The sequence below is a fragment of the Streptomyces sp. NPDC058697 genome, assembly GCF_042715345.1.
Classification (GTDB): domain Bacteria; phylum Actinomycetota; class Actinomycetes; order Streptomycetales; family Streptomycetaceae; genus Streptomyces; species Streptomyces liliifuscus.
In genome coordinates this window covers 402,585-459,655 of the sequence record NZ_JBHXSU010000003.1, presented here as the reverse complement: position 1 = coordinate 459,655, position 57,071 = coordinate 402,585, and the positions used below count along the sequence as shown (strand labels likewise).

The 57,071-nt window shown below is 71.1% G+C and carries 51 protein-coding genes (2 of these 51 cut by a window edge); 28 read left to right on the top strand and 23 right to left on the bottom strand.

Features of this window, described 5'->3' with window-relative positions; all coding sequences use genetic code 11:
* From ACFWXQ_RS09840 to ACFWXQ_RS09830, 3 genes are all read right to left on the bottom strand, one after another.
* Positions 1-601, bottom strand: the 5' portion of a protein-coding gene (locus ACFWXQ_RS09840; protein ID WP_143638556.1) for an AIM24 family protein. 77 nt of this gene lie to the left of the window's left edge; only the first 601 of its 678 coding nucleotides appear in the window; its start codon is at positions 599-601; its stop codon lies off the left edge, out of view.
* A gap of 191 nt (positions 602-792) precedes the next feature.
* Positions 793-2,601, bottom strand: coding sequence for a S8 family serine peptidase (locus tag ACFWXQ_RS09835; RefSeq protein WP_383937725.1), 1,809 nt, complete (start codon positions 2,599-2,601; stop codon positions 793-795).
* A gap of 649 nt (positions 2,602-3,250) precedes the next feature.
* Positions 3,251-5,044: an ABC transporter ATP-binding protein gene (locus tag ACFWXQ_RS09830; protein ID WP_383937727.1), complete on the bottom strand. Its 1,794-nt coding sequence runs from the start codon at positions 5,042-5,044 to the stop codon at positions 3,251-3,253.
* A gap of 166 nt (positions 5,045-5,210) precedes the next feature.
* Between ACFWXQ_RS09830 and ACFWXQ_RS09825 the strand changes: the two genes are divergently transcribed.
* Complete coding sequence (locus ACFWXQ_RS09825; RefSeq protein ID WP_383937729.1) at positions 5,211-5,903, top strand: TetR/AcrR family transcriptional regulator; 693 nt, start codon at positions 5,211-5,213, stop codon at positions 5,901-5,903.
* 149 nt (positions 5,904-6,052) lie between these two features.
* On the opposite strand, the gene ACFWXQ_RS09820 is transcribed toward ACFWXQ_RS09825, so the two are convergent.
* From ACFWXQ_RS09820 to ACFWXQ_RS09790, 7 genes are all read right to left on the bottom strand, one after another.
* Positions 6,053-7,882 carry a flavin-containing monooxygenase gene (locus ACFWXQ_RS09820; protein WP_383937731.1) on the bottom strand — a complete coding sequence of 610 codons (1,830 nt, stop codon included), beginning with the start codon at positions 7,880-7,882 and terminating at the stop codon, positions 6,053-6,055.
* Positions 7,883-7,928: 46 nt separating this feature from the next.
* Positions 7,929-8,771 (bottom strand): SDR family oxidoreductase, encoded by an 843-nt coding sequence (locus ACFWXQ_RS09815; protein ID WP_383937732.1) that lies wholly within the window; start codon positions 8,769-8,771, stop codon positions 7,929-7,931.
* A gap of 58 nt (positions 8,772-8,829) precedes the next feature.
* Complete coding sequence (locus tag ACFWXQ_RS09810; protein WP_383937734.1) at positions 8,830-10,032, bottom strand: NAD(P)/FAD-dependent oxidoreductase; 1,203 nt, start codon at positions 10,030-10,032, stop codon at positions 8,830-8,832.
* Positions 10,029-10,226, bottom strand: coding sequence for a ferredoxin (locus ACFWXQ_RS09805; protein WP_189841334.1), 198 nt, complete (start codon positions 10,224-10,226; stop codon positions 10,029-10,031). Before ACFWXQ_RS09805 ends, ACFWXQ_RS09810 begins: the two co-directional genes overlap by 4 nt.
* A 58-nt stretch (positions 10,227-10,284) precedes the next feature.
* The gene (locus tag ACFWXQ_RS09800; RefSeq protein WP_383937736.1) at positions 10,285-11,529 is read right to left on the bottom strand and encodes a cytochrome P450; all 1,245 of its coding nucleotides are present in this window, start codon (positions 11,527-11,529) and stop codon (positions 10,285-10,287) included.
* A 339-nt stretch (positions 11,530-11,868) separates the two neighbouring features.
* Positions 11,869-12,570, bottom strand: coding sequence for a response regulator transcription factor (locus tag ACFWXQ_RS09795; protein WP_383937815.1), 702 nt, complete (start codon positions 12,568-12,570; stop codon positions 11,869-11,871).
* 202 nt (positions 12,571-12,772) lie between these two features.
* Positions 12,773-13,321, bottom strand: a complete 549-nt coding sequence (locus tag ACFWXQ_RS09790; protein ID WP_383937738.1) for a MarR family winged helix-turn-helix transcriptional regulator — start codon at positions 13,319-13,321, stop codon at positions 12,773-12,775.
* Positions 13,322-13,468: 147 nt separating this feature from the next.
* Here ACFWXQ_RS09790 and ACFWXQ_RS09785 point away from each other — a divergent pair, with 147 nt between their 5' ends.
* The 5 genes from ACFWXQ_RS09785 to ACFWXQ_RS09765 all read left to right on the top strand — a co-directional run bounded on the left by ACFWXQ_RS09785 (position 13,469) and on the right by ACFWXQ_RS09765 (position 19,579).
* Positions 13,469-14,530 (top strand): zinc-binding dehydrogenase, encoded by a 1,062-nt coding sequence (locus tag ACFWXQ_RS09785; protein WP_383937740.1) that lies wholly within the window; start codon positions 13,469-13,471, stop codon positions 14,528-14,530.
* 133 nt (positions 14,531-14,663) lie between these two features.
* Positions 14,664-15,116 (top strand): MarR family winged helix-turn-helix transcriptional regulator, encoded by a 453-nt coding sequence (locus ACFWXQ_RS09780; RefSeq protein WP_200395282.1) that lies wholly within the window; start codon positions 14,664-14,666, stop codon positions 15,114-15,116.
* A 209-nt stretch (positions 15,117-15,325) separates the two neighbouring features.
* Positions 15,326-17,536, top strand: a complete 2,211-nt coding sequence (locus tag ACFWXQ_RS09775) for an MMPL family transporter (protein WP_383937742.1) — start codon at positions 15,326-15,328, stop codon at positions 17,534-17,536.
* A 116-nt stretch (positions 17,537-17,652) separates the two neighbouring features.
* Entirely contained in the window at positions 17,653-18,834 is a 1,182-nt protein-coding gene (locus ACFWXQ_RS09770) for a sensor histidine kinase (protein ID WP_383937744.1), read from the top strand.
* 64 nt (positions 18,835-18,898) lie between these two features.
* On the top strand, positions 18,899-19,579 hold the full coding sequence (locus ACFWXQ_RS09765; protein ID WP_383937746.1) for a response regulator: 681 nt from the start codon (positions 18,899-18,901) through the stop codon (positions 19,577-19,579).
* A 41-nt stretch (positions 19,580-19,620) separates the two neighbouring features.
* Here ACFWXQ_RS09765 and ACFWXQ_RS09760 read toward each other — a convergent pair whose 3' ends face one another.
* From ACFWXQ_RS09760 to ACFWXQ_RS09745, 4 genes are all read right to left on the bottom strand, one after another.
* On the bottom strand, positions 19,621-20,340 hold the full coding sequence (locus ACFWXQ_RS09760) for a DUF1775 domain-containing protein (RefSeq protein ID WP_383937748.1): 720 nt from the start codon (positions 20,338-20,340) through the stop codon (positions 19,621-19,623).
* Positions 20,304-21,071 (bottom strand): hypothetical protein, encoded by a 768-nt coding sequence (locus ACFWXQ_RS09755; protein WP_383937750.1) that lies wholly within the window; start codon positions 21,069-21,071, stop codon positions 20,304-20,306. Before ACFWXQ_RS09755 ends, ACFWXQ_RS09760 begins: the two co-directional genes overlap by 37 nt.
* 149 nt (positions 21,072-21,220) lie before the next feature.
* Positions 21,221-21,700, bottom strand: a complete 480-nt coding sequence (locus tag ACFWXQ_RS09750) for a hypothetical protein (protein WP_383937752.1) — start codon at positions 21,698-21,700, stop codon at positions 21,221-21,223.
* Positions 21,678-22,271 (bottom strand): ATP-binding protein, encoded by a 594-nt coding sequence (locus ACFWXQ_RS09745; protein ID WP_383937754.1) that lies wholly within the window; start codon positions 22,269-22,271, stop codon positions 21,678-21,680. The genes ACFWXQ_RS09750 and ACFWXQ_RS09745 overlap by 23 nt, the downstream gene beginning before the upstream one ends.
* 375 nt (positions 22,272-22,646) lie before the next feature.
* Between ACFWXQ_RS09745 and ACFWXQ_RS09740 the strand changes: the two genes are divergently transcribed.
* From ACFWXQ_RS09740 to ACFWXQ_RS09730, 3 genes are all read left to right on the top strand, one after another.
* On the top strand, positions 22,647-23,522 hold the full coding sequence (locus tag ACFWXQ_RS09740; protein ID WP_383937755.1) for a helix-turn-helix domain-containing protein: 876 nt from the start codon (positions 22,647-22,649) through the stop codon (positions 23,520-23,522).
* A 40-nt stretch (positions 23,523-23,562) separates the two neighbouring features.
* Positions 23,563-23,775 (top strand): DUF397 domain-containing protein, encoded by a 213-nt coding sequence (locus ACFWXQ_RS09735; RefSeq protein ID WP_383937817.1) that lies wholly within the window; start codon positions 23,563-23,565, stop codon positions 23,773-23,775.
* A 121-nt stretch (positions 23,776-23,896) separates the two neighbouring features.
* On the top strand, positions 23,897-24,712 hold the full coding sequence (locus ACFWXQ_RS09730) for an SAM-dependent methyltransferase (protein ID WP_359716126.1): 816 nt from the start codon (positions 23,897-23,899) through the stop codon (positions 24,710-24,712).
* 82 nt (positions 24,713-24,794) lie between these two features.
* Here the strand turns inward: ACFWXQ_RS09730 and ACFWXQ_RS09725 are convergent, their stop codons facing one another.
* Complete coding sequence (locus ACFWXQ_RS09725) at positions 24,795-26,324, bottom strand: M81 family metallopeptidase (RefSeq protein ID WP_383937757.1); 1,530 nt, start codon at positions 26,322-26,324, stop codon at positions 24,795-24,797.
* Between the two features lie 29 nt (positions 26,325-26,353).
* A complete protein-coding gene (locus tag ACFWXQ_RS09720) occupies positions 26,354-27,559 on the bottom strand; it encodes an ROK family protein (RefSeq protein ID WP_383937759.1) in 1,206 nt (401 codons plus the stop codon).
* A 258-nt stretch (positions 27,560-27,817) separates the two neighbouring features.
* Between ACFWXQ_RS09720 and ACFWXQ_RS09715 the strand changes: the two genes are divergently transcribed.
* The 11 genes from ACFWXQ_RS09715 (at position 27,818) to ACFWXQ_RS09665 (ending at position 41,856) form a co-directional block, all read left to right on the top strand.
* Complete coding sequence (locus ACFWXQ_RS09715; protein WP_383937761.1) at positions 27,818-29,611, top strand: peptide ABC transporter substrate-binding protein; 1,794 nt, start codon at positions 27,818-27,820, stop codon at positions 29,609-29,611.
* A 29-nt stretch (positions 29,612-29,640) separates the two neighbouring features.
* Positions 29,641-30,600 carry an ABC transporter permease gene (locus tag ACFWXQ_RS09710; RefSeq protein WP_383937763.1) on the top strand — a complete coding sequence of 320 codons (960 nt, stop codon included), beginning with the start codon at positions 29,641-29,643 and terminating at the stop codon, positions 30,598-30,600.
* Entirely contained in the window at positions 30,597-31,481 is an 885-nt protein-coding gene (locus tag ACFWXQ_RS09705; protein ID WP_383937765.1) for an ABC transporter permease, read from the top strand. The genes ACFWXQ_RS09710 and ACFWXQ_RS09705 overlap by 4 nt, the downstream gene beginning before the upstream one ends.
* Positions 31,478-33,670, top strand: coding sequence for a dipeptide ABC transporter ATP-binding protein (locus ACFWXQ_RS09700; RefSeq protein ID WP_383937767.1), 2,193 nt, complete (start codon positions 31,478-31,480; stop codon positions 33,668-33,670). The genes ACFWXQ_RS09705 and ACFWXQ_RS09700 overlap by 4 nt, the downstream gene beginning before the upstream one ends.
* A gap of 92 nt (positions 33,671-33,762) precedes the next feature.
* Positions 33,763-34,725 carry an ROK family protein gene (locus ACFWXQ_RS09695; RefSeq protein WP_383937819.1) on the top strand — a complete coding sequence of 321 codons (963 nt, stop codon included), beginning with the start codon at positions 33,763-33,765 and terminating at the stop codon, positions 34,723-34,725.
* 195 nt (positions 34,726-34,920) lie between these two features.
* Positions 34,921-35,943: a substrate-binding domain-containing protein gene (locus ACFWXQ_RS09690; RefSeq protein WP_383937769.1), complete on the top strand. Its 1,023-nt coding sequence runs from the start codon at positions 34,921-34,923 to the stop codon at positions 35,941-35,943.
* Between the two features lie 294 nt (positions 35,944-36,237).
* Positions 36,238-38,703 (top strand): nitrate- and nitrite sensing domain-containing protein, encoded by a 2,466-nt coding sequence (locus ACFWXQ_RS09685; RefSeq protein WP_383937771.1) that lies wholly within the window; start codon positions 36,238-36,240, stop codon positions 38,701-38,703.
* Positions 38,704-38,713: 10 nt separating this feature from the next.
* The gene (locus ACFWXQ_RS09680) at positions 38,714-39,142 is read left to right on the top strand and encodes a roadblock/LC7 domain-containing protein (RefSeq protein WP_055617928.1); all 429 of its coding nucleotides are present in this window, start codon (positions 38,714-38,716) and stop codon (positions 39,140-39,142) included.
* 1 nt (position 39,143) lies between these two features.
* Entirely contained in the window at positions 39,144-39,500 is a 357-nt protein-coding gene (locus tag ACFWXQ_RS09675) for a DUF742 domain-containing protein (protein ID WP_189841317.1), read from the top strand.
* Positions 39,487-40,101 (top strand): ATP/GTP-binding protein, encoded by a 615-nt coding sequence (locus ACFWXQ_RS09670; RefSeq protein WP_383937774.1) that lies wholly within the window; start codon positions 39,487-39,489, stop codon positions 40,099-40,101. Before ACFWXQ_RS09675 ends, ACFWXQ_RS09670 begins: the two co-directional genes overlap by 14 nt.
* 726 nt (positions 40,102-40,827) lie before the next feature.
* A complete protein-coding gene (locus ACFWXQ_RS09665) occupies positions 40,828-41,856 on the top strand; it encodes a YbhN family protein (protein ID WP_383937776.1) in 1,029 nt (342 codons plus the stop codon).
* 63 nt (positions 41,857-41,919) lie between these two features.
* Here ACFWXQ_RS09665 and ACFWXQ_RS09660 read toward each other — a convergent pair whose 3' ends face one another.
* The 3 genes from ACFWXQ_RS09660 to ACFWXQ_RS09650 form a co-directional block, all read right to left on the bottom strand.
* Complete coding sequence (locus ACFWXQ_RS09660) at positions 41,920-42,393, bottom strand: RpiB/LacA/LacB family sugar-phosphate isomerase (RefSeq protein ID WP_383937778.1); 474 nt, start codon at positions 42,391-42,393, stop codon at positions 41,920-41,922.
* Positions 42,394-42,564: 171 nt separating this feature from the next.
* Positions 42,565-43,455 (bottom strand): hypothetical protein, encoded by an 891-nt coding sequence (locus tag ACFWXQ_RS09655; protein WP_383937780.1) that lies wholly within the window; start codon positions 43,453-43,455, stop codon positions 42,565-42,567.
* A gap of 2 nt (positions 43,456-43,457) precedes the next feature.
* Positions 43,458-43,805, bottom strand: a complete 348-nt coding sequence (locus tag ACFWXQ_RS09650) for a hypothetical protein (RefSeq protein WP_383937782.1) — start codon at positions 43,803-43,805, stop codon at positions 43,458-43,460.
* Between the two features lie 80 nt (positions 43,806-43,885).
* Here ACFWXQ_RS09650 and ACFWXQ_RS09645 point away from each other — a divergent pair, with 80 nt between their 5' ends.
* Positions 43,886-44,848, top strand: a complete 963-nt coding sequence (locus tag ACFWXQ_RS09645) for a hypothetical protein (RefSeq protein ID WP_386267906.1) — start codon at positions 43,886-43,888, stop codon at positions 44,846-44,848.
* 51 nt (positions 44,849-44,899) lie between these two features.
* On the top strand, positions 44,900-48,010 hold the full coding sequence (locus ACFWXQ_RS09640; RefSeq protein WP_383937785.1) for a CHAT domain-containing protein: 3,111 nt from the start codon (positions 44,900-44,902) through the stop codon (positions 48,008-48,010).
* A gap of 81 nt (positions 48,011-48,091) precedes the next feature.
* On the opposite strand, the gene msrB is transcribed toward ACFWXQ_RS09640, so the two are convergent.
* From msrB to ACFWXQ_RS09620, 4 genes are all read right to left on the bottom strand, one after another.
* On the bottom strand, positions 48,092-48,499 hold the full coding sequence (msrB, locus tag ACFWXQ_RS09635) for a peptide-methionine (R)-S-oxide reductase MsrB (RefSeq protein WP_143638495.1): 408 nt from the start codon (positions 48,497-48,499) through the stop codon (positions 48,092-48,094).
* Positions 48,500-48,527: 28 nt separating this feature from the next.
* On the bottom strand, positions 48,528-49,916 hold the full coding sequence (gene murC / locus ACFWXQ_RS09630) for a UDP-N-acetylmuramate--L-alanine ligase (RefSeq protein WP_383937788.1): 1,389 nt from the start codon (positions 49,914-49,916) through the stop codon (positions 48,528-48,530).
* A gap of 144 nt (positions 49,917-50,060) precedes the next feature.
* Positions 50,061-50,534, bottom strand: a complete 474-nt coding sequence (locus ACFWXQ_RS09625; protein WP_190226942.1) for an indole-3-glycerol phosphate synthase — start codon at positions 50,532-50,534, stop codon at positions 50,061-50,063.
* Between the two features lie 134 nt (positions 50,535-50,668).
* Positions 50,669-51,487, bottom strand: coding sequence for a pyrimidine reductase family protein (locus tag ACFWXQ_RS09620; protein WP_383937790.1), 819 nt, complete (start codon positions 51,485-51,487; stop codon positions 50,669-50,671).
* A 37-nt stretch (positions 51,488-51,524) separates the two neighbouring features.
* On the opposite strand from ACFWXQ_RS09620, the gene zapE reads away from it, so the two are divergent.
* The 6 genes from zapE to ACFWXQ_RS09590 all read left to right on the top strand — a co-directional run.
* Positions 51,525-52,637 (top strand): cell division protein ZapE, encoded by a 1,113-nt coding sequence (gene zapE, locus ACFWXQ_RS09615; protein WP_383937792.1) that lies wholly within the window; start codon positions 51,525-51,527, stop codon positions 52,635-52,637.
* Positions 52,638-52,812: 175 nt separating this feature from the next.
* Positions 52,813-53,187 carry a hypothetical protein gene (locus tag ACFWXQ_RS09610; RefSeq protein ID WP_383937794.1) on the top strand — a complete coding sequence of 125 codons (375 nt, stop codon included), beginning with the start codon at positions 52,813-52,815 and terminating at the stop codon, positions 53,185-53,187.
* A gap of 155 nt (positions 53,188-53,342) precedes the next feature.
* A complete protein-coding gene (locus tag ACFWXQ_RS09605) occupies positions 53,343-53,933 on the top strand; it encodes a carbonic anhydrase (protein WP_383937796.1) in 591 nt (196 codons plus the stop codon).
* A 50-nt stretch (positions 53,934-53,983) separates the two neighbouring features.
* Positions 53,984-55,435, top strand: a complete 1,452-nt coding sequence (locus ACFWXQ_RS09600; RefSeq protein WP_383937798.1) for a SulP family inorganic anion transporter — start codon at positions 53,984-53,986, stop codon at positions 55,433-55,435.
* A 137-nt stretch (positions 55,436-55,572) separates the two neighbouring features.
* Positions 55,573-56,388 (top strand): slipin family protein, encoded by an 816-nt coding sequence (locus tag ACFWXQ_RS09595; RefSeq protein ID WP_383937800.1) that lies wholly within the window; start codon positions 55,573-55,575, stop codon positions 56,386-56,388.
* 97 nt (positions 56,389-56,485) lie between these two features.
* Positions 56,486-57,071: the 5' end (the start) of a PhoX family protein gene (locus tag ACFWXQ_RS09590; RefSeq protein WP_383937802.1), read on the top strand. It continues 833 nt past the right edge of the window; 586 of the gene's 1,419 nt are visible here — the first part of the coding sequence; its start codon is at positions 56,486-56,488; its stop codon lies beyond the right edge, outside the window.

Sequence of the window (57,071 nt, the reverse complement as noted above, 5' to 3'; positions counted from 1 at the left end):
GCACGGCCTCGCCGGAGCCGCCGCGGATCATCGAGCCGATGGACTGCGAACGGTGCAGTGAGGTCTGGAGGTTGGCCGTCCAGCCGACGATCGCGTCCGTGTCGACGTACACCGGCCACTGCGGCGAAACCGGGATGACAAGCGGGTTGCCCTCGCAGACGAGACCGAGCCTGCCGTGCCCGGTGAAGACGCTGTTGAACAGCCCGCCGCCGGTGATGCCCGCGCCCTTGACCGTCTTGATCTCGTACTTCAGCGAGGCATCGAAGCACAGCACGTTGCGGCCGTTGACGGTGAAGACGTCACCGGGGTCGATGTCGACGATGAAGCAGTTCTGCGCCTCGTGCGCGAACCAGGCCTCCCCCTGCCCGCGCACCGCCATGAGCGCCAGCCCCTCGCCCGTGACGGCCCGTTTGAGCATGCCGCCGACGCCCTGGCCCTTGCGCTCGAACTGCAGATTGCCCCGGTAGGCGATCATCGCGCCCTGCCGGGCGAGCATCTCGCCGTTGACGGCGTACTTGATCGACTTGGCGTTCTCGACGCTCATGCCCGCCGCAGTCGCCGGCTGCACCATGTACTCGCTGGAAAACAGATCACCCTTCATGCGGGCATCCTGTCCCGGACGCGCGGGTTCCACCATCCAGCTGCGGGATGAATGGCGGTGACGAAGGTATACGTCCGCGGAACGAAAGGCGGGGCGGCCGACGCCCGCTCGCGTCGGCCGCCCCTGCGGGGGCCTTTCGGCCCCACCCTGTGGGGGGTGGTTCGTCTTTCGACGGTCGGAGGGCCGGAAGGTCAGAAGGTCAGCTTCCAGCTGTTGATCGTGCCGGTGTCCGCCGAGGCCACGTCCTGCACGCGCAGCTTCCAGGTGCCGTTGGCGGTCTCGCTGGAGGCGTCCACGGTGTAGGTCGTGTTGACGTTGTCGGCCGAGTCCGAGCCCGAGGACTTCAGCCGGTAGGCCGTACCGTCCGGGGCGACCAGGTCGATCACCAGGTCACCGCGGTAGGTGTGGGTGATGTCGACGCCGACCTGGAGGGCCGAGGGCGCGTTGCCGGTGCGGCCGCTGACGGCGATCGAGGACTCGACGGCCGAGCCGGCGTCCGGGATGGAGACGGCCGTGGTGCTGGTGAAGGTGGTGCCCCCCGTGGAGCCTCCGGACCCGCTCACCGCCTGCACCGTCTTGGCCGCGTCCGCGAGACCCGCGCCACAGCCGCCCGAGCAAGTACCGGGCAGAGCACGCGAGTTGGTCTTGATCGCGGACTCGATCTGGGCCGGGGTCAGCGCGGAGTTCGCCGACTTGGCGAGCGCGGCGAGACCCGCGATGTGCGGGGCGGCCATGCTGGTGCCCTGGTAGTAGGCGTACGACTCCGAACCGGGGCCCTGCGTACCGGAGTTCAGCGTGGACAGGATGCCGTTGGCGGTGCCGGTGCTGGTCTGGCCACCGGGTGCCGCGATGTCGACGACCGAGCCGAAGTTGGAGTAACTGGCCTTGGCGCCCGTGCGGTTGAGCGCGGCGACCGAGATCACGTTGCTGCAGCTCGCCGGTGAGTAGTTGGCCGCGTTGGCGTTGCTGTTGCCCGCCGCGACGACGACCGTGGTGCCCCGGCCGACCGCGTTGTTGATCGCGGTCTGGGTGGCCGTGGTGCAGGCACCGCCACCGCCCAGGCTCATGTTGATGACCTTGGCGACGTTGGTGTTGGCCGGGACGCCGGAGACGGTGCCGCCGGACGCCCAGGTGATGGCGTCGATGATGTCGGAGTCGTAGCCGCCGCACTTGCCGAGGACACGCAGCGGGGAGATCTTCGCGTTGTACGCGATGCCCGCGACGCCCTTGCTGTTGTTGGTGACGGCCGCGATGGTGCCCGCGACGTGCGTGCCGTGCCAGGAGGAGGAGCTGCCCGTGGTCTGCTCGCACTCGCCGGCGGCGTACCAGTCGCCCGGGTCGGCCGGGTTGCTGTCGCGCCCGTTGCCGTCGACCGAGACCGCGGTGTCGGAGATGAAGTCGTAGCCCGCGACGATGTTGGCGGCGAGGTCGGAGTGGGTGACGTAACCGGTGTCGATGACGGCGACGGTCACGCCGCTGCCGGTCGCGGTGTCCCAGGCACCGGGCACGCGCATGCCCGCGGTGGTCTCGAAGAGGTCCCACTGCTTGCTGTACTCGGTGTCGTTCGGGTCGGCCTGCGGCTTGTTGAGGCGGTCCGGCACGACGTACGCGACCTGCGGGTCGGCCTGGTACTCGGCGACGACGTCGGCGACATCGGCCTTGCTCAGCCGCTCGCCCAGGTCGACCAGCGCGGCACCGGTGCCGAGGCGGCGCTGGAAGTCCAGGCTCTCGCCGGCCTCCTTGCCCTTGGCCTCTGCGTCGGCGGAGGCGGCCTTGTTCGACGTGGCCTCGGTGGCGCCCGACTTGTAGCCGACGATCAGCCGCTCGGCGGGGGCGGACACGGCAGCGGCGGCCGCCTGCTCGGCGGGAACCTTGGCGGTGGCGGGACCGGCCAGCGCGAGGGACGTGGCGGTCCCGGCCAGCAGTGTCGCGGAGATCGCGGCGACGGATATCAGCTTCCGTCTCGCGGGTCGAGGAGTACGCAAGTGAGTGCCTTTCATGGCCGGCTCCGGGCAGCGCGGAACAGGCGGTGCGATGCGGTGCATGCGGTGCCGTGCGGTGCGGAGCAGCGGTTCGATTCGCTTCGTCGTCGAAGCGGCGGGGGGTGCAATCGAGAAGGCGCGAGTGCCGGCCGTGCGCGAGCCTCCAGTCAGGGGTTACCTGTGGTTCGGCTGTGGTCGAACAATAGGCGGAGCCTTTGTCCCGCGGATACGGGGAAAACCCTCGATCCATGGCCGAGAACCCCCTATGGGGGCCGCCCAGTTGGCGGGAAAGCACCCTTTCCGGACGTTCAGTCCTGTCTCAGCGGCAGGCGGTGCGGACGCGGCGAGGGGACACGCCCCTGTGCCCCGCCGCCCCTGTGCCCGCACCCGCCCGCGCGCTCTCCCGGCGCGGCGTCCTCACGGCGGTGGGAGCCCTCGGCCTGGGCGGTCTGCTCACGGCGTGCGGCAGCGACAGCCGCAGCGACGGAGACAGCGACAGTGAGGGCGGCAGTGCCGCCAACTCGTCCGTCGGCGAGGGCACATGGCGTTTCAAGGACGACCGCGAGGGCAACCTCCAGCCGGCCGACCTGAAGAAGACCAGACCCGGCCTGAAGAAGACCAGACCCGGCCTGCCGCCGGGCTCGGTCGTCAGGTTCAGCCGTCGGGCTCAGCTGTCGACGGACTCAGGCGTCTTGAGGCCGTCGTCGGTGGCCGCGAGGAACTGCGTGGCGGCAAGCTCGGCGTACAGCGGGTCGCCCGCCACGAGTTCGCGATGGGTGCCGACCGCCCGTACCCGCCCCGCGTCCATGACGACGATCCGGTCGGCCATGGTCACGGTGGACAGCCGGTGGGCGACGACCAGGACCGTGGTGGTGCGGGCGACATCGGCGACGGTGTCGCGCAGCGCGGCCTCGTTGACCGCGTCGAGCTGGCTGGTGGCCTCGTCGAGCAGCAGCAGCCGGGGCCGCCTGAGCAGGGCGCGGGCGATGGCGACGCGCTGGCGCTCACCGCCGGAGAGCTTGGTGCCGCGGTGGCCGACGAGGGTGTCGAGCCCCTTCGGCAGCCGGTCGACGAGGGAGTCGAGGCGCGTGGTCTTCAGCGCGCGGAGCACCTCGCCGTCGTCGGCGTCGGGATTGCCGAGCAGGAGGTTGTCGCGGAGGCTGCCGGAGAGGACGGGCGCGTCCTGCTCGACATAGCCGATGGCGGACCGGAGCGCGGAGACGTCCCAGTCGGTGAGGTCGCGGCCGTCCAGCGCGATGGTCCCCTCCTCCGGGTCGTAGAACCGCTCGATGAGCGAGAACACCGTGGTCTTCCCGGCGCCGGACGGTCCGACGAAGGCGGTCATGCCGCGCGGCGGGACGGCGAAGGTCACTCCGTGGTGCACGTACGGCAGGTCGTCGTCGTAGCGGAAGCGGACGCCCTCGAAGGCGATCGCGGCGGGCTCGGCGCCGGGCTGCGGCAACGGCGAGGGCTCTGCGGCCGGTTCGGCGGGCAGCAGCCTGGCCTCCTCGATCCGCGCCAGGGCGGCCGACCCTGTCTGGTACTGGGCGACGGCTCCGACGACCTGCTGGATCGGCGCCATCAGGTAGAAGACGTACAGCAGGAACGCGACGAGGGTGCCTATGTCGACGGCCCCGGTCGCGACCCGTGCGCCGCCCACGGCGAGCACGGTGATGAAGGCGACCTGCATCGAGAGACCGGCCGTGTTCCCCGCCAGCGCCGACCACTTGGCGGCCCGGACGCTCTGGCGCCACGACTCCTCGGCCGCCGCGTGCACGGCCCGCTCCTCGCGGTGCTCGGCGCCGGACGCCTTGATGGTCCTGAGCGCGCCGAGGGTCCGCTCCAGCGAGGCCCCCATCGCTCCGACGGCGTCCTGTGCGCGCTTGCTGGCGCGGTTGATCCGCGGCACGATCACGCCGATCACCGTGCCCGCGGCCAGGACCACGCCCAGGGTGACGCCCGTCAGCACCGGATCGACGAACCCCATCATCGCGAGCGTGGCCACCAGGGTGAGCCCGCCCGTGCCGAGGCCGACCAGCGAGTCGGTGGTGACCTCCCTGAGCAGCGTGGTGTCCGAGGTGATCCGGGCCATCAGATCGCCGGGCTCGCTGCGGTCGACGGCGGATATGCGCAGCCGCAGCAGATGCGAGACCAGGCCCCGCCGCGCACCGAGCACGACGGACTCGGCGGTGTACCGCAGCACGTACCCGCCCAGCGCCCCGATCGCCGCGTTGGCGACCACGAGAGCCGACATGGCCAGCAGCGCGCCGGTGATCGCCCGGTCGTGTCCCAGGTCGTCGATGAGCGTTCGGGCGACCAGCGGGAGCGCGAGCCCGGCGGCGCCCGTCAGCAGTGACAGCACGGCCCCGAGCAGCAGCGTCCAGCGATACGGGCGTACGTACCCGAGCAGGAGCCGCCACGGCGGCGTGGACGGTGTGTCGGACGGGTCGGGCTGCGGCACGGTGCTCCCCCTCGATCGGCTCCCCTCCCGCTCTCCACCGAAGTCTCTTCCGGGGCCTCGTGCGGAACGAGGGGGATCGATGAAGTATCGCCGATGCCACTGACAGTGCCGTAGGGGGATTTCGACCGGCGCACTCCGGACAGGCCCGTCGAGTAACGTTCGATGAATGACCGCTGCCCCCGAACAACCGGCGTGGCGCCGGCGAGCCGTCGAGCGATCCACCCGGGCCGCGAAACTGCGCGCGGAGGAACGCGTACAGAGGTTTCTGGACTCGGCCTACGAGCTCATCGCCGAGAAGGGCACGACGGACTTCACCGTCCAGGAGGTCGTCAACCGCTCGAAGCAGTCGCTGCGCAGCTTCTACCAGTACTTCGACGGCAAGCACGAGTTGCTGCTCGCCCTGTTCGAGGACACGCTCGCCACGTCGGCGAACGAGATCAGGGAAGCCGCCTCGTCGAAGAGCGATCCGCTCCGGGCGCTGCGCCTGGCCGTGGAGATGCTCCACGAGCGGGCGCGGCCGGGTCCCGACGTGCCGCGGCCGCTGTTCGGCGGCTTCGCCCTGCAACTGCTGGTGAAGCACCCCACCCAGGTGGCGACCGCCCATCGGCCGCTGCTCACGGTGTTCGCGGAGCTCATCGAGCGGGCCGCCGACGCGGGCGTCATCGCGGCCGGGCGGCCCCGCCGGCAGGCCGCGCTCGTCCTGCAGACCGTCATCTTCGCCGCGCAGGCGCATGGCGCACCCGCCGACGCCCACGCCGAGCCGGTCACCTCCGAGCCGGTCACCTCCGAGGAGGTCTGGCGGTTCTGCCTGGGCGGCATCTCCGGCCCCCCGCCGACGGGCGGGCCGGCCACGGCCTAGGCTCCGCCGGGGTGCAGTACTTCGTGTGCGGGGCCGTCGTGGCTGGTCGCGCAGTTCCCCGCGCCCCTAAAGGGGCGCCGGGCCGCTGAGCCCGCGGGGGACGATCTCCCGGGTTCGGCCGTCCTCACGCCTCTCCGTGACGCCGCCGGTCATTCGACGATGACGTCGTTCATGCCGCCGTCCGTGCGCCAGCGCCTGAGTAGTTCGTGGAACTCGACGGGGCCGTCGCCGTACGACTCGCTGCGCTTTCTGGGCATGCCCTCGTTGTTGTAGTAGCCGGGGGTGCACTCGGCCTGGAACTTGTAGAGGTCCGCGGCTTTCTGACGGATCGTCGTGACCCAGGCGTCCTGGGCCTCGGGGGACGGCTCCACGTACCGGGCCCGGCGTCCCCGCGCCTCGGCGACCACTTCGGCGACGTGGCCGGCCTGTTCGTCGAGGATGTGGACGTAGTTCACGGCGCTGGCGTTCTGCAGCGGGCCGAGCTGGAAGAGGTTCGGGAAGCCGTGGCTGTAGAAGCCGTGGAGTGTCTTCGGGCTGCCCTGCATCCAGGCCCCCGGCAGCGTGGCACCGTCCCTTCCGTGGACGGGGAGTCGGCCGGACAGGATGCCCGAGACGCCCACCTCGAATCCGGTGGCGAAGATGACGCAGTCGACCTCGTACTCGGCCCCGCCGACCACGACGGCGTCCTCGGTGATGCGCTCGACGCCCCCGTGGTCGGCCGTGTCGACGAGCGTCACGTTGGGCCGGTTGAACGTGTCCAGGTAGTGGTCGCTGAACGTGGGCCGCTTGCACATGTAGCGGTACCAGGGCTTGAGCGCCTCGGCCGTGGCGGGATCCTCGACGACCGTGTTCACACGGGCGCGGATCTCGTTCATCTTCTGGAAGTCGGCGAGTTCGTTCACACGGTCGCGTTCCGTCGGCGGGAGGTCCGCGTAGTTGTTGGTCGGGATGAGGTTCTGCAGCAGCCGGGCGCTGCTGGTCCAGCCGTCGTTCACCAGGTCCTCGTCCGCCTGGGCGCCGGTGACGGTCCTGAGGAAGTTCTCCCTGCGCAGCCGCTGCCAGCCCGGTTCCAGCGACTCGGCCCAGCCCGGGTCCGTGGGGCGCTGGCCGCGTACGTCGACCGAGGAGGGCGTGCGCTGGAACACGTACAGCCGCTCGGCGTCGCGGCCGAGGTGCGGGACGACCTGGATGGCGGTCGCTCCGGTGCCGATCACGGCCACGTGCTTGTCGGCGAGCCGGTGCAGGTTTCCGTTCGCGTCGCCCCCGGTGTACGCGTAGTCCCAGCGGCTGGTGTGGAAGGTGTGGCCCTTGAAGTTCTCGATGCCGGGGATGCCGGGAAGTTTCGCCTGGCTGAGCGTGCCGCTGGAGACGACCACGAAGCGCGCCCGCATCCGGTCGCCGCGATCGGTGGTGACGATCCACTCCAACTCCGTGTCGTCCCAGCGGAGTTCGGTGGCCCGGGTCCGGAAGCAGGCGTCCTCGTACAGGCCGAAGTGGCGTCCGATCGCCCGCGCGTGCTGCCGGATCTCCTCGCCGGGCGCGTACTTCCACTGAGGTACGTAGCCGATCTCTTCGAGGAGCGGCATGTAGACGTACGACTCGATGTCGCAGTGGATTCCCGGGTACCGGTTCCAGTACCAGGTCCCGCCGAAGTCCCCGGCCTGCTCGATGACCCGGATGCCCCGCACCCCCGCCTGCCGCAGGCGCGCTCCGGCCAGCAGACCGCCGAACCCGCCGCCGACGACCACCACTTCCACCCGGTCGTGCAGCGGCTCCCTGGTGAACTCCGGTTCCTCCACGTACGGATCGTCGGCGTAGTAGCCGAACTCACCGGCGACGCGGTGGTATTGGGCGTTGCCGTCGGGGCGGATCCGGCGATCGCGCTCGGCCCGGTAGCGAGCGCGCAGGGCCTCCGGGTCGAACCCGAGTTCCTCCGGGTCGAAGTCGGGCGCCGCGGACGGGGTGTGGGGGGTGGTCATGCGTGTCCCTTCTTGTTGTTGAGGGGGTGCGGTCGCCGCCGGGTCGCTACTGCGGGCGGAAGTGGAGGCGGAGCCAGGCGGCCTGGCCGCCGTCGACGAGAAGGTCGGTCCCGGTGATGTACGACGACTCGGGGCCGGTCAGGAACGCCACGGCGTCGGCGATCTCCCCGGGCGTCCCGACGCGGCCCGATCCGCTCGCGTCCAGCATCTGCATCATGTGTGCCCCGGACGGCGAAGCGGCCTCCGCCCGGGCCATCGCGGTGGCGATGACACCCGGGCTGACGCTGTTCACCCGGGCGCCCCGCAGGTTCCAGGCGAGCGCGGCGGCCTGCACCCGTACGTGGTTGGCGCGCTTGGTCACGATGTACGCGGTCTGCGCGTCGTCGCCGATGGCGGTGACGACGTCGAGGCCGAGGAGGTCCTCGGTGGCGGTCGTCGCGAGGGCGGCCTCCTCCTCCCGGCTCAGGGACGCGACATGACCGGCCATGCTGGAGATCACCACCAGTGCCGTGCCGCGGGTGGCGACCGTCTCGAACGCATCGATGACATGGGCGGTGCCGAGCAGGTTGACGTCGACGATCGCCTTCGCCGACCCGGTCGCGGGCGAGACTCCCGCGGTGTGCACGACGGCGGCCACCCGGCCCTGCGCGGCCGCCGCCTCCGCGAGCTTGTGCACCGCCCCGCGGTCGGACACGTCGGTCACCAGGCCCCGCACCGCGTAGCCCTCGTCGGTGAGCGCGGCGACGGCCCGGTCGAGCCCCTGGGCCGACGCGTCGGCGAGGAGCAGGCTCCGCCCGTTGCCCAGCCGGCGCGCTACCGCGACGCCCATTCCTCCCGCCCCCGTGACCACGACCACGTCACGACGCTCCTCGTTCGGACGGTCGACCATGAACAACCTCCCTGATCGTTTGAACTACCCTGTCCCGGCGCCCAGTTGCGCGCGAGGACTACAACTCGCCAGTGGCCGGTACGGCGTCGTGCCAGGTGGAGCGCACGGCGACGGCCTGCCGCCAGCCGCGGATCGCCTTCGGTGGCATGCCGACCGCGAGAACCCCGGTCAGGCGGTCGCCCCTGCGATAGGCGACCAGGAACCGGCGCTCGGCCAAGTCCCCCTCCACCACGGCGACTTCGTCGTGGCCGCGCAGGTAGCCGAACGCCTGGACCTTCATGCCGTACTGATCCGACCAGAAGTACGGCACCGGCGCGAACGGCTTGCGCGCCTGCGGGTGCAGGAGGTTCCGCGCGGCGGCCATGCCCTGCTCGGCGGCGTTCGTACGGTGCTCGATACGCATCGGCGCCCCGAACAGCGGGTTGTGCCAGCGGGCGACGTCACCGGCCGCGTACACATCCCCGGTGGCCGGCCCGGCGGACTCGCGGACCGCTTCGCAGAACTCGTCACAGACCAGGCCGTCGCCCACGGTGAGGCCGCTGTCCGCCAGCCACTCGGTGTTCGGCAGCGAGCCGACGGCCACCAACACCTCGTCGCCCTCGACCAGTTCACCGTCGGCCAGCCGCACTCCGCCCTCGGTCACCTCGCGGACGGTGACGCCGGTGCGCAGGTCCACCCCGTGCTCCAGGTGGGCGGCCGACAGCACCCGTCCGACCTCGTCGCCGACGGCGTGGCCGAGTGGCACGGGAGCCGGTTCCAGGAGGGTGACCTCGGCGCCGAGACCCCGGGCCACGGCGGCGGCCTCGGCACCGAGGAACCCGGCGCCGACCACCACGAGCCGCCGCCCCTCCCCCAGCCGGTCCCGCAGCGCGAGCGCGTCTTCCAGGGTGCGCAGCACATGTGCGTGCCCGTCACCGGGCAGCCGCCTCGGACGCACCCCGGTGGCCACGATCAGTCCGTCGTACGCGACCCGCGTCCCGTCGGCCAGCAGCACCGCGCGCGCGTCCAGGTCGAGGCCCGTCGCCGCGGCGCCGAGTCTCAAGTCCAGCTTGAGGGCGTCCAGTTCGCCGGCCGAGCGCAGCGTCAGCCGGTCGCGCTCCCACTCGGACGCCAGGATCTGCTTGGACAACGGCGGCCGGTCGTACGGCGCGTGCGGCTCGTCACCGACCAGGGTGAGCGTTCCGTCGTACCCCTCCCGGCGCAGTGTCTCGACGGCCGAGAGTCCGGCCGCCGAGGCACCCACGACGAGAATCCGCCTCACTGGTCGACCAGCCGGATCGCCGCCGCCGGGCAGATCGCCACGGCTTCGCGCACCCCGTCGAGGAGTTCGTCGGCGGGCTCTTCCTCCAGCAGAATCGCCACCCCGTCGTCGTCACGCTGGTCGAAGACCTCCGGGGAGGCCATCACGCACTGACCCGCCGCCACACACTTCGGTTCGTCCAGTTCCACACGCATGGTCTTCTTCCTTGCTCCTTCGGTACGTTCACCCACTGCGTTCACCGGTGCGGGCCGGTCACCAGGTGACGGGCAGGGACGCGACGCCGTACGTGGTGCCGTCGTGGTCGAACTCCAACTCCTCGACCCCGGCCGCCAGACGGAGCGTGGGGACGCGCCGGTAGAGGGTGCCGTAGACGACCTGGAGCTCCAGGCGGGCGAGGGACTGGCCCAGGCACTGGTGGGGGCCGTAGCCGAACGCGTTGTGCGTGCGCGCGGGCCGGGTGACATCCACCTGGTCGGCGCCCGGGAACGCCTCCGGGTCCCAGTTGGCGGCGTGCAGATCCACGATCAGGCCGTCGCCCGCGCGGATGACCTGGCCGCCGATCTCGATGTCCTCGGTGGCGACGCGGCGCAGACCGACCTGGACGATGCTCAGATAGCGCAGCAGCTCCTCCACCGCGCCGGCGACGACCTTCGGGTCCTCGGAGTCGCGCACCAGGGCGAGTTGCTCCGGGTTCTCCAGCAGGACCAGCGTGCCGAGGCTGATCATCGTTGCGGTGGTCTCGTGGCCGGCGATGAGCATCGCCACGCCCATGTGCACGGCCTCGCTGCGGCTCATCTCGCCGGCCTCGACCCGCCCGGCCATCTCGGACAGCACGTCGTCACCGGGGTCGGTGAGCTTCTTGCCGAGCAGGTCGTCGAGGTAGGTGGAGAGCGCGGTGCTCGCCGCCCGGGAGTCCTCGGGCGCGGCGGCACGGTCGAGCGCGAGGCTGCTGTTCTCCTGGAAGAACTCGTGGTCCGCGTACGGCACTCCGAGCAGTTCGCTGATCACCAGCGAGGGCACGGGCAGCGCGAGCGCCGTCAGGAGGTCGGCAGGGTTCGGCCCGGCCAGCATGTCGTCGATCAGACCGTCGACGATCTTCTGGATCGGAGCCCGCATGGCCTCGATCCGCTTGACGAGGAACGGCCCGTTGACCATCCGGCGCAGCCGGGTGTGCTCGGGGGCGTCCGTGTTGACGATGAGCTCCGGGGTGTACTCGGCGATCTGCTGCCGGTACGCCGTCACGAACGGGAAGTTGCCGGGGCTCTTGTCGTTGGCGCTGACGCGGGGGTCGGTCAGCAGGGCCCTCTGCAGGGCGTGCCCGGTGATCATCCAGGGCGTACTGCCGTCCCAGATCCGGACCTTGCTGATCGGGTTCTGCTCGCGCAGCTCCTCCACGGCCGGCGGCGGGGCGAACGGACAGCCGGCCGCCCTCGGCATCGGGAACTCGGGCATCGCCTCGGCCGCGTCGGACGCGGCTCCGGCCAGTGTCTCGGCCATCTGACTCCTCGGTGGGGGCTCCGCCGGGGCGGAGAACGGGGAAGGGTTGGAGACCTCTGGACCACATGCAAGCGGAGCGGACTGACGGCTTCCGGTCAGTTGCCTGACATAAAGCTGACGTGACCCAGATCACATCCCTGACCCGTAGACGGTCGGCCACTTAGGCACGCTTTCGCGCCACCTCGCGCCACGGCCCTGCCCCGCGGACACGACGAAGCGGCCGACGCGAGAGACGCACGGCCGCCGAGTGAGAGAGGGCTACGGGGGTGTGGGCCAAGGGAGTTGAGAGCGCGGGGAGGCATGGGGAGGGCGTGGGCGCGTATGGAGGGGGTGTCGGGGTCAGCGTCCGAGCCGGTAGCCGAAGCCCCGGCGCGTATGGATCAGCGGAGGCTGCTCCTGGTCCACCTTGTGGCGGAGGCGGGAGACGAGTTTCTCGATCGCGTTGCCGGCCCGGGTCTCGCCCCAGACGTGCCGGCAGATCTGTTCCTTCGAGAGAACCCGATCCGCGTTGACGAGCAGATGACGCAGCAGCCGGTACTCCGCAGGGGTGAGGTCGAGGGCCCGTCGGCCGCGCCGGGCCTGACAGGTGGCGTCGTCGAGGACGAGGTCGCCGTAGCACGGCCCTTGACGCACCGCACCGCGGCCGCGGAGTAACACGTGGGCCCTGGTGAGAACTTCGGAGATCCGGAACGGCACGGTGACGTAGTCCGACTCCCCCAGGCCGAGTTCGGGGACGAGGAGGGCCAGCTTCTCGTACTCGGCGAGGAAGAGCACCGGAGGCCGGTCGGCCGGGCGGAAGCGGCGCCCCTCACCCAGCTCCTCGATGTCCGGGACCGACACGTCCATGACTACGAGGTCGAAACGGTGCTCGGCGAGCCGTGCCAGCCCTTGTGCGCCGGTGCGTGCCGCGGTCACCCGGTAGTCCGCCAACTCCAGTGTGGTCGTGAGCAGTTCGGAGATCGCCGGGTCATGGGCGACGACCAGGACATGCTGCCCGTTCCCACGGGCGGGCGCGGTCACGTCCGCACCGCTCCCGCGCACCCCGCCGAGGCCGACATCGACGCCGACACCCTCCGTTCTGTGCACCCGGTCCACCTCGCCGACGCGGTCCACTCCGTGCACCCGGTCCACCCCATCCGTCCCGTCCATCGCATGCACCTCGTTCATGAGTAGGAGGCGGGCGGCGACACCCTCGTGCGGGGCTCAAGCGTCACGCCGTCGACCGGACCCGGTCACCCCCCGGTCAGGCCCGGCGCGGCGAGGTGTCCTCGCCCTCCAGCGTGCCCTCGGTGTGCAGGAAGTCGTCGACCATCCGGTGGAACAGCGTGGAGAGTTGCCGCAGTTCCTCCGGCGACCAGTGGGACAGCGCGAGCTCCATGCCCCGGCAGCTCGCGATGCGGATACGGTCGATCGCGTCCTGGCCGGCGGGGGTGAGCTGGATGCGCTGGGCGCGGCGGTCGTCCGGATCCGGGACCCGGGTCACGTAACCGCCCTTCTCCAACTGCTGGACCTGCCGGGTGACGTGCGACGCCTCCACGGCCAGCCGCGCCGCCAGCTCGCCGGGGCGCAGGGGCTCCGAGTCGGAGATCTGCCGCAGCAGCGCCACCGCGGCCCGGTCCAGCGACACCCCGGCCAGGGCCATGAGGCGGTCGTGCTGCCTGACCCGGCCCGTCAGATAGACGATGCGGTTGAGGGCTCGCTCGATCTCGATCACCTCATCGGAGACGGAGGCGGACGCGGACGCGGCTCCGGACAGAGGGTCAGGGGTGTGTGCGGGTGATGGCGTGGACATGGGGTCCACTCTAGCAGCTACTTGCCTAACTCAAGTAAATTCAAAAACAGATTGCTTTACTCAAGTAAGCCGCATACGCTTGACTAACTCAAGTAAGTCGGTCCGGGGGCGCCGAGCCACCGCATCACCGAGGAAGAGAGCATCACCATGGCCACCATGAAGTCCGTCCGCACCGGTCCCGTCGGCGAGATCGAGGTCGTCGACGTCGAACGGCCCGTCCCCGGCCCCAAGGACGCCCTGCTCAGGATCCGCGCCTGCGGCATCTGCGGCACCGACACGTTCTTCCTGCACCTCGGCGGCACCCCCATGGGTCCCGGCGGTTCCATGGTGCCGCTCCCCCTGGGCCACGAGCCCGCCGGCGAGATCGTGGCGACCGGCGCCGAGGTCACCGGTCTGAAGGTGGGCGACCGGGTCGTCGTCAACCCGCAGGGCGTGCCCTCCGGCATCATCGGCTGCGGTGGAGCGCACGGCGCCATGAGCGAGTACCTGCTCATCGAGAACGCCGAACCGGGCATCAACCTCAGCGTCTTCCCCGACAGCGTGCCCTTCGACGTCGCCGCCCTGAACGAGCCGATGGCCGTCGCCCGGCACTGCGTCAACCGTTCCGGGGCCGGGCCCACCGACAAGGTCGTCGTCTTCGGTGCCGGGCCCATCGGTCTGGGCGCCACCATCTGGCTCAAGCTCCGCGGCGTCCAGCACGTCGTGGTCGCCGACGTACTCCCCGAACGACTGGAGACCGCGCTCGCCGTCGGCGCCGACGCGGTGGTCAACTCCGCCACCGACGACCTGACCGCCGTGCTCACCGATCTGCACGGCCAGGCCGCCAACGCCCTGGGCCAGCCCCGCCCGGGCACCGACATCTACATCGACGCGGCCGGCGCCCCCGCCGTCTTCCAGGCCACCGTCGACAACGCCCGATGGGGCGCCAAGCTCGTCATGGTCGCCGTCCAGAAGAAGTCCGACACCATCGACCTCGGCGGCATGCTCCGCAGCGAGCTCACCCTCATCGCCTCCCAGGGCTACCCCACCGAGATCTTCGAGGTCACCCCGGAACTGGTCGAGCACCACGAGCGCTTCGCCAAGCTCATCAGCCACCGTGTGCCCTTCACCGACGTCGAGCACGCCTTCGGGCTGGCCCTCACCCCCGGCGCCGCCGAGAAGATCGTCGTGACCTTCGACGACCAGGACACCCTCGACGGCCAGGTCTGAGCGGCGGACCTGGGGGTGTGCATCGTACATATTAGGTGCGTGGTGCATATTTGATGTCATGGCTCCTGCCCTGACCTCAGGCCCAGGCTCAGGTTTCGGGGCGGGAGTCGAGATCTGGGGAAGGACCGGCCGCATGGACAAGCCCACGCACTTGATCGAGTTCGAGGCGATGCTGCTCGGGCGGCATCTCTATCTGAACTCGCCCCGGGCCCGGACCGGCGGCAGGCTGGAGCGCAGCGCGTACATCCTGCTGAGCCGCATCCGTATGGAGGGCCCGATGTCCATCGGGCAGCTCAGCGACGCGTTCGGTCTTGACGCCTCCACGCTCAACCGGCAGACCGCCGCGATGCTGCGCGGCGGTCTCGTCGAGCGCATCCCGGATCCCGACGGGGGCATGGCCCGCAAGTTCCGCATCACCGACGAGGGCGAGCACCGCCTCGACACGCACCGCGCGGAGGCCATCCAGGGGCTGGAGAAGGTGATGGCCGACTGGGACCCCGAGGAGGTCGCCACCTTCGCCGGGTACCTCAAGCGGTTCAACACGGACATCGAGAACCTCGACGAGCGGCCCTGGCCCCGCCCCTGACCACCCGCGCCTCCTGACCGCGGGGCCCCTTCCCCCGTACGCCTGGATGCTGACCGGGACGTACCCCGTCGTGCCCTCGGAGGACGTGCCGGGCCCCGGCGTACTGCGTTCTCAGTACGGGAGAGTGTCGGCAGCCGCACGACGACGTGACCGCCGCCGGCCGGGAGCCTTGTGAGGTACCCGAGACCAGATGTGGAGACCTCCATCCCGTGGCTGCTTTTCTCTGTCGACTGGGCCGTCTGACGTTCCGACGGCGTTGGCTCGTGACGTTCCTGTGGGTGGCGGTGCTGGCCGCGGTCGGCTTCGCCGCTGCCAAGGCCCCTGAAGCACCCGACGCCGGATCGTCCATGCCAGGTATCGAGTCCCAGAAGGCGTTCGACCTGATGGACCAGCGCTTCCCGGGGGCCACGGCCGACGGGGCGAACGCGCGGGTCGTCTTCATCGCGGACGGCGGGCAGAAGATCACGGCCGCCGACAACCGGGCGACCATCGACGCGTTCGTCGAGCGGGCCGGCGGCGGTTCGCAGGTCGCCGATGCCGTGAACCCCTTCCGGGCCAAGGCGGTCAGCAAGGACGCGACGACCGCGTACGCCACCGTCACCTACAAGGTGACGGCCGACGACCTCACCGACGCGAGCAAGAACCACCTGGAGAAGGCCGTCGAACAGGCCCGGGACGCGGGGCTGACCGTCGAGGTGGGCGGCTCCGCGCTGGCCACTCAGCCCTCGGCGGGCGGTGCGGCGGAGATCATCGGTGTCTCGATCGCCGCCGTCGTGCTGATGATGACCTTCGGGTCGCTGGCCGCCGCCGGTCTTCCACTGCTCACCGCCGTCCTGGGCGTCGGCGTCAGCATGGCGTCGATCATGGCGCTGGCCAGTACGTTCGGGCTGTCCTCGTCGACGGGGACGCTGGCCACGATGCTCGGCCTCGCGGTGGGCATCGACTACGCGATGTTCGTCGTCTCCCGCTACCGCGAGGAGCGGGCCAACGGGCACGGGCCCGAGGAGGCGGCGGGGCTGGCCGCGGGTACCGCCGGATCCGCCGTCGTCTTCGCCGGGCTCACCGTCGTCATCGCGCTGGCCGGGCTGTGGGTGGTCGGCGTCCCGATGCTGACCAAGATGGGGCTCGCCGCCGCGGGCGCGGTCGTCGTCGGCGTGCTGATCGCGCTGACGCTGGTCCCGGCCGTGCTCGGTTTCTGGCCCGACGCCGTTCTCTCGCGCAGGGCCCGCCGGAGCGGACGTATCAAGGAGGGCGGCGAGAACAACGGCGGCAGCCGCTGGGCGCGCTTCGTCCTGCGCCGGCCCGTGCCCGTCCTGCTGGCCTCCGTCGCCGGACTCGGGGCCCTCGCGATACCCGTGACGGACCTGCAGCTGGGCACGTCCGGGGACGAGGCCAAGCCGACGTCCACCACCGAACGCCGTGCCTACGACGCGCTCGCCGACGGTTTCGGCCCCGGCTTCAACGGGCCGCTGACCATCGTCGTGGACGCCAAGGGCGCCCCGGACGCGAAGACCGCCGTGAACAAGATCGCCAAGGAGATCGGCGCCACGAAGGGAGTCGTGTCGGTCTCGCAGGCCCGGTTCAACCCGGCCGGGGACACCGCGGTCTTCTCCGCGGTTCCGGCCGACTCGCCCACCGGCGAGCGGACCCAGGACCTCGTCCACACCATCCGGGACGAGCGGCCCGCGACCGAGGCCTCCACGGGCGCGGAGTTCGAGGTCACCGGGACCACCGCGCTGAACATCGACGTCGCCCAGAAGATGCAGGACGCGCTGATCCCGTACCTGATCGTCGTGGTGGGACTGGCGGTCCTGCTCCTGCTGCTCGTGTTCCGGTCCGTCCTGGTGCCGGTCAAGGCGGCGCTCGGGTTCCTGCTGTCGGTGCTCGCGGCCCTCGGTTCCGTCGTCGCGGTCTTCCAGTGGGGCTGGGGCGCGGACCTGCTCGGCCTGGAGGCGACCGGCCCAATCATGAGCATGATGCCGATCTTCCTGGTCGGTATCGTCTTCGGGCTCGCCATGGACTACCAGGTCTTCCTCGTGACCCGTATGCGGGAGGCGTACGTGCACGGCGACCGGCCCGGCCAGGCCGTGGTCACCGGCTTCCGGTACAGCGCCCGGGTCGTGGTCGCCGCCGCGCTGATCATGATGGCGGTGTTCTCGGGCTTCGTCGGAGCCGGTGAATCCATGATCAAGATGATCGGTTTCGGGCTGGCCGTGGCGGTCCTGTTCGACGCGTTCGTCGTCCGTATGGCGTTCGTCCCGGCGGTCCTCGCCCTGCTGGGCAGGGCCGCCTGGTGGATGCCCCGCTGGCTGGACCGGCTGCTGCCCGACATCGACGTGGAGGGCGCGGCCCTCCACCGGAAGGCCGCCGTGCCCCTCACCGTGGTCGGCCCGCACGACCGGGAGTCGGCTCCCGTCTGACGGGCGTCCCGTATGTGCCCGAGGGCCGCCCGTGCTCGCCACGGACGGCCCTCGTCGGCCGTCCGCCCGGGCCGTCACCCACGATGGCTCCAGCTCACTTCCCACCGGAGAGTCCGATGATCACCAGCTGGCAGCGGTACGCCAAGGACCACCCCCGCGTCGTCGACGTGGTGGTGATCGTGCAGCTGTTCGCCGCCGTCGCCCTGGGAAGCGCCTTCACCACGGCCGGGAACTCCCGGACGAACGGGTCGTTCGGTCTCGGCGTGCTGCTGGGCGGCATCGCCTGCGTCGCCCTGCTGTGGCACCGGAGCCACCCCCGTACCGTCGTCGCGGTGACCGCGGTCTGCGGCAACACCGCCGGGGCGGCCGGCTGTCTGCTCACCCCGCTGCTGCTGGCGCCGGTCATGGCCGCGCTGTACTGGCTGGCCGTCCGCACCGACCGCAGGACCGCACGCGTCCACTGCCTCGCCGTCACCGCCCTGCTGGTGGCCACGGCGATGCTCTTCGACCCGTACGGTCATCCGCTGGCCCTCAAGACGATCGGTCCCGCCGCCTGGGTCGTGCTGCCGATCGCCTGGGGCACGGCCTCCCGGCTGCGGAGCGCCTATCTGGAGGCCGTGCAGGCCCGCGCCGAGCACGCCGAGCGCACCCGTGAGGAGGAGGCGCGGCAACGGGTCGCCGAGGAGCGCGTGCGCATCGCCCGCGAACTGCACGACGTGGTCGCCCACCACCTGGCGCTGGCCAACGCCCTGGCCGGCACCGCCGCACACCTCGCGGCCGGCCGCCCCGAGCAGACGGAGCGGATCCTCGCCGACCTGGTCGGTACCACCTCCACCGCACTGCGCGAACTGAAGGCCACCGTCGGCCTGTTGCGCCGGCCCGAGGACTCCGAGGCGCCCCTGGAACCCGCCCCCGGACTCGGGCGGCTGACCGAACTGGCCACCGCGTTCGCCTCCGCCGGGCTGACGGTCGACATCGTCACCGAGGGCGAACGGCGGCCGCTCTCACCGGGCGTGGATCTGACGGCGTTCCGGATCGTGCAGGAGGCGCTCACCAACGTCGCCAAGCACGCGGCCGCGCGGGCGGCGCGGGTGACACTGACGTACACGCACGACCGGCTGACCATCACGGTCACCGACGACGGATCCGGGGACACTCCCGTGGTGCCCTCCCCGAGCGGCGGCTTCGGTCTCATCGGCATGCGGGAACGTGCCCACTCCGTGGGCGGCCACGTCCGGACCGGCCCCCGCCCCGAGGGCGGCTTCAGCGTCACCGGCGAACTGCCGATCCACCTCTGACCCCTGCTGCCTCCTGGCCCCGACTCCGACCCCCGACCACGACCCCGGAAGCGATCCGAATCAGATGACCATCCGCGTCCTGCTCGCCGACGACCAAGCCCTGCTGAGAGCGACCTTCCGGATCCTGATCGACTCCTGCGACGACATGGAGGTGGTCGGCGAGGCGACCGACGGCAAGGAGGCCGTCGAACTCACCCACACGCACCGTCCGGACGTCGTCCTGATGGACATCCGGATGCCCGGCTCCGACGGTCTGGGCGCCACCACCGCGATCTGCGCCGACCCTGACCTCTCGGGCACGCGGGTCCTCATCCTCACGACCTTCGAGACCGACGAGTACGTGGCCCGGGCCCTGCGCGCCGGCGCGAGCGGCTTCCTCGGCAAGGACGTCACCGCCGATGTGCTCCTCGACGGCATCCGGACCGTGTCCGCAGGCGAGTCCCTGCTCTCCCCGCTCGCCACGCGTACCCTCATCACCCGCTTCCTCGCCGCCCCGACACCCGCCGACCGGCTGGCAGCGCCCGAACTCCTCGCCACGCTGACTGCCCGCGAACGGCAGGTCATGGCGCTGGCCGCCGAGGGCAGGTCCAACGACGAGATCGCCGAGAACCTCGTCGTGAGCCCCCTGACGGTACGTACGCACGTGCATCGCGCGATGACGAAGCTGGGCGCCCGCGACCGGGCCCAACTGGTCGTCATCGCCTACCAGTCCGGGCTCGTACAGGCCCCGCCGCCCGGGTCCTGATCCGGCCCGTGGGACGTGCGCGTCCCACGGGCCGGTCGCGGTCAGCTGCCGGCGGAGGCGCGGCGCTTCGTCAGCAACCACGCTCCGGCGCCGAGGACCACCACCGCTGCGGCCACGCCGCCGACGACGAGGCTCATGGGTGTTCCGTCGTCGTCCTTCTTCGTGTCGGCCGCTGCCGCCGTGGCCCCGGTCTCGGAAGGCGTCGCGGTGACCGTCGGGGTCGGGCTGGGCGTCGGGCTCGCGGTGGGGCTGGGAGCGATCGGCTTCGCGCCCGGTGCCGCCGCCTTCAACTTCAGGAGCGGGGCGGGCTGTTCGGGCTCCTCACCGCCCTCGGGCAGCTCGATCCAGCGCGAGACCTTCCCGTCGCTGTAGGTGTCGATGGTCTTGAACGCCACTTCCTCGACGTCCGGGAGCTGGCGGATCTTCACCTTGTACTCGGCGTCGACGCCGGTCTTGAGGGGGGTGCCGCCCACGACGTAACCGTCGTCGGTGGTCTTCAACTGCCAGCCCTCGGGGGCCTCTTCGAGCGTGACGTCGGACGGTGCGATTCCCTCGGGCAGTACGACGCGCACCTCGCGGAAGCCCGCGGTGGCGGACTCCGCCTCGCAGACGACGGTGAGGGTGACGTTCTCGGCGAGGGCCTGCGCCTTGTCGGCCTCGACCTCCGTGTGCGCGGAGGCGGGACCGGCCAGCGCGAGGACGGCCGTGAGGGCGGCGGCGCCGGTCAGTGCGGCACGACGCCCGTTGATGGACAGGGACACGGTGGAACTCCTTGGCTGTGGAACCGGGCGGGCCGAGGCCGGGCCCGGGTGAGGGGGACGACGGGGACGGGTGTCCGTCCCGGGGGTCCCCTGCGCACCAGCGCGTGCTCCAGGGTCCGGGGCCGTGCTCCTGCCGGGAGTTCGAAGGAGCCGGTGAGGGGTACGGGCAGCGGTCGGTGGGCTGCCGCCAGGGCCGGACCCGGCAGGAACCGGGCGATGACCGCCGCCGCGACCGCGCGCAGCGTGCGGCCGGTGGCCAGTGCCGCCGTGACCGCCGTGTCGGCCCGGTGGAGCAGCCAGGCGACGACGAGGGCGGCGACGGCGTGCGCGGTCGTCATGGCCGCCTCGGAGGCGTGCTGCCAGGGGTGTCCGCCGGCGCCCGTCGTCATCGCGTCGTGCCCGGCGTGGGCCATGTGTCCCGTACCGGCGCGGTGGCCGCCGGCCGTGGTGAGCGCGAGATGCATCGCGGCCTGTGCCGCCAGGGTGCATGCGCCGACCGCGAGCAGTCCGGGCCGGCGGCGGGCGAAGGGCCGTACGACGACGAACTGCGCCACGGCGAAGGCGGCCACGAGCCGCCACGGCACCTGCCCGCCCTCGACCGCGTGATGGCCGACGGCTGCGAGCACACTGCCGACGAGGGCGAACGCCACGGCCCGGACCCGGGCGCCCGCACGGCTCGGCCGGGAGCCCCGGCCCCGGCCGTCGCGCTGCGTCACCTGGTCAGTTGGCACGGTCGCCCATCATCCTCCGCCGCGTTCACCTTGTCGCATACGTCTACGTCACAGGTGGTGCGGCCGTTCACCCGGGGTCGTACGAGGACGAACACACGGGCGTCCGCAGGGGTGGAAGCGGGTTGGGCGGGGGGTTGGGCGGGGGTGGTTCAGTCCGCCGCGCCCAGGGACCACCGCGGGACGCTGCCCGCGAGGCGGCAGGTGAGGAAGTACAGGGGTATCGGCGGGGTGTAGGGCGAGCCTCCCGCGGGGCTGTGGATCAGCCGGGGCCGGTCGGCCCAGGGGCCGCGGCGGGCCCGTGTCCAGGACGGGTCGGCCAGGTGCGCGCCGACGGTGTACGTCGTGGAGGGCGGCCAGGTGACGCCGATGTGGGACCCGGAGGGCACGATCCACCACCAGCGCTCCTCGCCGTCGAAGTCGTCGGCGAAGACACAGCCCACGCGGGGCAGGGAGTCCATGATGCGTTCGCCGTGCTCCCGGGACGTGGTCACGGCGTCGCAGCCCAGCCCGGCGCGCAGCTGGGCGGGGATGACCAGGCGACCGGGGTTCTCGGACGGGAAGGTCGCGGAGGGGCGCAGCCGCGAGCCGTAGGTGCGAGGCCGCGGTTCAGGGGCGTGCTGCAGTTCCATGAGGCAGGTGTCCTTCGGCCGAGTGGGGGTTGGGCCGGGTGAGGTGCGTGGTGGGCGCGCGCCCGGTCGAGGCGGGTTCGTGCGTGAGGGGTGCGCGTCCGGTGGAGACGGGTTCCCGTGACTCCGACGACGTCGGCTGCGGCGGCACCGACCGCAACGACACCGGCGGGGAGGACGCCGGCGGTGACGGCACCGGCTGGGTCGGCAGGACGGCCCAGACGACGCGTCCGGAGCCGTTCGCGCTGTCCTTGACGCCCCAGTCGGTGCTGACCATGCCGACGAGCATCAGTCCGCGGCCGCCCTGGTCGTCGGGCCCCGCGCTGCGCTGTGCGGGGAGCGTCAGGCCGCGGTTCTGGTCCTCGACCTCGATGTGGAGCCGCCCGCCCGCGGTGCGCAGTCTGCAGACGATCCACTCGCTCGCCGTGTGCGTCAGCGCGTTGGTGACCAGCTCGGAGGTCACCAGGACAGCGTTGTCGCAAGTTTCGGGGCTCGCACCCCATTCGCTCAGCAGTTCGCGCACGTTCCTGCGGGCCACACCCGCCGAGGCGGGTGTCGGGGAGAGTCCGAACACGCCTGCTCTGTGGGGGTGTTCGCTCGCGGGCAGTCGGCCCAATGGCTTGGGGAGGGAGGGCGGAGCCATCGCCGTTCGCCTTTCTTCTGCCTTCGCACCGGGGGTCGGGCCAGTGCCGGTACCGCTTGATCCGGTTCCGCCGCGAGGCGCGTACAACCCGTTGCGCACGGTGACGAAGCGCAGCTCTTCTCCCCCAACTGAGCTACGTCGTCTCGCCGTTCACCGGACCAGGACGGTACGCCCCACTGTGACACCTGCCAACAACACCCCGCAACCGACAAGTTGAAAATTGCAATTCGCACGGTGCATGCTTCCCCCGTCGAACGGATGATCGTGACAGACTGCGACCTCGAACCCGCTGTGAGGGGGTAAGCCGTGACCGCGGAGACCGACTGGGGCGGCGCGCCCTCCGTCCTGCGCATGATCCTCGGCAGACAGCTGGAGGAGCTGCGCACACGTGCCGGACTGACGTTCGAGCAGGCGGGTGCGGCGATCGGCGTCAGCCACTCCACGATCCGCCGGATGGAAGCCGCCAAGGTGGCCCGGCTCAGGCTCCCGGACGCCGAGAAACTGCTCCAGGTCTACGGCGTGACGGACCAGCAGGAGATCGACACCTTCCTGAAATCGGTCCGCGAGGCCAACAAGCGCGGCTGGTGGCACACCTACCGTGACGTGCTGCCGGACTGGTTCGCGGCCTATCTGAGCCTGGAGCAGGCGGCGCTGCAGATCCGCGCGTACGAGGCCCAGTTCGTGCACGGTCTGCTGCAGACCGAGGAGTACGCCCGGGCCCTGCTGGGCGCCGGGAATCCGCACGCCGCGACCGAGGCCACGGAGCGCAGGGTCGCGCTGCGGATGCGGCGCCAGGAGCTGCTGTCGCGTCCCTCGCCGCCGCGCGTGTGGATCGTGATGGACGAGACCGTGCTGCGCTGGCCGGTCGGCGGAGCCGAGGTGATGCGCGCCCAGATCGACCATCTGATCGCGGTCAACTCGCTACCCCAAGTGACATTGCAGATCATGCCGTTCAAGAACGGACCGCATCCGGCGATGCGGGCGGGGGCTTTCCATCTCTTCCGGTTCCGGGCACGCGAACTGCCGGACATCGTCTACCTCAACGGTCTGGTGGGCGCTGTCTATCTGGACAAGGACGACGACGTCCTGGTCTATCGCGAGGCTCTGGACCGGCTGGGCGCGCAGGCGACGCCCGCCAGAAAGACCGAGGCTCTCCTCGGTGCGATTCGCAAGGAGCTCTGACGTGCACCACCACATACGCGACGGACACATACGCAACGGCATGCCGTCCCGGGAACTCGGCACACGCGGCTGGTACAAGCCGTGGAGCGACGACGCGGGCGGCGCCTGCGTCGAGGCGATGAAGCTCGGCGACGGCCGGGTCGCACTGCGCCAGTCGACCGATCCCGACGGCCCCGCGCTGGTCTTCACACCCCGCGAGATGACGAGTTTCCTGGCGGGTGTGAAGGCGGGTGCCGCCGACTTCCTGTTCTGAGGCACCCCCTGGTACCCGCGCACAGACTTCCCTGGTTTCCTGAACACTCCTGCTTTGATCAACACCCTTGATTTTCCTGAGCGTTGACTTCGAACCCGACGACTTGACAGGAGGGGCGGCTTTGCCCGAAAACGGATGGCCGGCCGACCGCATCGACACCGAGAACGCCCACTCGGCGCGCATCTACGACTACATCCTCGGCGGTAAGGACTACTACCCGGCCGACAAGGAGGCGGGCGACGCCATGGCGTCGGAGTGGCCCGCCCTGCCGATCCACATGAAGGCCAACCGCGACTGGATGAACCGCGCGGTCGCCTGGCTGGCGAAGGAGGCGGGGGTACGCCAGTTCCTGGACATCGGCACCGGCATCCCCACCTCGCCGAACCTGCACGAGATCGTCCAGTCGGTGGCGCCCGAGTCACGGGTCGTCTACGTCGACAACGACCCGATCGTCCTCACCCTCTCCCAGGGGCTGCTGGCCAGCACGCCCGAGGGCAGGACGGCGTACATCGAGGCCGACTTCCAGCACCCGGAGGCCGTGCTCGACTCCCCCGAGTTCCGCGAGACGCTCGACCTGGACAAGCCGGTCGCGCTGACCGTGATCGCGATCGTCCACTTCGTCCTGGACGAGGACGACGCGGTCGGCATCGTCCGCCGCCTCCTGGAGCCCCTCCCCTCCGGCAGCTACCTCGCGATGTCCATCGGCACCGCCGAGTTCGCGCCGGAGGACGTGGGGCGGGTCGCCCGCGAGTACGCGGCCCGCAACATGCCCATGCGGCTGCGCACGATCGACGAGGCCGACGAGTTCTTCGAGGGTCTGGAGCTCGTCGAGCCGGGCATCGTCCAGGTGCACAAGTGGCATCCGGATGCCACGAGTGGTGAGGGGATCCGGGACGAGGACATCGCGATGTACGGGGCTGTGGCCCGTAAGCCGTAAGGCTCCGCCGGCCGCCGGTTTTTGATCCGCGGCCCGGTGGGGGCTTGTCGCGCAGTTCCCCGCGCCCCTGACGGGGCGCGGGTTACTCGTTCGGCGCGCCCAGCCGTTCGTTCGACGGGGGGATTACTCTCGCCGTCAGGTCCGGGGTCGGCATCTCTGTGTCGAACGGGTACATCGGGCGGTGGATGCGGTGGTGGCCCAGGCGGAGGAGGTTCTGGTCGACGCCGCCCGGGGTGAGGGCCATCTTCCAGTCGGCGGCCATGGTGAAGAGTTGGGGTTCCAGGTAGCCGATCTTGACGAGGACGATGTCCGCCGTGCGGGGGGACAACTCCAGGTCGGTGAAGTCGTGTTCGTGGTGGTAGGGCTTGCGCAGGGCGGTGAGGATCACGTGCACGCCGCCGACGCGTAGCACCACCTCCGCCTGGGCGTGCGGGTCGCCGTGGCGGATCGCGTGGACCACTCCGGTCATGGTGAGCGGGCCTGCGTGGCGGTCGTCGACCTCCGCGCCCGCCGTGACGGTGACGGTCGCTCCGACGCCCGCCCTGACCGCCGTCTCCACGGCGGCGGGGCCCGGGAGCGAGGCGTAGATGACTGTCGGTCCCGACGGGTCCTTGAACTCGGGCCGGGACAGCACCCGTTCGAGGCCCCAGGTGACATCGCCCGCGCCGCCCGCCGTCGGGTTGTCGCCGGTGTCGCTGATGAAGTACGGCCTGTTCGCCTCGGAGGCGGCCAGTGCCTCGTCCAGGCAGTCGTCCAGGGTGCCCGTCGGGGCCACGAAGGCGAAGTCGTGCCGTGCCTCCCAGAAGCCGCGCGCCAGGCGTTCCGCGCCCGTCGTGACCGCCTCCTGGGACGGGCCCGTGACGACGACCGCCGCCCGGTTGCGGGGTTCGTCCGCCCAGGCGTAGCCGACCCAGATCGCGGCGTCCGTCACGCCCTCCATTGCCTCCACCTCGTCTACTGCCGCGTACACGCTCTTCGCGGGTTCGATGCGGGTGGAGGTCTGTTCGCCGGCCAGGAGGACGGGGACCGGGATCCATGCCTTCACCGGGCGGGGCGCGCCGGTCTTGAGGAGGTCCACCAGGTTGCGGGCCGCCCGTTCCTTCGTGTCCATGGCGTCCTCGTGCGGGGCCATGCGGTAGCAGGTGATCAGGTCGCTCAGGTGGGCGAGTTCGCGCGAGACGTTGCCGTGCAGGTCCATGGAGGTGGACACGATGACTTCCGGGCCGACCGTCTCCCGGACGCGGGCGAGCAGAACCGCCTCGGCGTCGTCGATCCCCTCCACCGTCATCGCGCCGTGGATGTCGAACCAGAGGCCGTCGAGATCGCCCAACTCCGCGAGTCTCGCGATGAGTTCGTCGGAGAGTTCGGCGTACGCGGCCGCCGTGACCGTACCGCCGGGCAGGGCCTTGCCGACCAGCGCGCCGCGCCACTCGGCGGCTTCCCTCAACAGTGTTCCGGGGGCCAGGAACTGATAGCGCGTCAGGACGTCCGTGCCGCGCTGCGGGTGGAAGGCGGGGGCCTCGGTCCGGGCCGGTGAGAACGTCGACGACTCGATGCCGAGCCCGGCGATCGCGATGACGGGACGGGCGACGGGGGTACGCGGTTGTGGCATGGCTCCTCGCACGGTGGTGGGGTCCGTGGTCAGTGGTGGGCGGGGACTGCGGCGCCGGTGACGGCCTGGAGGGCGTTCGCCAGGGCCCGTTGGAGTGCGAACTGGCCCGCGCCGACGAGGCCAGCGTCCGCGCCGAGGCCGGCCCGCTCGATCACCAGGTGCTTGGTCACCAGCGGGTGGCATCCCTCGTACAGCTGGCTGCGGACGGCGGCGACGAACGGTTCGAGTGTCGAGAGGAGGCCGCCGAGGTACACGGCGTCGGGGTTGAAGAAGTTGACGTTCGCGGACAGGACCATGCCGAGGTAGCGGCCGGCCTGGCGGACGGCGCGGGTGGCCTCCGGGTCGGCGTCGGAGGCGAGGCGTACGACGTCCTCGATGGACGCGACGTCCAGGCCCCGTTCGCGCAGGATCCGGACGAGCGCGGCGCCCGAGGCGACGGTCTCCAGGCACCCCGTGTTGCCGCAGGAGCAGGGGATGTCGTGGCCCGCCTCGACCCGTACGTGGGTGATCTCGCCGGCGGCTCCGGTCGCGCCGCGGTACAGCTTCCCGTCGGCGATGATCCCCGCGCCGATCGCCGAGCCCATCTTCACCATGATCGACTGGCGGCGCTCGGCGGGCTGGACGCTGTGCTCGCCCACGGCCATGCAGTTGGCGTCGTTCTCGATCGCGGCCGGTACGCCGAACCGCTCCTCCAGCCAGTCCCGGACGGGGAAGCGGTTCCAGCCGGGCATGCGCGAGGGGAGGGTGACGACGCCCGGCACGACGTCGACCGGGCCCGGGAGGCAGAGGCCGACGCCGCGCAGCAGTTCCCGGCCGCGCCGCCCGGCGAGGGTCTCCAGGGTCTCGGCGAGTGCGGGAAGCGCGGTCTCGGGCCCCTCGGCCGTCACGAACGGCACGGTGGAGACCTCGGTGAACCCGCCGCCGGGCAGGACAACCCCGACCCGCGCGTGCCGTCCGCCGAGGTCGGCCGCGACGGCGAACCCCTCGCTCCCGCCCAGGCGCAGCACCTTGCGCGGGCGCCCGCCGGTCGAGGACCGCGTGCCCTGTTCGGCGACCAGCCCGTGCGCCACGAGCTGGCCGACCGTGAGCGAGATCGTCGAGGGTGCGGCACCGAGCAGTGCGGCGAGTTCCGTACGGGTCGAAGCCTGTCCGGAGGCGAGGAGGTCGAGGACGCTCTCGGCCAGCGAGGAGACGCCCGTGACGCCCCTCCGGTGCCCCGCACTTTTTTCAGACATGGACGAAGTAACTCCCAGGATCGGGGAAAGCCGGGGATATCCGGAGGTCGAGGCGACGAGCGTATGCCCGTATGTCTCCCGCACGACTTTTTCCAGAACAGCAGTAACAGACTTTTTACAGCGGGCCGCCTGTTTCTTCGAACCTTCCGGTCGTTGACTGGCTCCGCCGAACGCCGCCGTTCAACTCCGGCCCCGCGTCCGGCCTCGCGCACCCCGAGCCCTTGTTCACCCTGAGCCCTTGTTCACCTGAGGAGAGCCATGTCCCCTGCTCGCACGACGCTCGTCGCCTGTGCCGTCGTCTCGGCGGGCACACTGCTGCTCGCGGGCTGTTCCGGGACGAACGACACGTCGTCCGCGTCCCCCGACACCATCAACTACGCGCTGCCCGCGAACTTCACGCCGAACTGGATCCTGCCGATCGGTACGGCCGCGCACCTCAACACCAACAACAGGTCCATCGCCGACAGTCTGTGGGAGCGGCTCGTCGCGTACGACGGTTCCACCGGGAAGATCGCCTGGAACAAGAAGGCGTCCATCGCCACGGCCGCCGACTTCGCGTCCGACGGCAGGAGCGTCAAGTTCACACTGGGCGACCGCAGTTGGAGCGACGGCAAGCCGATCACCTCGCGGGACGTCGAGTTCTGGTTCAACCTCATCAAGGCGAACAAGGCGGAGTGGGCGGGCTACAACCCGGGCAAGGCGCCGGACAACTGGACCTCCTTCAAGACCGTCGACGACCGCCACTTCACGATCACCTTCGACAAGGCCTACAACTCCCAGTGGATGCTGGCCAACCAGTTCAGCGAGATCACTCCGCTGCCGCAGCACGTGTGGGACAGGACCGACGCCTCCGCGCAGGTGTCCGACGCCGACCGGACCGCCGCCGGCGCGAAGAAAGTCTGGACGTATCTGAACTCGGCCGCGAAGAACATCTCCCGCTACGACAAGGACGCGCTGTGGAAGACCCTCAGCGGCCCGTACGCGGTCAAGTCGTTCTCCACGTCCGGCAAGGTCGTGCTCGCAGCCAACAAGAAGTACGACGGCGGTGAGAAGGCGAACATCGCGACGGTGAACCTGCTCCCCTTCACGACGGCGGACGCCGAGAAGAACGCGCTGCGCTCCGGAAGCGTCGACTACGGCTACATCGAGGCCACCGACCTCGACCAGAAGGACCGGTTCACGGCCCAGGGATACACGGTCGAGCCGTGGTCCGGCTGGGCCATCACCTACATGCCGTACAACTTCAACAACCCTGCCATGGGCGCGGTGTTCAAGCAGCTGTACGCGCGTCAGGCGGTCCAGCGGTCGATCGACCAGACGAGCCTGGCGAAGGTCATCTTCAACGGCACGGCCGTGCCCGGCTACGGCCCGGTCCCGCAGGCGCAGGCCTCCGACTTCGTCTCGCAGGTGCAGAAGGACAACCCGTACCCGTTCTCGACATCGGCGGCCAAGTCCCTGCTGACCGGCCATGGTTGGCAGGAGAAGGGCGGGGTCATGGTCTGTACGGACCCGGGGACGGGAGACACGCAGTGCGGTGAAGGCGTCGCCGAGGGAACGAAGTTCGAGATGCAGGTGCTGTCGCAGTCCGGCTCGGCCGTAACCGACAACATGATGAGCTCGATCCAGTCCTCGCTGGAGAAGACCGGCATCAAGTTCTCGATCAAGACCGCGCCCGTCAACTCGGTGCTCTCGCAGACCCCGCAGTGCACCTCGGGCCAGCCGATCTGCAAGTGGCAGCTGTCGTTCTTCGGCACTGCGGGCAGCTGGTACTTCAACGCCTTCCCGACCGGCGACTCGCTCTTCCAGACCAAGGGCGGCTCGAACTTCGGCAACTACTCGAACCCCGACGTCGACAAGCTGATCACCGCGTCCACGACGTCCAGTTCGTCGCAGGAGGTCCAGGACTACAGCGCGGCCCTCGCGAAGGACCTGCCGGTCATCTGGCTCCCGGCGCCGGACTACCAGATCTCCGTCGTCAAGAACGGCCTCGGCGGGTTCTCGCAGGACTCGCTCGCCAACTTCCACCCGGCGCAGTGGAAGTGGACCAAGTGAGGACCGGCTGAGGGCCTGAGGACCGACCCATGGACACCTTCCTCTACCTGACCCGGCGGGTCCTGCAGGCCCTCGTGGTGATCCTCATCGTCACGGTCGTGGTCTTCTGCCTGCTGCACGCGCTGCCCGGGGGTCCCGCACGCGGGATCCTCGGCCCGCAGGCGACGGCCCAGCAGATCGCGGCCTTCAACCACGAGCAGGGCCTGGACCGTTCGCTCCCCGTCCAGTACCTCTACTACCTGCGCACGCTCGTCCAGGGCGACCTGGGCACCTCGTACACGCTCAACGAGGGCGTCTTCCAGCTCATCGAGCAGCGGCTGCCCAAGACGCTCGTCCTGACCGTGCTGTCCGCGCTCGCCGGGCTGCTGCTGGCGATCCCGCTCGGCATGTGGCAGGCCGTGCGGCGCAACAGGCCGGTGGACTACGTCATCACCACGCTGAGCTTCGTGGCGTACGCGACTCCCGTGTACTTCCTGGGACTTGTGCTGGTGCTCGTGTTCACCCAGTGGCTGAACTGGTTCCCCTCGCAGGCACCCCAGGGCGAGACGCTCGCGGACGTGTTCGCGCAACCGGGCGCCCTGGTGCTGCCGGTGGTCGCGGGGGCCGCGTCGATGGTCGCCGTGTTCAGCCGCTACATGCGGGCGGCGACGCTGGAGAACCTCCAGGAGGACTACGTACGGACCGCGCGGGCCGGCGGTTCGCGGCCGCGCACGATCCTCTGGCGGCACGTCTTCCGCAACTCCCTCACGCCCGTCGTCGCGATGCTCGGCTACTACGTGCCCGTGCTCTTCGGCGGTGCGCTCGTCGTCGAGCAGCTCTTCAACTACCCGGGAATGGGGCTGCTGTTCTGGAGCGCCGCGCAGTCCTCGGACTATCCGGTGCTGCTCGGCTGTGTGCTCGTCATCTCCGTCGCGACCGTCGTCGGCACCCTGCTCGCCGATGTCGTCCAGCGGATCATCGACCCTCGTGTGAAGGCGGGCCGGACATGAGTGCCGTACTCCAAACCAAGGCGCCCACACTGGAGTTGGCGACCGGATACCGCCTCTCCGTGCGGCGGTTCGCCCGCAACAGGCTCGCGATGGCAGGGCTGTTGGTGGTCGTCCTCTTCCTGCTGTTCTGCTTCGTGGGCCCGTTGGTGTACTCGACCGACCAGACCCACACCCACCTCACCCAGGTGAACCTCGCGCCGAGCGGGGCGCACTGGCTGGGCACCGACGCGGTCGGGCACGACGAGCTGGGGCGGCTGATGTTCGGCGGGAAGGTGTCGCTGCTCGTCGGGCTCGCGGCCGGTCTCCTCGCCACGGTCGTCGGGACGCTGTGGGGCGCGGTCGCCGGGTACGCGGGCGGCTGGGTCGACGCGGTCATGATGCGGGTCGTGGATGCCGGGATCGCCATCCCGGCGCTCTTCATCCTGCTCGTCGTCTCGGCGATCACGACCCCGGACTCGCTGGGGCTGATCCTCATCCTGGGGTTCGTTTCCTGGCTCGTCCCGTCCCGGCTCGTACGGGCGGAGACGCTCACCCTGAAGAGCCGCGACTACGTGCTGACGCTCCGCGCGATCGGCGGGACGCACGGCCGGGCGATCTTCCGGCACATCCTGCCGAACTCGGTCTCGACGATCGTGGTCGCGGCCACGTTCCAGGTCGCCGACGCGATCCTGCTCGTCGCGTACGTCTCGTATCTCGGACTCGGTGTCCAGCCGCCGTCGACCGACTGGGGCGGAATGCTGTCGGCCGGGCTGACGGCCGCGTACTCCGGGCGCTGGTGGCTGATCGTGCCGCCGGGCCTCGCGATCATCCTCGTCGTGTGCGCGTTCAACGCGGTCGGGGACGGGCTGCGGGACGCGTTCGGCGTGAAGGGGCGGGCATGAGGGGCATGAGGACAGGCGGCATCCTGGAGGTCGAGGACCTCGGGGTGACCTTCTCCACGGAGACGGGTGACGTGCCCGCCGTGCGCGGGGTGTCACTGCACGTACGGCCCGGGGAGACGCTGGCGCTGGTCGGCGAGTCCGGGTCCGGGAAGTCGACGGTCGCGCTCGCCGCGATGGGGTTGCTGCCGGGGAACGCGCGGGCCTCGGGCCGGGCCTCGGTCGACGGCACGGACGTCGTCGGCGCCGCCGAGACCGACCTCGTGGGTTTGCGGGGGCGCACGGTGTCGATGGTGTTCCAGGAGCCCGCGACCGCCCTGGATCCGCTGACCCGGATCGGGGCGCAGATCGCGGAGGTCGTACGGAACCACCGCCCGGTCTCCGCCCGCGAAGCCGCCGGAGAGGCGGTCGGACTGCTGCGCCGGGTGGGCATCCCGGACCCAGCGAAACGGGCGTCCGCGTACCCCTTCCAGCTCTCCGGCGGACAGCGGCAGCGCGTGGTGATCGCCATGGCGATCGCGAACTCGCCGAGCCTGCTGATCGCCGACGAGCCGACCACCGCGCTCGACGTCACCGTCCAGGCCGAGATCCTCGACCTGCTCCGGGCACTCGCGGCGGACTCCGGCACCGGCGTCCTCCTCGTCACCCACAACATGGGCGTCGTCGCGGACTTCGCGGACCGCGTCGCGGTGATGCTGGACGGCGAGATCGTGGAGACCGGCCCGGTCGAGGAGGTCCTGCTACGGCCCACCCACGAGTACACCAAGCGACTGCTGGCGGCTGTGCCGCGGTTGGCTGTGGCGGGGGCGGGCGACTCGGCCGTGCCTGGCGGGACGGCCGGCGGCGGGGCGGCGCCCAGCGGGGCGGCTGTGGGCAGGGTGCCAGTCGGCGGGACAGTGGGCGGGGACACGGCGCCAGACACCGTGGTGGGCGGGGACGCGGCGGTCGGCAGGACGGGCGGGACGGCTGCGCCCGCCGAGACGGCGGTCGGTAGCGCGGCGGCTGGCACCGTGGCGGGAAGTCAGGCGGCGGTCGGCGGGGCGGCGCCACAACTGGCCCCCGCCGAACCGGGGACCGACGCGGCCCGGGAGCCAGCCGCCGGCGTACTCGGCGGCGAGGCCGAGCCGCCACTCGCCGACGCCCGAGGCGTCGCCGCGGCCGGCGGCAAGGCAGTTGGCCACAGCGCGCTTGGCGAAGGCGCGGCCGACGGCACCGCGCTCGGCAACAGCCCCGTCGGCGGCGGTGCAGCCGACAGCAAAGCAGTTGGCTGCCGCGCGGTGTCCCCGCCCGCCGGCGGCGCGTCCCGCCGTGGTGGGGTGGAAGGCGCGGCCGAGCCCGGTGGCCCCGCCAGAGCCCCCGTCGTCGAACTGCGCGGCGTCTCCGTGCGGTTCGGGCGTGGGCCCCGGGCCGTGCAGGCGCTGGACGACGTGTCGTTGGCCGTGTGGCCCGGGGAAACCCTGGGGCTCGTCGGGGAGTCGGGGTCCGGGAAGTCGACGGCGGCCCGGGTCGCGCTCGGGCTCGTCGCGCCCTCCGCCGGTTCGGTGTCGCTGTTCGGTGCCGATCTTCGGCGGGCGAGGGGGCGTGCTCGCCGGGCCCTGCTCTCCGGGGTTGGTGTGGTGCTGCAGGACCCCGTGGCCTCGCTGGACGCGCGGATGAGTGTGGCGGAGTGTGTCGCCGAGCCGTTGCGGGTGCACCGCCGGGGAATGCCCGCGGCCGAGCGCCGGGAGCGGGTCGCGGAGGTACTCGAACGCGTGCGGCTGCCCCGGGAGTTGGCGGGCCGCGGGCCGCGCGAGCTGTCCGGGGGGCAACGGCAGCGGGTGAGTCTCGCCCGGGCACTGGTGCTCGACCCCCGCCTGCTGGTCGCCGACGAGCCGACGAGCGCGCTCGACGTCAGCGTGCAGCAGACCGTCCTGGACGTGATCGCCGAGCTCCAGGACGAGCTCGGCTTCGCCTGCCTCTTCGTCTCCCACGACCTCGCGGTCGTCCAGCAGTTCGCGCGGCGGGTCGTCGTCATGCGGGCGGGCCGGGTCGAGGAGGAGGGCGCCACGGCGACCACCCTCACCCGTCCCGAGACGGACTACACCCGCCGGCTCATCGCCGCCGTGCCCGTACCCGACCCGGTGCTCCAACGTGTGCGCCGCACCGAACGACAGGCCGCGCTCGCCGCCGCCGGAACGGAGGGCGGGGCGTGACCGCACCCCAGCCACGTCCACCCGAGCCGAGTGCACCCCAGCCGCGTCCACCCGCCCCCGACTCCGACTACGAATCCGGCCCCGCCCCCGAGGTGTTCGCCGGTGTCGACATCGGCGGGACGACCACTCACGTCGTGCTCTGCACGCCCGAACTCGCCCTCGTGGACAGCCAGGAGGTGCCCACCCCGGCGGCCGAGGGCGGCACGGCGATGGTCGGCGCCGCGCTCGACGCCCTGGGCCTGCTCCTGGCGCGCGTACCGGCCCGGCTGCGCGCGGTCGGGGTGGGCGCGGCGGGTCTGGTCGACGCCCGCGCCGGACGCGTCCTCGTGGCCAGCGACTCCTTCCACGCCTGGGCCGGCTTCGAAGTGACGGCGGCCATGGAGGCCGCGCTCGGCGTTCCGGTCTTCCTCGACAACGACGTCAACGCGTTCCTCCGCGGCGAGGTGGCCAGGGGCGCCGTCACGGGCGAGCGGCACGTCCTCGGCATGACGCTCGGCACCGGGGTCGGCGGCGCGCTGTGGCTGGACGGGGCGCTGTACGAGGGGCCGCGGGGCGCGGCGGGCGAGGCGGGCCACATCCCGGGCTTCGGAGACCTCCCGTGCACCTGCGGCGGCCGGGGCCATCTGGAGACCCTGGCCTCCGGCCGGTCCATCGCCGCCCGGTACGCCGAACGGACCGGGCTCGACCGCAACGCCCGCGCCGTCGCCGAGGCGGCGGAGCGCGGAGACCCGGATGCGCTCGCCGTGTACGAGGCCGCCGGTGCCGCGGTCGCCCGCGCGATCCTGATCACCGCGGGCATGCTGGACGTCACGACCTTCGTGATCGGCGGCGGGGTCAGCGGCGCCTGGACTCTCCTGGAGCCGTCGATCAGGGCCGCGCTCACCGCCGAACCCCCCGTCAGCGGACACCCGCTCCGGGTCGTACGGGCCGGGCTCGGCACCGCGGCCGTGGCGGTCGGGGCGGCCTCCCGCGCCCGTACGGAATCCCGGGAACCCCTCGCTCCGCTCCGACCCCTCCCCGAAGGCGCCAACACGGCTGCTTTCAGGAGTGGTTGACCGCTTCTCACTCCACCTCATGATCGAAATAGACAACTCCGGCCATCTGGGCGCTCACTTGACTACCAGGCGTCACACACGATTGGCTCCGGCCAGCAAAAGTCCGACAGTCGGCACACAAGATCCGCCGATGGTCACACCGACTTCACGCTCCCCATCCGCTTGCCCGGCCGCACAGCGAGGTGCCATACCCCCATGAACACGACTCCCTCAGGTCCCGTCCCCGCACTGTCCGCACGCGGCACCACGCTGGCCGCCGCCGTCGCGGCCGTCTGCCTGCTCGCGTCCGGCTGTTCCGGTTCCGGCGGATCGGACACGGGCTCGGACACCGATCCGGCGGGCAAGGCGAGCGCCGGCGGGATCAAGGTCGCCCTGATCACCCACGGCGCCCCCAACGACGCCTTCTGGGAGCTGGTGAAGAAGGGCGCGCAGGCGGCCGCCGCCAAGGACGGCATCGACCTGACGTACGAGAGCGACCCCGACTCCAAGGGCCAGGCCGACCTGGTGCGCGACGCGATCGCGGACCGGGTCGACGGCATAGCGCTGACCCTGGCCAAGCCGGAGGCCATGAAGAGCGCGGTCGCCGCGGCCAGGGCGGCGGGCATCCCCGTGGTCGGCCTCAACTCCGGTATCGACGCGTGGAAGTCCGGTGGCCTGTTGCAGTACTTCGGCCAGAACGAGAGCGTCGCGGGCCAGGCGGTCGGCGACAAACTGGACGCCCTGCGCGCCAAGCACGCCCTGTGCGTCATCCACGAACGGGGCAACGTCGCCGTGGAGGCCCGCTGCGCCGGGGTGAAGAAGACGTTCGCCGGCCGGACCGAGATGCACTACGTGGACGGCACCGACATGGACGCGGTGACCGACTCCGTCGCGGCCGCCCTGAAGCAGGACCGGACCATCGACGAAGTCGTCATGAACGGCGCGGAGTTCGCGCTCGCGGCGGTGAAGTCGGTGAAGGAGGCGGGCAGCAAGGCCGAGGTCGCCACCTTCGACCTGAACAAGGACCTGGTGAAGGCCGTGCAGAGCGGGGACGTGCAGTTCGCCGTGGACCAACAGCCCTATCTGCAGGGCTACCTCGCCGTGGACGCGTTCTGGCTGTACAAGACCAACGGCAACGTCAGCGGCGGCGGCGAGGAGCCCGTGCTCACCGGACCGGCCTTCGTCACCAAGCAGAACGTCGCCGCGGTCTCGAAGTTCGCGGCCAACGGAACCCGGTGAAACACCCTGCGTCCGACCGGCCGAACGGCAGTGCCGTACCGGCCGAACCGCCGTACAGAACCGGCTGATCCGCCGTGCCGGACCGGCCGATCCGGCGCCGTCAGGTAACAGCGTCGCCAAGGTTTGGGGTACTCACGGTGCGTACGGTCACTTGTACGGATAGCATCCTGCGCATCCCCTGTGCTGTTGCGGACACGTGGCCACCCGCCGCCCTCGTCCCGTCTCTCACCCCTGCTGACCACCCGACTTCCGTCAAGCTCCCTTCCGCTCACCGCTGATCGCTCTAGGACGACGATGTCTCCACGGACTGGCTCCCGCCGCCGTCTCGGCTCCATACGTCTCTCACTGATCCTGCTGGCACTGGTGCCCAGCGTCACCCTCGCCGCCATGTGGGGCGTGACGACGATCCAGATGTTCTCGGAGGGTCTGCGGCTGCGGGACCAGACGGAGCTGAGCAAGTCGACCGGGGCCATGGGCACCGACGCGACGCTGGCGCTGCAGCGGGAGCGCAGCCTGTCGGCGGTGCTGCTGGCCTCGCCCGGCAGTTCCCGTACCGCCCTGGACGAGCAGCGGGCGCGTACCGACAAGGCGGTCGCGACACTCGTCGGCCAGTCCGACGCGATCCAGCGGGCCCCCGAGCGGATCAGCGACCGGATGTACTCGGTCCTCGCGTCGGTGGGCAGCCTGGAGTACTACCGGAGCCAGGTGGACAACCCCACCGACATCACCCCCGACCAGGCGCTGGACCAGTACACCTCGATCATCGACGACCAGATCCACGCCTTCCAGGAGCTCTCCCAGGTCGACGACGGGGACCTCACCTCGCAGGCCGGCCCGCTCGTCGCCCTGGAGCACTCGGCCGAGCTGGTCTCCCAGGAGGACGCCCAGCTGCACCTGGCCTGGCCGTCCGGGAAACTCGACGAGAACGCTTGGAACCACTACGTCCAGCTGGTCAACACGCGGCGCTGGCTCGTCGAGGACCAGCTGGTGCCCTCGCTGCGCGGCTCGGTGAAGACGCAGACCGAGCGGATCCTGCAGGGTCCGGAGTGGAAGGCGCTGGAGGGCGTCGAGGACCAGGTGGTCGCGGCCCGCGCCAAGGGCCTCACCGACGGCCGGAAGATCACCCTGCCGGACGCGCAGAAGCGGTGGAGCCCCGCGTTCGACAAGCTCGGGGACCAGTACACCGCCCTGATCCGCCAGGAGACGGCGGCACTGCTCGAACGCAGTGACGACAGGGCGGAGGACCTGCTGATCAAGGCGGCCGCGCTGAGCGCCGGCGGCTTCGTCGCCCTGCTGGTGTGCGTCCTGATGTCCTGGCGGATCACCCGCTCGCTCTCCCGGCGGCTGCGCGGGCTGCGTATCGCCACCCTCAGCCTCGCCGAGGAGCGGCTGCCCGACGTGGTGGCACGGCTCAACCGCGGCGAGAAGGTCGACGTGGAGTCGGCCACGCCCCCACTGGACTACGGACGGGACGAACTCGGGCAGGTGGCCCAGGCGTTCAACGCCGCGCAGCGCACGGCGGTCCACACGGCGGTGGAACTCGCCGACACCAGGCGCGGCTTCCAGAAGGTCATCCTGGGCATCGCCCGGCAGAGCCAGAACCTGGTCAACCTCCAGCTCACCAAGCTGGACGCGCTGGAACGCCGGCACCAGGACCCGGAGATCCTCAAGGGCCTGTACGAACTGGACTCCACCGCGAGCCAGTTGCGCCGCTACGAGGAGAACCTCGTCATCATCAGCGGCGAGCAGCCGCGGCGCAGCTGGACCGAACCGGTCGCGCTGATCGACATCCTGCGCAGCGCCGTCGGCGAGGTCGCCGAGTACCAGCGGGTGGAGGTGAACACCGACGAGGAGGTGTTCCTCACCCCGCCGGCGGTGGCGGACGTCATCCACCTGCTGGCCGAACTCATCGACAACGCGACCGCGTACTCCCCCTCGCCCAGCCCGGTCGGGGTGCGGGCCGGGATGGTCGCCAAGGGGCTGGCCGTCGAGATCGAGGACCGCGGTCTCGGCATGTCCGACGAGGACTACGCGTCGTTCAACGCCCAGTTGGCGACACCTCCGCAGTTCGACGTGGTGGCGCTCGCAGACGACCTGCGGCTCGGCATGTTCGTCGTCGCCCGGCTCGCCACCCGGCACGGCATCGCCGTCACACTGCGGTCCTCGCCGTACGGGGGAACCACCGCGATCGTGCTGATCCCGCACGAGATCGTGGTGCGCGAGCCCCTCGAATCCCCCTCCGCGGACGTGGAGAACGCCGACAAGGCCCTGCCGGTGGCCCGGGAGCAGGACGGGGAACCGGCCGATGGAACGGTGGCGGAGCCGGTCGGCGTCGCCGCGAAGAGTTCGGCGGACGGGATCCCGGGCGCGGACCGGCAGACCCACGAGCGCTCGCGGGAGGCGCAGCCCGTCGCCCGGGCGCGGACACCTGAGGCGGCCGAGGCACGGGTCGCCGCCGGTGCGGCCCGCTCCGGCCCGGCCGCGGCTGGGCTCGGCGGTCTCACCCCGCTGCCGCGCCGGGTTCCGCAGACCAGCCTCGCCGCCGAGCTGCGGGAGGACACGCCGCCCGTCGCGTCCGCCGAGGCCGACGACGCCTTCGCGGACTTCACCGCGGAGCGCGCGGCCTCCTCGCTCTCCGGTTTCCAGCGCGGAACGCTCCAGGCGCGTGACAACGACACGGATACGGCGTACGACCAAGGGGAAGAAACCGCACCCGAAGGCGCATCCGTCACCTCGACTCCGCCCGCAGACCGCTCATGAAGGACAGGAAATGACACGCCCCATCCCCGCCACGCACAGCCAGCTCGACCAGCTGCTCACCGGACTGGTGGACCGGGTCGCCGAGGTGAACCACGCCGTCGTGCTCTCCGAGGACGGTCTGGTCGTCAGCAGGTCCACGGGGTTCCTGCGTGATGACGCCGAGCGTCTCGCGGCGACCGCGTCCGGTCTGATGAGCCTCAGCAAGGGCGTCAGCATGGACTTCCGCGGCGGCCCCGTGAGGCAGGCGCTCATCGAGATGGCCAACAGCTATCTGATACTCAGCACGGCCGGGCCGGGCGCCCATCTGGCCGTTCTCACCAGCCAGGGTGCGGACGTCGGCGTGGTCGCGTACCAGATGAACATGCTGGTGAAGAAGATCGGCGAACACCTCAGCGCGGCACCGCGGGCGGGCGTCGCCGTCACCGACAACGGCGAGTGAAGTGAACGGAGGCGACGCGAGCGGCCGTCTGGTGCGGCCGTTCACGCTGACCGGCGGCCGCACCCGGCCCAGCCGCACCGACTTCACCCTCATCACGTCGGTCACCACGGTGGACCCGCCGCCCGACCGGGCCGCGCGGCCGCAGCCCGAGCATGCGCGGATCCTGCGGCTGTGTGCGAAGCCGGTCGTGGTCGCGGAGCTCGCCGCCCAGCTCGACCTGCCGGTCAGCGTGGTCTGCATCATGCTCTGCGACCTGCTGGAGGCGGGCCGGATCGTCGCCCACGCCCCACGCCAGATCTCCCGAACCTCGGACATGGACCTGCTGCAGAAAGTGAGGGACGGCCTTGGCCGGCTCTGACCCCGTCATCCAGGGGACCTCAGCACCCGACACGGTCAAGATCCTGATCGCCGGGGGATTCGGCGTCGGCAAGACCACCATGGTGGGCGCGGTCAGCGAGATCGTGCCGCTGCGCACGGAGGAACCGCTGACCTCGGCCGGCCTGGGCGTCGACGACCTCAACGGCATCCCGGAGAAGCACGCCACGACGGTGGCCCTGGACTTCGGCCGGATCACGCTCAGCCAGGAACTCGTGCTGTATCTCTTCGGTACGCCGGGGCAGCAGCGGTTCTGGTTCATGTGGAACGACCTGGCCATCGGTGCCCTGGGCGCCGTCGTCCTCGTCGACGTCCGCCGCCCGGAGTCCAGCTTCGCCGCCATCGACTTCTTCGAGCGGCGCGACATCCCGTTCGTCGTCGGCGTCAACGGCTTCCACGGCGAGCATCCGTACGCCGCGGAGGAGATCCGGGACGCCCTGGCCCTGCCCGAACACACCCACGTACTCCTCTGCGACGCCCGGGACCGGGAGTCGTGCCGGGACGTACTGATCGCACTGATAGACCAGTTGATAGCCACCTCATCCCAGAACAACGGAACAGGACACCCAACCGGGCGGGTGTGAGCACCCTCTCTCGTAGGAACCGGCCGGGGGCTGGCTGGGCTGGCTGGTCCGGCGGGAATGACCGGTCGGGCTGGGCTGGGCTGGGCTGGGCTGGGCTGGGCTGGCGAGAATGGCCGGTCTGGCTGGGCTTGCGAAGATGGCCGTTCCGGCGTGAATGGCCGGTCCGGCGGAGATGGCTGGTCCGGCGGAGATGGCTGGTCGCCTGGACTGGCAGGGCTGGGCCCGGTCCGGCTGAGCCGGCGGGGATGGCTGGTCGGCTGGGGCGACTGGGCCGGATGGTCAGCTGGGCTGAAGTGGGCTGGGCCGCGCCGGATCGGGGCCGCATCGGAACCGGGCGCCGCCCCGCCCGGCCTGATGACGTCTCAGGATGCCCCGCCGCGCCGGCGCGCAAGCACCGTGATGCGCGAACTCGGCCGCCGCGGCCACCAGGCCGTCATGGCGGGAACGGACGGGCGCCGGGACCGGTGACCGGGTCGCACGCCCGCAGGTCGCCCCTCGGCACGCACTCCGCACTGCCTGCGCTCCGTCCACGGTGGCCCGCGTCGCCCCACCCGTCCGCGCTCCGTCCAAAGTGGCCCGCGTCGCCCGCTCGCCCGCGCTCCTTCGGCTTCCGGACACCATGACGTCACACCGAGCGGGCACGTTTCGGACGTCCCCTCCTGCCTCGCCTTGTATCCGTCCGCCCCGCTCCCCGCGCGGGTGTGACGCGGAAGGACGACGTGCGCCGTGTCCCTGCTGCCGCTCGACACCACCGTCCCCCGGGCGCTCCCCACGCCCGCCCCGTCCCCTTCACCCTCGCCCTCCCGTTCCCGTTTCTCGGCCGCCGCGCGCCTGACCCGCTGGACGCTGAGCCTGCTCCCGATCCTGCTGATCGGAGCGTGGGCGGTGCTGGACTGGCGTGCCGTCCGGGACGGCGCCGCCCGGCTGGCCTCCGCCGACCCGTGGTGGCTGCTGGCCGCGGCCCTGTTCACCTGTCTGAGCTGGGTGGCCGCCGCGTGCGTACGGCAGGGCGCCATACCGGACCGGCTGCCGCCCGGACTGCTGCTGGCCTCCCAGGTCGCCGCGGGTACCGCGAACCACGTACTCCCGGCGAGCATCGGCGCCCACGCCGTCACCCTGCGCTTCCTGCAGGGCCGCGGCATCCCCCTGGCCAGGGCCACCGCCTCGCTCGCCCTGTACTCGCTGGTCAAGCCGATCGCGAAGACGCTGGTACTGCTGGTCTTCATGGTGGTCTTCCCGGAGTTGCTGCACCTCGGTGAACTCGTCCCGGACGTACGCACCATGCTCCTGGTCGCCGGCGCCGTGACCCTCGGCTTCGGCTCGGCCGCCCTGCTCGTGACCACTGTGCGTCCGCTGCGCCGCCCGGCCATCGACTGCGTACGCACCGCCCTGACCGACGTCCGGGTGCTGCACACCATGCCGGCCCGGATCCTCGCCCTCTGGGGCGGTTCGGCCGCGACCCCGCTGATCCAGGGGAGCGTGATCGCCACGGTCGGGTTCTCTCTCGGGCTGCCGCTGTCCTGGGCGCAGGTGATCCTGGCGCTGCTCCTCGCCAGTACGGCGGTCGGAGCCGTGCCCGCGCCCGGCGGCATCGGGCCGGTCGACGCGGCCCTGGTGTTCACCATGGTCGCGTTCGGCGCACCGGTCGGCATCGCCGCGGCGACCGTCATCGGCTACCGCGTCCTGACGGTCTGGGTGCCCCTGCTGCCGGGCGCGCTGGTCCTGTCGATCCTGGTGCACCGCAAGGTGCTGTGATCCGCACCGGACGCCGCCACCCGGCCACGGACCTCGAACCAGGCGGCCTACGCGCCTACGCGCCTACGCGCCTACGGGAGGCTGCGACTCGCCTCTTCCGAGATCGAGCCGCCCGACGTGGGCCACGTTCCCCCGGTCCTCGGCGTCCTCACTGGCCTCCGCGGCGAACCACGCGTCGAGGATCTCCTTGAGAAGCGGCTCGGACGTCAGCCGAAGACTGAGCGCCAGCACATTGGCGTCGTTCCACCGCCGCGCGCCCTGGGCGGTGTACGCGTCCGTGCACAGGGCGGCCCGCACGCCGGGCACCTTGTTCGCGGCGATCGACGCGCCGGTGCCGGTCCAGCAGCACACGACCGCCTGGTCCGCGTCCCCGGCGGCGACCTGACGGGCCGCCGTCTCCGAGCACACCGCCCATTGAGGGTCGTCCCCGGGGCTCAACGCCCCGTGCGCCAGCACCTCGTGGCCACGCCCGCGCAACTCTTCGAGCAGGGCACGGGCGACGGGTTCGTCCATGTCGGAGGAGACGGAGATCCGCATGCCCGAAGCCTACTCAGCAGCCGGCCGGCAGGGGGCTTCGACGACGCACACGGTTCGGCCTTGTCGTTTCAGCCGCAGCGCTTCATGCACCGTCGTGATCCGCAGCCGTGCCGGCCAGTTGCGCAGGTGCGAATGGCGATCCCGGCCCGCGCCCACGCCGGTACCGGACGGTCATGCGCCCTTGCGTATCGCCGAGGTGACGACGGCACCCAGGTCCGGCGTCATCGGGCCGGGCTCGTCGGTGAATCCGAGTGCTTGGGCCAGCGGGTGGGCGTGGAGGTCCACGACGGACTCCACCAGGTCGGCGTAGACGGCGACGGCGGCCCGCCCACGACGCCAGGCCGTGAGCCAGACGGCCACTCCCCCCACTGCCGCAGGCCACCAGAACAAGCCGAGCAGGACGTACATCAGTCCCCACCCCGCGAGCCGGGCTGTCGTGTCGAAGGCCGTGGCGGCGAGACGCACCTCGACCCTGGTCTCCTCCGGCACCGTCAGCCACAGCCGGGGCCACGCGGTCCCGAGGTCCAGCGCGTACGCGCTGTGGACGCGGGTGTCCATGGCGGCGAGCCGGTCCCCGATCCACGTCGGGCGGCTGGGCTCCGCGAGGCAGATGCGGTTGCGCAGCGCGGCCAGCCGGTCCAACTCACCCAGTACGCGGGCATCCTGACGGCCGGCGGCCTCGCTGCGCGCCGCGTAGGTCTCGTGCGCCGTGCGCCAGCGGGCACGTCGTCGCCTGATCAGGAAGCCACCGAGCGGGTACTGGCCTTCGGCCAGCCACAGCCGTCGCACGGCGTGACCCGCTGCGGTCGCGGCCAGGCCGGCCCCGGTGGCCAGCAGCACCATGGTGACCGCGACCAGGACGGTGGTCAGCGCGCCCGCACGGGACAGGTCGGCGGCGTGACGCCGGCTCGTGTCGACCAGCTTGCCGATGTCTCCCCAGCCGCGGTGGCCGAGTGTGTGTCCGACCGTTGCGGCGGCCACGAGGAGAAGGCCCGGCAGAGTCAGCAGCGACAGCCATTTCTCGGCCACCCGTCGGCCGACCTCCGCCAGGAACACATCCACGGTCAGTCCCGTGTGAGGCGGAGTGGGGAGCCCTGCAGGTGGCACACCGGAGCGGGCGCCGCCGGCAGCCGGGCATGGGCACGGGAACACCGGCCGCCGGGACACCGGAACACCTCGTGAGCCGAGTGACGGCCGAACCCGCCGACCAGCGCGGGACCGACCGGGCTGCTCCGGTCGGCGTCGGCCGTCTCGGGTATCTCCAGGCGCAGCAGCAAGTCGGCCAGCTCTTGGCCGACGTCATGTCCGGCCAGCGCGTCGGAGACCAGCTGCTCCGCCTCTCGGGGTGCGAACCGGCGCAGCAGGTCCAGGTGCGCACACAGGTCGGCCACGTGGCCGGAGGGATCCACCATGCTGTGAACCTATCCTGCGTCGCGGATCAAGATGGGCCAACTGGCGCTGGACAAGGGGCACTTGCCCCTAGTCTGGGCTCATGGCGCTGCCGATCGCGCGGACTCGGTCCGAGGCCGACTCGTACATCATGTTCAACCCCTGTGCTTGCGGCCATCACGAATTCCGGCCCGAGCGGATCGACGACATTCCGCTCGGGCCGCACGGAGCGACCGAGTGGCACGGCCAGTGCCCGCAATGCCAGCACTCCCGACTGTTCGTCTTCGGCAAGCCTGCCGAAGACGAATCCGCCCGCCGCGGCCGGCTCTCCCGCTTCGGGGGGCCGGAGCCGTCGCAGCTCATCGATGCCGGCTGCTGGCTGACCGTCGCCCTCGACCATGCGTACAGCGCCGGCCGGCTCCCGCGGATTCCCGGCAGCCGCCCGTTCAGGCGAGTCATCCACGAGAGATGGCTGTGGGCCGCGGACGCCGTCGCCGAGGCGATGAAGTTCATTCCCCCCGACGCCGACGAGGTACCGGAGGAAGCATTCCTCTCGGGTCTCGCCCTGCGGACCCGCGTCACCGGGCCACGCACCGCCTTCCGCAGGCGGTCGCTGGCCCGGCGTCTCGAGCGCTACCGCAAGGGACGCGCCGTCGGCGACGAGCACTACTGGCTGCGCCGGCTCGACAAGGCTCCTGAGGTGCCGGAACTACCCGGCCTGGTATGGATGCGCCTGGTGCCCGCGATCATCGAACGCTGCTACCAGTTCACTCAGAACGGCGACCCGTCGCTGGTGCTCGACCGTGAGGCACTGGCGGAAGCGCAGGCGCTGATGGGACCGAACACCCATGTCGACGGCATGGTCCACCAGATCTGCGGGATGTTGTACTGGGCACGCCACACGTGCCTGGCGGCGGCGGGCGAGCCCGCCGCCGACGACCTGAGCAGCGCCCTGCGCTGCTTCCGCCCCTTGCTGGATCTGTCCCGCAGGGCCCCGGCCGAGGCACCTCTGCCCTTTCAGATACCCGGCCCGCTGCGCCAGGTGCTGGAGTGCGACGACGGCTGACCGCACGGGACCGACCTCGCCGGACAGTGCCCCACGGGATGAGAGAACAGGATGCCGAACCCGACGCTGCCTCAGCTCATCGAGAATCTGCGCGCGGCGGTGCACAAGCAGAACCGCACCGCCGCCGACCGGGCCGTCGCCGGGATGGCGTTGCGCAACCTCGAACTCCACCTTCGCCCCGGCCAGGAGCTGAGCGGCCCGGCAGCCGACGCCCTCGGAGACGCTCTCGGCCTCGTCAGCCCCGAACGCCTGCGCGACACCGTGGTGCTGCTCCTCGTCGCCGTCGACAATCTGACGCGACCGGACACCATGCGGGTCCGCGTCCACCTCCGGTTCATGACACAGCTACGGGAACGGGTGGTCGAGCGGGCCGAGCCCGCGGCCCTCGACGCGCTCATCCACATGACCGAAGAACTCGACGGAACACCGAACGTCCGGCCGGACGTCCAGGTGGTCGTCGGAACGTTCCGGGCACTGGCATGGTCGTCCCGTTACCTGAGCGCCCACGGCACCGTCGACGACCTCAGCCGGTCGATCGACGCCTGGCGCCGCACCGAGCAGCGGGCCGCGAAGGACGCCCCGGAGGCACCGGGCCGGCTCCAGGCAATCAGCCTGCTCGCCTCCAGCCTGGCGATGCGGGGTGAGCGCACCGCCAGTGACGCGGACCTCGATGACGCCGTCGATGCCGCCGAGCGCGCCCTGGAACTGGCCGCGCGCACGGATCCGGACGACTGTCCCAAGTACCAGGAGCGCCTCGCCCGCAATCTCCTGTGGTGCCAGGAGGGCCGGCCCGATCGCGACGGCCTGGACCGCGCCCAGCACCTGGCCGAAGAGGCTCTGGCCGCCGCGCCGGACAACGCCGAGCGGTTGAGGACTCTCGGTGACGTGCTGCGCCAACGCAGCGTCACGGAACCCGACCAGGACACACTTCGGCGAGCGATCGCCCTGTTCCGCAGGACCAGGTCGGACGATCCGCACCTTCGAGCCAGCCTCGCCATGACGTTGGGAGATCTCTACGACCTGACGGATGACAGCGCGCATCTGCAGGAGTCGATCGACCTGATACGCGCCGCGATCCGGGACACCCCGCTGCGCGAACCGGTGCGCGTCAGGTATCTGTGCACACTCGGTGTGGGACTCATTCGGTACTTCCAGCGGCACGACAGCACCGCGGCCCTGGAGGAGGCGATCGAGACGCTGCGCGAGGGGATGGCCGTCAGCGACGACGGCCATCCCGCGCACCTCAATCTGGCCGACGCGCTGGCCCACGCTCTCGAACTCCGGTCCCGCACCCGCGGCGGTGCGCCGACCGACCTGGCCGACGCGGTCGAGCTTCAGCGGACCGTGGTCGCCGGGGGCCGCCCCGGCAGCACGAGACAGGCCGAGGCCAGGGCGAGCCTGAGCATGCTGCTGCGCTGGGAACACCGGGCCAAGGACGCAGAGGCACAGGTCACGCAGTTCGGCGAGCAGGCGTTCGCCGAACTGCTGCGGACCGGCACCTTCACGTTCCCCTCGGCCGCTCCACCCGGCACCAGCGATCTGGAATCACTCCGCGAGGCGGTGCGCCTCGCCCGCACGGCGGTGACCGAAACGCCTCCAGGCCCCCTCCGGGCGAACCGGCTGAGCAGTCTGGGAAGAGCCCAGGAGGATCTCTTCCAGGCGACAAAGGACCCCGACGACCGTGTGCAGGCGGTCCGTTCGCTCTCCGACGCCGGCCGCAGCAGCGTCGCGACGGCCCACATCAGGGCCATCGCGGGCAGGGCCTGGGGCCGACTGGCCGCAGAGGCCGGCGACTGGGCGGACGCCGCCGATGCCTACGGGATCGCCGTCCGGGCCTACGCCGAGCTGGGCGGGGCCGCCCTGGAACGGGGCGACCTGGAAGCCAACCTGAAGATCTATCCGCACCTGGCGACCCACGCGGCAGTCAGCGTTCTACGACACACCGGAGATGCCGCCGCTGCCGTCGAGGTGCTCGAAGCAGGCCGCGGAGTGCTGCTGGCCCAGGCCCTGGACCAAGGTGTCCGTGCCGATCCGTCAGGCGCCCGGTCCGCTGCACCGGCCGGGACCGTCGGCCCACCCGTCGTGCCGTCACACGTGGCCGAGGCCGGACCCGTGGTCGCCGTGAACGTCAACCAGCACGGGTGCCACGCCCTGCTCGTCACCGCGGAAGGCGTTTCGTCCGTCCAGCTCACCGACCTGACGGCAACCGCTGTCGAGGAGAAGGCCGGCGCCTTCATCACAGCCCTGCACATCCTGCGAGGCGGTGACCGTTTCGACACCATCGACCGCATGGCCGCCTCCCGCTTCGTCAGCCGCACCCTGGGCTGGCTGTGGGACACGGTGGCCGAGCCGGTACTGGCAGCCCTGGACCTGGCCTCCGTACCACCGGAAGGCAGTCGGCTGCCCCGACTGTGGCTGATGCCGACAGGGCCCATGGGGCTGCTCCCACTGCACGCCGCAGGCCACCACACCGCCGCGGACGGCCGCACCCTCATCGACCGCGCCGTCCCCTCCTACACGCCCACCCTGCGTGCCCTGCAGCACTCTCGCCGACGGGCCGCGCCGGGCTCGGCCCGGGAACCTGTCCGGCCCCTGGCGGTCTGCGTCTCCCGACTGCCCGGAGCCCCGGAACTACCGGCCGCCGAGCAGGAAATCTCAAGCCTCCGGCGGCGATTCACCGGACTGCGGGAGCTGCGCAACGACGAAGCACGCCGCGCCGCCGTCCAAGCCGCCATGGCCGACAGCGACTGGGCCCACTTCGCCTGCCACGCGACCAGCAACCCCGACCAGCCGTCGGCCAGCCGACTGCATCTTGCCGACGGCCCGCTGACCGTGGCCGACCTGGTGGGCATCCGGGCGCCGGACGCGTACCTGGCCTACCTGTCGGCCTGCGGCACCGGTCGCCCCGGCACCGACCTGCCCGATGAGGTCATCCACTTGTCCTCGGCATTCCAGCAGATGGGCTACCCACATGTGATCTCCACCCTCTGGCCGATCGGCGACACGGCAGCCGCCACCATCGCCGAGGACACCTACCGGGAGATGCTGGTCCACGGCACGGAACCGGCCCGCGCCGTCCACGCGGCGATCCGGCGCCTCCGAGACACCAAAAAGGGCTACCAGCCCCACGATTGGGCCTCCCACATCCACACCGGCCCCTGACCGCCCGTCCGACCCGCACAGACGCGACCGGGGGCGCCCGTCAGGCGCCCCCGGTCGTCAGCAGTCGGCGAGCCTGCCGCCTCAGCCCTCGTCCGGCGTCAGCCGCAGCGAGACGCTGTTGATGCAGTACCGCTGGTCGGTCGGGGTGGCATACCCCTCACCCTCGAACACGTGCCCGAGATGCGACCCGCAGCGGGCGCACCGCACCTCCGTCCGCACCATCCCGTGCGACCGGTCGGCGATCAGCTCGACCGCGTCGGACTCCTTCGGGTCGTAGAAGGACGGCCAGCCGCAGTGCGACTCGAACTTCTCGGTGGAGGTGAAGAGCTCGGCGCCGCAGGCGCGACAGGAGTACACGCCCTTCGTCTTGGTGTCGGTGTACTCGCCGGTGAACGCCGGCTCGGTGCCGGCCTTGCGCAGCACCGCGTACTCGGCCGGGTTCAGCTCCGCGCGCCACTGCTCGTCCGGCTTTTCGATGTCGTACGACATGAAGCTCAACCCCTCACTACAGGTACGGCTACTTCGACAGGCGGGCCAGGATCTCGGGTCCGAGGTCCGTCACGTCACCCGCGCCCATGGTGAGAACGAGATCACCGGGCTTCGCCATTCCCGCCACCACCGAGGGCACGTCCGCCTTGTCCTTCGCCGGCGTCACGTCCGCGCCCGCGGCCCGGGCGGCCTCGATGATCAGCTCGCTCGTGACGCCCGGGATCGGGTCCTCGCGGGCCGGGTAGATGTCCAGCACGACCGAGGCGTCCGCCAGGGCCAGGGAGTCGCCCATCTCCTTGCCCAGCTCCTGGGTGCGGGAGAACAGGTGGGGCTGGAAGACGACCAGGATGCGGCCGTCACCGGCGGCCGCCCGCATCGCCTCCAGGTCCGCGGTCATCTCCGTCGGGTGGTGCGCGTACGAGTCGATGACCTGCACGCCCGCCGCCTCGCCCTTCAGCTGGAGCCGCCGCTTCACACCCGTGTACGAGGCGATGGCCGGGGCCAGCTCCGCCGCCGGGATGCCGAGGGCCGCGCCCGCCGCCAGCGCCGCCACCGCGTTGTGCGCGTAGTGACGGCCCGGGACCGAGACCGTGAAGGTGAGCGGCGAGCCGTCCAGCTCGACGGTCACCTCGCTCTTCAGCCCCTGGGCGACCACGGACAGCACACGCACGTCCGCGTCCTCCGACTCGCCGTACGTCACCACCCTCACGTCCTCCGACAGCCGCCGGGTCAGTTCCCGAGCGCCCTCGTGGTCCGCGGTGATCACCAGGGTGCCGCCGGGCACGATCTTGTCCGCGAACGTCTCGAAGGACTCGTAGATCTCGTCCATGGAGGCGTAGTTGGCGTGGTGGTCCAGCTCCACGTTCAGCACGATCGCCACCTCGGGCGCGTACTTGTGGAAGCTGCGGTCCGACTCGTCGGCCTCGGCGACGAAGATCTCGCCCTCGCCGTGCAGGGCGTTGGAGCCGGGGGCGTCGAGGTCGCCGCCGATCGCGTACGAGGGGTTCAGGCCCAGGGTCGACAGGGAGACGGCCAGCATCGACGTCGTGGTCGTCTTGCCGTGGGTGCCCGCGACCGCGATCGGCCGCAGGCCGTCCATCAGGCGGGCGAGGGCGTCCGAGCGGTGGACGACCGGGATGCCCAGCTCGGCGGCGCGGGCCAGCTCCGGGTTGTCGGCGCGGATCGCGGACGACACGACCACGCAGGTCGCGTCGTCGGCGAGATGCCCGGCCGCGTGGCCGATGTGCACCGTCGCCCCCAGCGCGCGCAGGGCTTCGGCGGTCGCGGACTCCTTCGCGTCACTGCCCGCGACCTCCGCCCCGCGCTGCGCGAGAATCTTCGCGATCCCCGACATCCCGGCACCGCCGATCCCGATGAAGTGCGGTCGGTCCATGGCGGTGGGAAGACCGGGTGCCATACGTGTTACTCCCAGGACTCGGGTAGGACGGTGAGCGCGCCCAGCTTATTGGCTGCGGCATCCCGTGCCCCTTCAGGGGCGCGGGGAACTGCGCGACCAGCCCCCACGCGCCCGCACCCGAAACTCAGCCCCCCACAGCCCGACCTACGACTTACTGTGCGAGAACAGCTTCAAAACCGGCACCCCCACCTTGTGCCGAGCCCGCGAAGCCCAGTCCCGATGGAAGAACTCCTCCACGTAATGAGGATCGGTCAGCACGATGACCTCATCCGCATCGATCTCGTCCACGAGCCCCTTCAACGCATCCAGCGGATGATCCTCGATCAACCGCCCCTCCGCCGCGCTCCCCGCCGCCCGCAACGCCACCAGCGACACCTCCAGGGCCTTCTGCCCCTGCCCGACGGCCTCCTCGCCCTCGGGCGTCTCGTTCTCGCGCGCCGCTTCGTCCAGCTCGCCGAGCGCCACGTCGTCGATGGCCCGCAGCAGCCGGTCCGCCTGGTCGCCGCGGGGCTGGAGCAGCACATGGAAAGCGACGTCCTCGTCACCGTGCAAGCTGGTGACGAACTCCACGTCCGCGGACGTCAGGGCCTTCTCGATCATCAGTACGCTTGTGAACACGACAGGCGCCCTTCTCATCCGTGGGCCGTCCGTAGGCCCCTGCGGAAACCATCCTGCCCCGTAACCGCACGGGTACTGCGAGATTCAGTGTGCCCAGGGAAAGTCAAACGGAACGGGTGATTCCGTCTATTTGGTCAGGTCCGACGGTAACGGCTGAACAGGAACCCGGCCTCCTCCAGCAGAGACGTCAGCTCGAAGCGCCTCGGAACGGCCACCGGAGGGCCGCCTGCGATGCGTTGGGCGTCGCCCGCGGTGAGCATCGGGGACACCGTCAGACAGAGCTCGTCGAGCACCCCGGCGGCGACCAGCTGGCCGAGCAGCCGGGGCCCGCCCTCGGTCAGGAGCCGGTACAGACCCCGCTCGGCGAGCGCGCGTACGGCCCGGGCGGGGTCCACGCCCGTGCCGTCCCCGGCGGTCACGACCTGTGCGCCGGCCTTCTCGGCGGCGGCGATCCGGTCGGGGGCGGCCGCGGCGCCCGTGAGCACGAGCGTGGGGACCAGGGGCGAGGTGAAGAGCGGCAGCGAGAAGTCCAGGTCCAGGCTCGCGCTGACCACCGCGATCGCCGGGGCCGGGCCCTGCCCCGCCGCCTCCCGGAGCGCGGCGAAGTCCTCCCGCGCGCGGGCCGGGCGGTAACCCTCCTGGCGTACCGTTTCCGCACCGACCACCACCACGTCCGCGAGCCCCCGCAACGTACCGAAGATCCGCATGTCGGCAGCGCTGGAAATGGGCTGCGAACGCCCGTCGTGCTGGGCGGCGCCGTCGAGCGTGGACACCATGTTGGCCCGCAGCCACGGCTCCGGCCGTCCGGCGCCGGCGCCGGACGGATAGGCGTACGCCGCCGCCAGCTCCTCCAGCGCCCACTCGCGGTCGGCCCCCTCCGTACCGGCCGTACCGGGGGCCCCACCCGAGTCCCGGGCTGCTGTCTCATCGGTCACAGGGAACAGGCGTCGCATGCCGTGCAGTCTGGCACGGCCCGTACAGTGGGGAACCGTGTCGACCTCCCCCTCTGCCCCCGGTCTCGGTTCCATAGCCGATGCGGCCCCGTCGTCCCTGTGTGCTCGCGAGCCGCGTGTTCCGGCGGATCGGCTGGTCGCCGAGATGGTGCCGCCGCCGCGGTTCGACTCGGTCCGTTTCGATACGTACATTCCGGACCCGAACCAGCCCAGCCAGACCGAGGCCGTCCACGTGCTGGACGCCTTCGCGGCGGGTCTCGGCGGGGCGCAGGCCGCCGGCTCCGGCAAGCGCGGTTTCCTCGGCTTCGGCAAGAAGGCGGCGAAGGCCCCGGCCGGCCCCCGCGGTGTCTACCTCGACGGCGGCTACGGCGTCGGCAAGACGCACCTGCTCGCCTCCCTGTGGCACGCGACCCCCGCCGAGCCCTCCCTCAAGGCCTTCGGCACGTTCGTGGAGCTGACGAACCTGGTCGGCGCCCTCGGCTTCCAGCAGACCGTGCAGACGCTGAGCGGCCACCGGCTGCTCTGCATCGACGAGTTCGAGCTCGACGACCCCGGCGACACCGTCCTCGTGTCCAGCCTGCTCGGCCGGCTGGTCGAGGCGGGCGTGGCGCTCGCCGCGACCTCCAACACGCTGCCGGGCAAGCTCGGCGAGGGCCGCTTCGCCTCGGTCGACTTCCTGCGCGAGATCCAGGGCCTGTCGGCGCACTTCCGCTCGCTGCGCATCGACGGCGAGGACTACCGCCACCGCGGACTGCCCGAGGCCCCGGACCCGTACTCCGACGAGCAGGTCACGAAGGCCGCGTACGCGACGCCGGGCGCCTCCCTCGACGACTTCCCGCATCTGCTGGACCACCTGGCCCGGGTGCACCCCAGCCGGTACGGCGCGCTGACCGACGGGGTCACGGCGGTCTGCCTCACCGACGTCCAGCCGGTCCCGGACCAGTCGACCGCGCTGCGGCTCGTCGTCCTCGCCGACCGGCTGTACGACCGCGAGGTGCCGGTACTCGCCTCGGGGATGCCCTTCGACCGGCTGTTCAGCGAGGAGATGCTGAACGGCGGCTACCGCAAGAAGTACTTCCGCGCGATCTCCCGGCTCACGGCGCTGGCACGGGACGCGAAGGACCTCGTAGGGACGCCGAGGGCCTCGTGAAAGGCTGACCGAACCGCCGTTCCGCAGCCGGTTTCCGGCCTGCTTCCGATGCTCTTCGGCCCACTTCAGGCTCTCTTCAGGGTGAAACGTTAAGTTAACCCTGCAAACAACTTCACCCGTTAACGTTCATGTTGACGTGAGAGCACTTGACCTGAAGCCGGCCGGGAGGGGGCGCATGTTACGAGGTACGACGGCCCGGACCCTGTTCACCGTTCTCGCCGCCGTCCTGCTCGCCGTGCAGCTCTCCGCCCCCGCTTCGGCGTTCGCTTCCGCGCACGCGGCACCCGTCACGGGCCCCGAGAGCAAGGCCGAGTTCGTCACCTGTGGCGAGGCCCTGCACCCGGGCAGTCCGACGGGTCCCCTGCGGACCCGTGACCGGATCCGCGTCGCGGACCACGTCCCGCAGTCACCCGCGCGTCCACTGCTCTGCAAGGACCCCGCGACCTACCACGACGACCCGTCGCACCTGGCCGCTCCGGCGGTGCACCACCGTACGACGAGATCGTCGACAGCCCATTCCGCGGCGGCACTTCAAGTGTTCCGCTGCTGACCCGACCCCCACCGGGCACGAAGCGACTCCGACCTGACCCACCCTCACCACGCCACGTCCGCCGAGCGCGTCGACGTGGGGTCATGTCGCCGTACCCGCATGCGCTCCGTTTTGTACACCGACGCGCCCTGTGGCGCGCCAGGAGGAACTGACACATGCAGCCCCTCATCGATCACGCACGCTCCTTCCGCAAGCAGTCCGAGGACCGCCCGGAGGAGTTCGCCCGTCTCGCCGAAGGCCAGTCCCCGCAGGTCCTGTTCATCACCTGCTCCGACTCCCGGGTCGTCCCGGCCCTGATCACCGGAGCCCGGCCCGGTGAACTCTTCGAACTGCGCACGGCGGGCAACATCGTCCCCCCGCACACCTCCGCACAGCCCACCAGCGAGGCGGCCACCATCGAGTACGCGGTGGAGGTGCTCGGGGTCGCGGACATCGTCGTCTGCGGCCACTCCCACTGCGGTGCCGTCGGCGCGCTGGTACGCGGCGACGACCTGACCGCCGTACCCGCCGTACGCGACTGGCTCGCGCACTCCACTCCCCGGCCCGAAGGCGCCGTCGGGGACCCGGCCGTCACCGAGGCCGTGCAGAGCCACGTACTCACCCAGCTCCTGCGGCTGCGCTCCTACCCGTGCGTGGCCCGGCGTCTGACGAGTGGTCAACTCCGCCTGCACGGCTGGTTCTACGAGGTGCACACCGGCTCCGTCCTGGAGCACGACGCGCACACCGACACCTTCAAGGGGCTGTGAGCAACGCGATGGGCACCCCCACAAGCAACCGAACGAGTACAAGCAACCGAATGAAGTTCCCCCATCTGCGGCAGGACTTCGCCGCCTCGCTCGTCGTCTTCCTCGTCGCCCTGCCGTTGTGCGTGGGCGTCGCGGTGGCGTCGGGCGTGCCCGCCGAACTCGGCCTGGTCACCGGCATCGTGGGCGGCATCGTCACCGGTCTGCTGCCCGGCAGCAGCCTGCAGGTGTCGGGTCCTGCCGCGGGTCTGACCGTGCTGGTCTTCGAGGCGGTGCAGGAGTACGGACTGGCCGTGCTCGGAGTCATCGTGCTGGCCACCGGCCTCATCCAACTCGCCATGGGCGCCCTGAAGTTGGGGCGCTACTTCCGGGCCATCTCGGTGGCCGTCGTCGAGGGCATGCTGGCCGGGATCGGGCTCGTACTGATCGCCGGGCAGCTCTACTCGGTGGCGGGCGCGGAGGCACCCGCCTCGGGTCTGGGCAAGCTGGCCGGACTGCCGGGACTGGTCGCCGACTCCGCCGGGTCCGCCGAGGCACTGGCCTCGTTCGGACTCGGGGCCGGCACCATCGCCGTACTGGTGCTGTGGAAGCACCTGCCGAAGAAGGTGCGTACGGTGCCGGGGGCGCTCGGCGCGGTCGCGCTGGCCACACTCGTGACGCCGGCGTTCGGCCTGCCCGTGGCGACCGTCGAGGTGAAGGGTCTGCTCGGCTCGATCCAGCTGCCGGGCTTCGAGTCCCTCGGCGAACTGGCGAGCGTCGGCGTGCTCGGCACGGTGATGGCCTTCGTGCTGATCGCCTCGGCGGAGTCGCTGTTCAGCGCCGCCGCGGTGGACCGGCTGCACGACGGACCGCGTACCGAGTACGACAAGGAACTGATGGCGCAGGGCGCGGGCAACACGGTCTGCGGGCTGCTCGGCGCGCTGCCGATGACCGCGGTGATCGTGCGCAGCTCGGCGAACGTGCAGGCGGGCGCGCGGACGAAGGCGTCCCGGGTCATGCACGGTGTGTGGCTTCTGCTGTTCGCGGCGCTGCTGCCCGCCGTGCTCGCCTACATTCCGCTGCCGGCCCTCGCGGGCATCCTGGTGCACGCGGGCTGGAAGCTGATTCCGCTGCGCGGGATCGTGTCGCTGTGGCGCGAGCACCGGGGCGAGGCGCTGATCCTGATCGTCACGGCCGTGTCGATCGTCGCGATCAGCATGTTCGAGGGCGTCCTGATCGGGCTCGCCCTCGCGGTCGCCAAGACGGCCTGGGAGGCCTCGCACCTCAAGCTGGAGGTCATCGACAAGGGGGCGGGTCCCGTGCAGGCGTACCTGTCGGGCAACGCCACCTTCCTGCGGCTGCCGAAGATCCTCGACAACCTGGAGGCGCTGCCCCAGGACCGGCCGGTCGAGCTGGACCTGTCGGGGCTGCACCACCTGGACCACGCGTGCCGTACGGCCCTGGAGAACTGGGCCGAGCGGCACAGCGCGACGGGCACGGAGCCCGTGAAGGTCACGACCCCGTAGCCCCTCTGAGCAGGCAGGAACGGCCCGGGGCTCTGTCGAGCCCCGGGCCGTTCCGTTGCCGGAACCCGGGCGTATCGTTGAAATAGCCACATAAGCGGCGAATCGTTCGGCAGAGGGTGCGGAGGGCAGGGGGCGTCATGGTCGAGGAACTCCTGATCGCGGCGGCGACGGTCGCCTCCGCCGGGGTCGTGTACGTCGCGGCGGCGGCACGGATCGTCAAGCAGTACGAACGCGGAGTGGTCCTTCGGCTCGGGCGCCTGCGCGGAGAGCCGCGCACTCCGGGGTTCACGCTGGTGGTTCCCGGGGTCGACCGGCTGCACAAGGTGAACATGCAGATCGTGACGATGCCCGTGCCCGCGCAGGAGGGCATCACCCGGGACAACGTCACGGTGCGCGTGGACGCGGTCGTCTACTTCAAGGTGGTCGACGCGTCGAACGCGATCATCCGGGTCGAGGACTACCGCTTCGCGGTCTCGCAGATGGCGCAGACGTCACTGCGCTCGATCATCGGCAAGAGCGACCTCGACGACCTCCTGTCGAACCGCGAGAAGCTCAACCAGGGCCTGGAGCTGATGATCGACAGCCCGGCCGTGGACTGGGGCGTGTCCATCGACCGCGTCGAGATCAAGGACGTGTCGCTGCCGGAGACGATGAAACGGTCGATGGCCCGGCAGGCCGAGGCCGACCGTGAGCGCCGGGCGCGGATCATCAACGCCGACGCGGAACTCCAGGCGTCGAAGAAACTGGCGGAGGCCGCCGGCGTGATGTCCGAGCAGCCCGCCGCGCTCCAACTCCGGCTGCTGCAGACCGTGGTGGCGGTCGCCGCCGAGAAGAACTCGACGCTCGTGCTGCCGTTCCCGGTGGAGCTGCTGCGTTTCCTGGAGCGGGCACAGCAGCCGAACGAACTCCAGGGCCCAACTCCCCCGCCATCCGGGTCATCTGACGCCGCGTGAGAACGCCACGCTACGCGCGTGGTTCACGGGTCTGTTGCTGCGTGATACACACAGGCGGGTCACATTCTCCTGTCCGCCAACAGGAAGGTTTGTTCCCATGTCTGTTTCTCGCATGCCCGCAACACGACGCGAGGTGCTCGCCCGCTCCGGTGCCCTGGGAGTGGGCATCGCGTTCACCGGAGCCATGTCGGAGCTCTTCACCGGCACGGCCACCGCGCTGGGCCACACCGGATACGGCCCCCTGGTCCCCGACCCGGACGGCCTGCTGGATCTGCCCGAGGGTTTCCGCTACCGGGTGCTCTCCCGCGAGGGCGACCAACTGCGCTCCGGCGAGGGCCGGGTGCCGAGCAACCACGACGGCATGGCCGCGTTCGCCGGGCGGTCCGGCTCCGGCTCCGGCTCCGGCTCCGGCGACAGACACGGTCGCCGTGTTGTCCACCTGGTCCGCAACCACGAGAACCGCAACACCGCCCGCATCCCGGTCCCGACCGTCGAGGGTCTCACCTACGACCCGATGGGCAAGGGCGGCTGTACGTCGCTGACGGTCGACTCCCGCGGAAACGTACTCGACGAGCGGGTCGCGATCGCCGGTACGGCCGTCAACTGCGCGGGCGGGCCCACCCCTTGGGGCACCTGGCTCACCTGCGAGGAGACCGAGGACAGGGCCGGCACGAACGGCTACA

Bases quoted from the DNA above. Each gene is read 5' to 3' on its own strand.
- ACFWXQ_RS09780 (WP_200395282.1), top strand. From the start codon at position 14,664: ATGGACAAGCCCACGCACTTGATCGAGTTCGAGGCGATGCTGCTCGGG.
- ACFWXQ_RS09685 (WP_383937771.1), top strand. From the start codon at position 36,238: ATGTCTCCACGGACTGGCTCCCGCCGCCGTCTCGGCTCCATACGTCTC.
- ACFWXQ_RS09825 (WP_383937729.1), top strand. From the start codon at position 5,211: ATGACCGCTGCCCCCGAACAACCGGCGTGGCGCCGGCGAGCCGTCGAG.
- ACFWXQ_RS09735 (WP_383937817.1), top strand. From the start codon at position 23,563: ATGCCGTCCCGGGAACTCGGCACACGCGGCTGGTACAAGCCGTGGAGC.
- ACFWXQ_RS09650 (WP_383937782.1), bottom strand. From the start codon at position 43,805: ATGGTGGATCCCTCCGGCCACGTGGCCGACCTGTGTGCGCACCTGGAC.
- ACFWXQ_RS09605 (WP_383937796.1), top strand. From the start codon at position 53,343: ATGCAGCCCCTCATCGATCACGCACGCTCCTTCCGCAAGCAGTCCGAG.
- ACFWXQ_RS09770 (WP_383937744.1), top strand. From the start codon at position 17,653: ATGATCACCAGCTGGCAGCGGTACGCCAAGGACCACCCCCGCGTCGTC.
- ACFWXQ_RS09705 (WP_383937765.1), top strand. From the start codon at position 30,597: ATGAGTGCCGTACTCCAAACCAAGGCGCCCACACTGGAGTTGGCGACC.
- ACFWXQ_RS09710 (WP_383937763.1), top strand. From the start codon at position 29,641: ATGGACACCTTCCTCTACCTGACCCGGCGGGTCCTGCAGGCCCTCGTG.
- ACFWXQ_RS09790 (WP_383937738.1), bottom strand. From the start codon at position 13,321: ATGTCCACGCCATCACCCGCACACACCCCTGACCCTCTGTCCGGAGCC.
- ACFWXQ_RS09640 (WP_383937785.1), top strand. From the start codon at position 44,900: ATGCCGAACCCGACGCTGCCTCAGCTCATCGAGAATCTGCGCGCGGCG.
- ACFWXQ_RS09815 (WP_383937732.1), bottom strand. From the start codon at position 8,771: ATGGTCGACCGTCCGAACGAGGAGCGTCGTGACGTGGTCGTGGTCACG.
- ACFWXQ_RS09835 (WP_383937725.1), bottom strand. From the start codon at position 2,601: ATGAAAGGCACTCACTTGCGTACTCCTCGACCCGCGAGACGGAAGCTG.
- ACFWXQ_RS09785 (WP_383937740.1), top strand. From the start codon at position 13,469: ATGGCCACCATGAAGTCCGTCCGCACCGGTCCCGTCGGCGAGATCGAG.
- ACFWXQ_RS09750 (WP_383937752.1), bottom strand. From the start codon at position 21,700: ATGGAACTGCAGCACGCCCCTGAACCGCGGCCTCGCACCTACGGCTCG.
- ACFWXQ_RS09660 (WP_383937778.1), bottom strand. From the start codon at position 42,393: ATGCGGATCTCCGTCTCCTCCGACATGGACGAACCCGTCGCCCGTGCC.
- msrB (WP_143638495.1), bottom strand. From the start codon at position 48,499: ATGTCGTACGACATCGAAAAGCCGGACGAGCAGTGGCGCGCGGAGCTG.
- ACFWXQ_RS09765 (WP_383937746.1), top strand. From the start codon at position 18,899: ATGACCATCCGCGTCCTGCTCGCCGACGACCAAGCCCTGCTGAGAGCG.
- ACFWXQ_RS09715 (WP_383937761.1), top strand. From the start codon at position 27,818: ATGTCCCCTGCTCGCACGACGCTCGTCGCCTGTGCCGTCGTCTCGGCG.
- murC (WP_383937788.1), bottom strand. From the start codon at position 49,916: ATGGCACCCGGTCTTCCCACCGCCATGGACCGACCGCACTTCATCGGG.
- ACFWXQ_RS09725 (WP_383937757.1), bottom strand. From the start codon at position 26,324: ATGCCACAACCGCGTACCCCCGTCGCCCGTCCCGTCATCGCGATCGCC.
- ACFWXQ_RS09645 (WP_386267906.1), top strand. From the start codon at position 43,886: ATGGCGCTGCCGATCGCGCGGACTCGGTCCGAGGCCGACTCGTACATC.
- ACFWXQ_RS09595 (WP_383937800.1), top strand. From the start codon at position 55,573: ATGGTCGAGGAACTCCTGATCGCGGCGGCGACGGTCGCCTCCGCCGGG.
- ACFWXQ_RS09700 (WP_383937767.1), top strand. From the start codon at position 31,478: ATGAGGGGCATGAGGACAGGCGGCATCCTGGAGGTCGAGGACCTCGGG.
- ACFWXQ_RS09680 (WP_055617928.1), top strand. From the start codon at position 38,714: ATGACACGCCCCATCCCCGCCACGCACAGCCAGCTCGACCAGCTGCTC.
- ACFWXQ_RS09600 (WP_383937798.1), top strand. From the start codon at position 53,984: ATGAAGTTCCCCCATCTGCGGCAGGACTTCGCCGCCTCGCTCGTCGTC.
- ACFWXQ_RS09610 (WP_383937794.1), top strand. From the start codon at position 52,813: ATGTTACGAGGTACGACGGCCCGGACCCTGTTCACCGTTCTCGCCGCC.
- ACFWXQ_RS09805 (WP_189841334.1), bottom strand. From the start codon at position 10,226: ATGCGTGTGGAACTGGACGAACCGAAGTGTGTGGCGGCGGGTCAGTGC.
- ACFWXQ_RS09720 (WP_383937759.1), bottom strand. From the start codon at position 27,559: ATGTCTGAAAAAAGTGCGGGGCACCGGAGGGGCGTCACGGGCGTCTCC.
- ACFWXQ_RS09820 (WP_383937731.1), bottom strand. From the start codon at position 7,882: ATGACCACCCCCCACACCCCGTCCGCGGCGCCCGACTTCGACCCGGAG.
- ACFWXQ_RS09800 (WP_383937736.1), bottom strand. From the start codon at position 11,529: ATGGCCGAGACACTGGCCGGAGCCGCGTCCGACGCGGCCGAGGCGATG.
- ACFWXQ_RS09620 (WP_383937790.1), bottom strand. From the start codon at position 51,487: ATGCGACGCCTGTTCCCTGTGACCGATGAGACAGCAGCCCGGGACTCG.
- ACFWXQ_RS09690 (WP_383937769.1), top strand. From the start codon at position 34,921: ATGAACACGACTCCCTCAGGTCCCGTCCCCGCACTGTCCGCACGCGGC.